Raw genomic sequence first — 54,842 nt, 5'->3', positions numbered from 1 at the left:
ACCGTCTACGCCATCACGCCCGAGGGCCGCGACGCGCTGGCCGGGTGGCTCGGCGAGCCCGGCGCCGGCCCCGTCCTGGAGGCGGAACAGCTCCTGAAGGTCTTCTTCGCCGAGTCGGGAAGCACCGCCGACACCGCGGCCACCCTGCGCGCGGCCCGGGAGTGGGCCGTCGAGCGGAACCGGGAGAACCTCGCCGCCGCCCGCGCCTACGCCGCCGGCGACGGTCCCTTCCCCGCGCGGGCCGCGCAGACGCTGCTGGTCGGACGCTTCCTCACGGACTACTACCGGCTGGTCGCCGACTGGGCCGAGTGGGCCGGCGCGGTCGTCGACCGGTGGCCCGACGACCCGCGCGACGCGGCCGCGGACCCGGACGAGCTGGCGGAGACGGCCCGGCGGGCCGCCTGGAGTGCACCCGAGGACGGACCGGCCGCCGCACCGGCCGGGCCGGCCGGGCCGGCCGGGCCGGTGCGGGGCCGGCTCCCGGAGGACTTCCGCCCGTAGTCCCGGGAGACGGCGGCACGGGCTCCGCCGCCGGGTCGCGGAGCCCGTGCCGGTCGCGCCGGCCCCGGTGTCAGTTGCCGGCGCCGACGTACAGGGCGACGGCGTCGCCCGCGCCGACCGTGGCCGTGAAGGTGCCGTTGGCCGCGACGGTGTAGCGGGTGCCGTTGCAGCCTCCGCCGCTGCTCGGGTCGGCGTGCTGGACGTCGCAGTAGCTGCCGGCCGGGAGCGAGGTCTGGAAGGTCCGGGTGATCGGGCCGGTCTCGTGGTTGATCGCCACGTAGCCCTTGCTGCCGCGGCCGAAGGCGATCGCGTTGCCGCCGTTGGACCACCAGTTGGTCACCGCGGTGCCGTTCACGGCGTTGCGGAAGCCCACCATGTTGGCGATCTGGCGCCACTCGTGCTGGCACTTCCAGCCGTTCTGGTAGCACGCGGTGACGGTGCCGCCGTTCGGCGGGCCGGCGTCGATGTCGCTGAACTCGTACCCGGAGTAGACGTTCGGCGATCCGTACGGCCAGGCCAGCAGGTAGACGTTGGCGAGGGTGTAGGTGTTGCCGTACTTGTAGTTGAGGGTCGAGCCGTTCCGCTCGGTGTCCCAGTTGTCGGTGAAGGTGCGGGAGTTGCCGCTGGGCAGGTAGCCGGCGCCCCAGGAGTCGTTCCAGTTGCTGAGGTAGGCGAGCTTCTCGTTGGTGAAGATCCGCTTGAGGTCGTAGGCGCCCATGAAGGCGTCGACGTCGCCGGTGCCGGTGTACTCGCCGGGCTGGACGGCCTCGCCGGCGGCGTAGATGACCTCCTGGGCCCAGTAGATGCCCGGGTTGGTCAGCTTGGCCTTGATGGCGGAGAGGTCGGCGGCCGCGATGTGCTTGGCGGCGTCGATGCGGAAGCCGTCCGCGCCCTTGGCGATCAGGCCGTTGAGGTAGCCGGCGATGGTGGAACGCACGTAGTCGCTGCCGGTGTCGAGGTCGGAGAGGCCGGACAGCTCGCAGTTCTGCACGTTGGCGCGGTCCGCGTAGTTGCTGATGTTGCTGCGGCAGGAGTGGAAGTCCCAGTCCTGGTAGTAGCCGGGGTAGGTGTACTTGGAGTACACCGTGCCGCCGGTGCCCGTGCCGCTGCCCGCGCTCATGTGGTTGACGACCGCGTCCACGACGACCTTCACGCCCGCCGCGTGGCAGGTGTTGACCATGGCGGTGAACGCGTTGGCGTCGCCCAGCCTGCCGGCGATCTTGTAGCTGACGGGCTGGTAGGAGGTCCACCACTGGCCGCCCTGGACGTGCTCCTGCGGCGGCGACACCTCCACGTAGCCGTACCCCTTGGGGCCGAGGAAGTTGGTGCACTCCTTGGCGACCGAGGCGTACGACCACTCGAAGAGCGTGGCGGTGACGGTCTTGGTGCCGGGGGTGCTCGCCTGCGCCGCGGTCGGGCAGCCGACCAGGCCGGTGCCGGCGGTGAGGACGGCCAGCGCCGCGGCGGTGGCGGCGCGCCGGGCGCGGCGGGGCCGGGGGCGACGGGGATCGTGTCCGAGCACGACGTTGTCCACGGAGTCTCCTGTGGGGGCGGAGCCGGGCGGGTGGGACGGCCGGAGGCCGGTGGAACGCCCTGCGGGCCGGACGCCGGTGGGGGCCGGACATCCTTGCGCAAGATTGATGAAACTTGCTGGAAACTTTCTGATCGCTGACCGTAGAGCTCTGATGAGTGCCCGTCAAGGCTTCGGCCCCCCTTCACCACCCACCACGGCCCGCCGGCGCTCCGGTTCGCCGACTTCGAGGACCGACAGGTACGCGCGCGAGCCGCCCCGGCGACGCCGACGTCGTACGACGACCCCGAGATCGAGGCCGTCCGGTTGCCTCGAGCCCCCAGCCGCCCGACGGCCCGGAGAACGGCAGCCACCCGGGACGGAGGGTCCGGAGCGGAGGGTCACCCCTGGCGGCCGGGCCACCGGGCAGGGCGCCTCAGGCCAGTTATTGAGCGCTACCGGCACTCGCCCCCGCCGGCCTGCGAGTCCGTGCGCGATCACGGCCCCGGGCCCCCCGCCGACCGGTCGGGCCGGGCCGGACACCCCGACTCCCCCATCGGGCAGGAGGGTTCGGATCCGGCCCCGGCCGCAATGATCTTCGCCCAATGTCTACCGACAAGTAACCCCGATGGGCCATCCTGCTTCCACCCTCACTCAAAGGAGCATGAGCATGGCAGGACGTATCGGTGTGCGGCATCTCGCGGTCGCGGCGGCGGCCGGGGGCGTACTGCTCGTCGGGGTGGCGCAGCCGGCCTCCGCCGCCACGGGGTCGCCGGCCGCGGCGCCCGCGGCCGCCCCGGCGCAGAGCCTGGGCCGGCCGAGCGTGCCGTACGAGACGTGGCTGAAGGACGTTCAGGCGGTCGCGGACTCGGCGGGTGCGTACCTGCAGGCGAGAGTTCCGCAGGCGCCGACGACCTACCGGCCCGCGATCGTCCTCGACATCGACAACACCTCGCTGGAGACCGACTACACGCCCTCCTACCCGACCCCGGCGATCGCCGCGGTGCTGGAGGTGGTGCGGGCGGCGCACGACCGCGGGGTGAAGGTCTTCTTCGTCACCGCCCGGCCAGACTTCATCGACGCGTTCACCCGGTACAACCTGACGAAGGTGGGCTACCCGGTGGACGGGCTGTACGGCCGGTCGCTGTGGGACCTCTTCCAGGAGACCGGGGCGTTCAAGACCGCGAAGCGCCAGGAGATCGAGCGCAACGGGTACACGATCGTCGCCAACATCGGCAACAACACCACGGACCTGGTGGGCGGCCACGCCGAGCGGACCTTCAAGCTGCCCGACTACGGCGGCACGCTCTCCTGAGGTCCTCTGCCGGTCGAATGCCGGTCGGACGCCCCCGGGCCGCACCGCCCGGGAGCGCCCGACCGACCGGCCCGGGCCCGGGCGCAGCAGTCCGGCAGGGCACCCGCCCCGGGCGGCGCATACGGTGGCCCGGTGAACGGTGACTCGGAGACCCTGGACACGGAAGCGCTTCACACGGTCGGGGTCCGCTCGGCCGACGACGTCCGCGAGGCCCTCGAATGGCTCGGGACGTGTTCGCGCATCGAGGAGATCGGGCCGGGCGGACGGGGTGCGGCGGCGGCCTACCGCTGGGCCCTCGACGGCTCCGCGCCGCGGCCCTCCGACGGCGCCCGCGGCCCGCGGGACAGCGGTCCCGCGGCGGACCGGGAGCGGCTCGGCACCGAGGAGCGCGCCGCCCTCGCCGCCGCGCACGACGCGGCGCGCAGCGACGAGGAACGGGACTTCGCGCACGGCGCGGCGCAGGCCCTGGGGTGGATCCTCGGGCACACCGGCGTCCGCTTCTGACCCCCGCCTCCGAGGTGGGCGGGGTCGGCGGGGCCGGCTGCGAACGCGCCTCGGTCAGCCGAACGGGCCGTCGGTGGTGAAGCGGTGCAGGTGGCGGGCGAAGGCCTCGGCCTCGCCCGGGGGCCAGTCGGCCAGGGCGTCCGCGATGCGGTCCGCGAGCCGGGTGCGTAGTTCCGCGACGGCCTGCCGGCCCTGCCCGGTCAGCACGAGCAGCTGTGCGCGCCGGTCGCCGGGGTCGGGTTCCCGGCGGACGAGGCCGGCCTCCTCCAGACGGGACGCGCGGCGGGTGACGCCGGACCGGTCGATGCCGACCTCGGGTGCCAGGTCGGCGGCGCTGCGCGGCCCCGTGCGGGCGAGGGCGCTGAGCACCGGGTAGGTCGTTTCGTCCAGGGCCTCGCCCATGCCTTCGGTCAGCCGGCGGTGCAACTGCGTGCGCGTGGTGCGGCGCAGCAGGACGCCCAGGGATTCCGCGATCTCCTGGCCCACTTCGTTCTCCATGCCTCCAGATTAGCGTGCGAGTCGCACGCATTGCCTGGCGACCCGGGGCCGGTACGGCGACTGTCGCATGCCACTGAGAGCGCGATCACGCCTGCTCCGAACCGGGCCCCCCTGGCGCGACCAGGGACAACACCCGGACGGTCGACGGCGGCACCGACCTCGCACGACTCCCGGCCGCGCCCCGGCCGGGGACCACGCCGCCGAAGGCTACCCGTCACGGGGCGGGGCCGACCCCAGGGTCATCGGCAACTCCGCATCCAGGATGCCTTGTTGAACTTCTTGACGTGAACATACAGCGCTGTAAAGCTCATCACACCGGTCTGGACCAGTACCTCTGAAAGCGCTCTCCCCATGCAGGCCCCACGCCTGCCCCCGAACCGAGGAGAACCCACGCAATGAGGCACGTCAACGGCATCCGGGCGGTCCTTCCCGCCCTGCTCGCCCTCACCTCCCTGGGCTTCGGCCTCTCCCCCGCGGCGGCCGCCCCGGACACCGCACCGGCGGCGGCCGCCGCGCGGCCCGCCCCCGCCGCCGACCCGGGGCTGGTCGACGCCCTCCGACGCGACCTGGGGCTGACTCCGGATCAGGCCCGCACCCGTCTCGACCAGGAGGCGACCGCGGCCCGGCTGCTGCCCCGGGTGCGCGACCTCGCGGGCTCCGCCTACGGCGGCGCCTGGTTCGACCCGGTCCGGGGCCGCCTGGTCGTCGGGCTCACCGACTCCGCGCACGCCGCGGCCGTCCGGGCCACCGGTGCGGCGACCGCCCCGGTGGCCCGCACCGAGGCCGCCCTCGACGGGGCGAAGGCCGCCGTGGACACCGTGAGCAGGAACCGTCCCGCCCCGGCCGCGGTCACCGGCTGGCGGGTCGACCCCCGCCGCAACGCGGTGGTCGTCACCGTGGCGGCCGGCAGCAGGACGGACGGCCGGGTGAAGGCGTTCCTGGACGCCGCCGCGGCCGCCGGGCCGGTCGCGGTGGAGGAGACCGCGCAGCAGGCCCCGCGCACCCTCTCGGCAGGTGTGGTCGGCGGCGACCCGTACTACATCAACGGCAACACCCGGTGCTCCATCGGCTTCGCCGTCCAGGGCGGGTTCGTCAGCGCCGGCCACTGCGGCCGGGCCGGCAGCAGCGTCGTCGGCTGGGACGGCTCGGCGATGGGCTCGTTCGTCGACTCGTCCTTCCCCGGCAACGACTACTCCTACATCCGCATCGGCAACGGCTGGTGGACGGTTCCGGTCGTGCTCGGCTGGGGCACGGTCAGCGACGTGCTCGTCCGCGGCTCCTGGCAGGCGCCGGTCGGCTCGTCGGTGTGCCGGTCCGGCTCCACGACGCACTGGCACTGCGGCACCGTCCTCGGCCTCAACGAGACGGTCAACTACAGCCAGGGCGCGGTCTACCAGCTGACCCGCACCAGCGTGTGCGCCGAACCCGGCGACTCCGGCGGCTCGTTCGTCACCGGCGACCAGGCCCAGGGCGTCACCTCGGGCGGCTGGGGCAACTGCTCCTCCGGCGGCCAGACCTGGTTCCAGCCGGTCAACGAGATCCTCTCCCGCTACGGCCTGACCCTGGTCACCGCCTGACGCACCGCCGCCCCGCACCGCTCCACGGCCGGGCGCCCGCACCGTGCAGGGTGCGGGCGCCCGGCCCGCCGGCCTCCGCGGGCGGGTCTCACCCGCCGCGGGAGGCCCAGAAGAGCCGGATCTCGTCGAGCCGGTCCAGCAGTTCCTCCTCGCGCTCCTCGAAGGCGGCCTCGTCGATGCGCCCGGCGAGCAGGTCCCGTTCGAGCGCCTTGAGCTCCTCCTCGACGGGCGCCGGGTCGTAGAAGGTCTGCTCGGCGGCCTCCGCGACCCGCTCGGCGACCCACACCACGCCGCGCACGGGTGCGAGCGGCAGGGTGAGCAGACCGGTCAGCAGACCCATGGCCCGCCCCCTACTGGACGAAGCTGTAGGGCGGGAGCGGCCCGTGCACCCGCAGGGTGCAGTCCTCGCCCCAGCGCCCGGCCAGCTCCGCGGCCGCGGCCCGGAACCCGTCCTGCCGGTCCGCCTCGACCAGGAAGGAGCCGCTGACGAAGTCGTTCCCGGCGGGTTCGTTCTCCCGCGTCTCGCGCGCCAGCGGGCTCAGTTCGTCGAGGAGTTCGGCGGCGGCGGCGCGGTTGCGCTGCTGGATCCCGTCGGCCACCAGCTCGCCCAGCCTGATCTTCGGTGCGGGGTCGGGGCTCCGCCGGGTCTCCTCGTTCAGCCGCCGGGCCTCGGCGGAGTCCCGGAGGATCCGCCGGAGCAGGGCGTCCTCGTCGAAGGAGGCCTTGACGAGGTACTCGGCGCAGCCGTCCAGGGCGGACAGGCGTTCCCGGTAGGCGTCGACCTGCTGGTCGAGGACGCCGATGACCTCCTGGTCGTCGGCCGCGACGGCGCCGAACCGCAGGGGCAGGACGGGGCCTTCGGACATCAGGCGTTCGAGCACCTCCTGGTGGGCCACGAGGTCGCGCCGGCGTGCCCGGAGTCCTTCGGGTGCGTGGCTGACCACGGCCTTCAGGCCGGACCCGGTGAGGGCGCGCAGTTCTTCGGGCGGGGAGCCGACGCCGGTCAGCTTGCGCAGCCGCGCGGGGTGACTGTCGGCGGTGATCGCGTACACGTAGACGGACATGGCTCACTCCTCCCTCGACCGGGTGGCCCGCCGGGCGCGCGGTCTCTCGCGCCTCTCGCGCGGTTCGGGCTCCTCGTCCCCGCCCTGGAGCTTCTCGCGGACGGTGTCGGTGACCGCTTCGACGGCACCGGTGATCGCGCCCTTGCTCTTGCCGCGGGATCCGCCCTCGCTGATCTCGCCGACCAGGTCCGGCAGTTTGGCGGGGGCCTTGCGGCCCGATTCCAGGTCCAGCCGGTTGCAGGCCTCGGCGAAGCGCAGGTAGGTGTCCACGCTGGCGACGACCACCCGGGCGTCGATCTTCAGGATCTCGATGCCGACCAGGGAGACCCGGACGAACACGTCGATGACCAGTCCCCGGTCCAGGATCAGTTCGACGACGTCGTACAGCGTGCCGGTGCTCGCGCCTCCGGTGGTCACACTGCCTCCGCCGCTCTGCGGCACCACGGTCACGGCGCCTCCTCTCGTCGGCCGCGTGCTGTACCGCGGCTCCTGTTCGGTCCGTCGTCGCTGCCGGAACTACCCCCGGCGCCGGTCGACCTCGGCCCGCGTGTAGCGGCGGGTCCGCTCGTAGCCGACCAGCTCCCCGTCCTCGTCCAGCTGCACCCGGTAGCTCGCCAGGACGCTGCTGGTCTCCGGGATCCGCTCGACCTCGACCACTTCCACCTCGGCCTGCCAGCCCTCCTCCGTGCGGCGCAGTCCGGAGACGGACTCCGGCGACCTTCCGAGGAGTTCGGCCAGTTGCGAGGCCGCGGTGCGCATCGCCTGCGCGGCGGACACCCGGCGTCCGCCCGTCCGGGCGGGTCGGGCGTCGCCGTCGTCGGCGGCTCGCGCGGAGCCGTCGGTGCGGCCGGTACGCCGGCGCGGTGGCTCGGTGTCTCGGGCTTCGCGGGGCATGGTCCTGTCCCTCCGTTGCCGTGGGTCAAACGGCGCATACCCGTCTCAATCACTTCAAACAGGTCATTCCGCCCACGGCCCGGCTCCGGTGCCGACGGCCGCGCCGGCGGCGACGGTCCGCGGAGGGCCGGATGCGCACGGTCACGGCGGCAGCGCCCGGGCCCGTCCGGCCCGTCCCCCGAAACGGCCGTCGGGAAGCTCCAGCCGCGCCGGTACAGCCCGTCCCGGGCCGACGACGGCGAGCACCGCCGGTTCTCGGTCGAGCGGGTGCGCGGTGCGGCCGGCGACCTCGACGGCGAGACGTCCACGCCGCTGGAGGACGCCGGACGGCCGGTGGTGTTCGCCGGCGCGGGCACCGGGATCGCCTCCGGGGCGGGGATGCTCTCGCACCCGGTCGCGGCCGAGTCCGGACTGCAGGCCGGCCCGACCGAGGGCCGACCTGACGCGACGGCCGACCCGGGCCGACGTTTACGGTGGCCACGCCGCGGTATACGCGCTGGTCAGCAGGCAGGGCCCGGACCACGGTGCCGGTCCCGGCCGGGAGGCGGACCGGCTCCAGGCATCTCCCCGGACCGCCTCCCCCACACGGCCCGCCGCACATCCAAGGAGGCCACCGTGATCATCCTCGGCGTCATTCTGCTCATCATCGGCTTCGCCACCGGCATCGGGTTCCTGTGGACCATCGGCATCATCCTCGCCCTCATCGGCCTCGTCCTGTGGGTCGCCGGCCTCACCGGCCACGCCGCCGGCGGCCGCCGTCACTACTACTGATCCGGTCACGGCCGGCTCACCGGCGGCGCCGCGGACCCCCTCCGCAGCGCCGCCGCCGTGTCCGCCCCGGAGCGTCCACCCCCGGGGAGGGCGGCCGAGCGGCGGACCGCGCTCCGGACGGGCGAGTTGAGTGGCCGTCCGGAGCGCCACCGCGTGGTGCGACCAACATCACGCGATCGACGCGCGCCGGCCGCAGGGCCCGCGGAACCGGCACCGCGGGCATACGAACCGGCTCCCGGTCCGCTCCGTGCTTCGCGCGCCCCCGCAACAAGCCTTGGCCCCGCCCGTCGGAGGCGGTACCTTCTCGGGCGACAACTGAAATCGACGGTGCGTGGAAGTCCGGTGAGATGCCGGCACGGTCGCGCCACTGTGAATCGGACCCCGCAGCCTGCCGGGACCGAAAGTCAGACCCGCCTCCGTCGCTCGTGCTCCACCGAACGGGACGCGTGTTCCCAAAGGAGGTCGGCCATGGCTCACCCCATCGCCCCCGCCGCTGCGCCGGCGATCACCCCCATCTCGCTGAAGACCATCCTGCCGTGGGCGGTGTTCTTCACCGTCCTCATGCTGGCCCTCGTCTACTTCGTCGGCGCCGAGCAGGGCGCGACGTCCCTCATCTCCGGCGAGGACGTGCACGAGTGGGTGCACGACGGCCGGCACCTGCTCGGCTTCCCCTGCCACTGACGGGGGCCGCGTGAACTCCGCAATCGTCAGGGGCCTCCTGGTCCGCGGCATGCTGGCCGGGCTCGCGTCCGGCCTGCTCGCCCTCGTCGTCGCCTACTTCCTCGGTGAACCGCGCATCGACGCGGCCATCGCGTACGAGGAGTCGCACTCCCACGAGCACGAGATGGAGATCGTCAGCCGGTCCCTGCAGTCCACTGCGGGCCTGGCCACCGGTGTCCTGGTGTTCGGGGTGGCGCTCGGCGGCATCGCCGCCCTCGCCTACTGCTTCGCCCTCGGCCGCGTCGGCCGCTTCACGCCGCGCGCCACCGCGGCCCTGCTGTCGGCCGCGGCGCTCGTCGCGGTCTACGTGGTGCCGTTCCTCAAGTACCCGGCCAACCCGCCGTCGGTGGGCGACCCGGAGACCATCGGCAAGCGCACCACGCTGTACTTCCTGATGACGGCCCTCAGCGTGCTGCTGGCCGTCGCCGCGGTGATCGTCGGCAAGCGCCTCGCCCCGGCCCTCGGCAACTGGTACGCCACCGTGGTGGCCGTCGCCTGCTTCGCCGTCGCGGTCGGGCTCGCGTACGCGTTCCTGCCCGCGGTCAACGAGGTCCCGGAGGACTTCTCGGCCACGCTGCTCTGGCAGTTCCGCGTCGCGGCGCTCGCCGTTCAGCTGACGCTGTGGACGTCCTTCGCCCTGGTCTTCGGCCACCTGGCCGAGCGGCTGGTCGACCCGAAGCCCGCCACCGCGACCCCGGCCGCGGGCACCTCGCCGGAGGCGGCCCCCGCGGCCTGACGTCCGACCGGCACGGCAGCACGGCACCACCACCGACGGCCGGTGGGAGCGACCCCGCGTCGCCCCCACCGGCCGTCGGCCGTGCCGGCCGGGCCGTGTCGACCGGCCCGGGCGCCGTCCGCGGGCCGGCCCGGCTCGGATCAGCCGGGGTTGACGATGACGGACACGCCCCAGCCGATCGCCGCGAGGACGACGGCGAAGCACAGAACGGCGACCGCGACGTGGAGCGGACGGGCGGCCGGGGCCCGGCCGGGATGGTCGCCCTCCCCCGCCGGGGGGTTGAGGACGCGTACGCCGACGGCGAAGAGTGCGGGGAGCCCGGCTCCGGCGAGCAGCCCCACCACGACGATCTTCCAGAGCGCGTTCAGGTTGATCCAGGAGTCCATGCGGCTCACCTCGCCTGCGGGGGATGCGGGACGGCTCGGGGCGGGTCAGACACGTCCTGGGAGCCGTCTTCGAAGGGCGCTCGGGTGGTCGGTTCAGGGGCGCGCGTGGGGACACCTGTGCGGCATCCGTACGCCTTTGACGACACGTCCTAGTCCGTCCATGCGGCGTTGACGTTCTCCGGGGTCACGGCCGGGCGCCGGGAGGCGACGTAGAAGGCGACCGAGGCCAGCACCAGCACCGCGAAGACGACGCCCACGCCGGCGGTGCCGCCGATCCCGTTCGCGACCCAGTAGGCGAGGGCGCCGACCACGGCCGCGGCCGGAAGGGTGATCAGCCAGGCCGCCACCATGCGGTGGGCGATGTGCCAGCGCACGACCGCGCCCTGTCGGCCCACCCCCGAGCCGAGGATCGAGCCGGTGGCCACGTGGGTGGTGGAGAGCGAGTAGCCGAAGTCGGTGGAGGCGAGGATGACCGCGGCGGAGGCCGACTCGGCGGCCATGCCCTGCGGCGCCTCGATCTCCACCAGCCCCTTGCCGAGCGCCCTGATCACCCGCCAGCCGCCGATGTAGGTCCCGAGCGCGATCGCCACCGCGCAGCAGGTGATCACCCAGCCCGGGGCGCTCGCCCCCGCGTGCAGCGAGCCGTTGGCGATCAGCGCCAGGGTGATGACGCCCATGGTCTTCTGCGCGTCGTTGGTGCCGTGGGCGAGCGAGACCATGCAGGCAGAGCCGACCTGGCCGAGTCTGAAGCCGTGCCGTCGCGGGCCCTCGGCCGTGCGGCGGGTGATCCGCAGGACGAGGTAGGTGCCGAGCGCGGCGACCGACCCGGCGATGAAGGGCGACAGCGCGGCGGGCACGATCACCTTGGCGACCAGGCCCTGCCATTTGACGGCCGAGGCTCCGGCCGCCGCCATGGTCGCCCCGATCACCCCGCCGACCAGTGCGTGCGAGGAGCTGGAGGGGATCCCGAAGTACCACGTGGTCAGGTTCCACAGGATGCTGCCGGCCAGGCCCGCCATGACCACGGTGAGGGTCACGTCGGCGCTGTCGACCAGTCCGCTCGCGATGGTCGCCGCGACCGCGGTCGACAGGAAGGCGCCGACCAGGTTGAGGACGGCGGAGACGGCCACCGCCACACGCGGCCGGAGGGCTCCGGTGACGATGGAGGTCGCCATGGCGTTGCCGGTGTCGTGGAATCCGTTGGTGAAGTCGAAGCCGAGCGCGGTGGCGACCACCAGCGCCAGGACTGCGTCGTTGCCGGTCACGTGTACGAACGTATCCGCATGCCCCCCGCCCCGCTCCACGACACTCGGGCGTGTCGCCCGTCGACGCGCCGATCGTTCGTGCCGGGACCTCCGCGCTCCCGGGTCGGGGCCGTTCGGTGACCGGGCGTCACCCGTCCGTCACGGTCTCCCCGTGGCGACGGGCCGTTCGCCGCACGTCACTGCAGGGCGGCGGCGCGGCGGTCGAGGACGGCCAGGGCGCGCCGTCCCCAGCGGATGTTCTCCTCCTCGAAGGCGAGGCCGCGCAGCAGCGTGAGGTAGGGGCCGATGCGCTCGGCGCCGGCGAGGAACTCGTCCTCGGTGCGGCCGTCGAGGAGCCGCGCCCGCAGCCGTTCCCAGCGGGCGATCTTCGCCTCGGCCCAGGCGATCCGTTCGGCGACGGCCGCCCGTACGGCGCCGGCGTCGCCCGCGTCCACCGCCTGCACCTTGACCATCAGCTCGTCGCGGATCGCGCCGGGGCGCAGCGGTTCGGCGGTGAACTCGCGCAGGTGCCGGCGGCCCTGCTCGGTGAGCGAGAAGAGCCGCTTGTTGGGGCGGCGTTCCTGTTCGACGACGCGGGCCCGGACGAGCCCTTCGGCCTCCATCCGGTCGAGCTCCCGGTAGAGCTGCTGCGGGGTGGCCATCCAGAAGTTCGCGACGGATGCGTCGAACTCCTTGGCCAGGTCGTACCCGGACGCCTCGCCCTCCAGCAGTGCGGCCATCACCGCGTTGCGCAACGCCATCCCGACAGGGTAGCGCCGCCGGTCCGGGCGCCTCTGGACAGCGGCCGGGAAACCCGCCTAGCCTCCTCCACACCTATTCAAAAAGTTGAGTATCTCCCCCACCCGGAGGTGGCCGGATGCACCCCTTCCGCGAGGCCGTCGAGCGGCGCGACCCGGCGGCGGTCGAGGCCCTGCTCGCCGAGGACGTCGTCTTCACCAGCCCCGTCGCCTTCAAGCCCTACGCGGGCCGGGCGATCACGGCGGCGATCCTGCGCGCCGTGATGCAGGTCTTCGAGGACTTCCGCTACGTCCGGGAGTTCGCGAGCGAGGACGGCCGCGGGCACGCGCTCGCCTTCACCGCGACGGTCGACGGCCGCCGGGTGGACGGCTGCGACTTCCTGCACCTGGACGAGGACGGCCTGATCGACGACTTCACGGTGATGGTCCGTCCGCTGTCCGGCGCCCACGCGCTGGCCGAGGCGATGGGCGCCCGGTTCGAGCAGATCACCCGCGAGGCGGTGGAGGCGGCGGCACGCTGACGCACGCGCGCCGGGGCGGGCGGTGCGGGGCACCGCACCGCCCGCCCCGGCCGTCCGGCGGCCCGTCGGGCGTCAGCCCTCGGTCCGCTCGGTCACGCAGAGGACGTTCCCTTCGCTGTCCTTGAACCAGGCGGCCCGCATCCCCTCGGCCTCCGCGACGCCGTCGACCGTCTTCAGGCCGGGCAGGTCGTAGTCCTCGAAGGTGACGCCGCGGTCGCGCAGCTCCTTCATCTCGGCGTCGAGACTGGCGACCTTCCAGCTGGCCAGGGTGTGCCCGGCCTGGCCGCCGTACGGCGTCTCGTACATCCCGAACCGGGTGCCGCCGCACTCGAAGGTGACCTCGTGCTCCGCCTCCTCGGCGAGCGTGAGCCCCAGGGTGTCGCGGTAGAACGCCTTCGCCCGTTCCAGGTCGGCGGCCGGAACGACCGCGAACAACGGCGCATCAGCAAGCATGTCCATCGCCTCCTCCTCCCAGGCTAGGCCCACTCCTCGGGATCGTGCCGGGTCAGCGGGCCAGGCCGTGCAGGAGCAGCTCGGCGAGGTGGGCGTAGGCGTCCGCGTCGGCCAGCCCGGTGGCGGCCGCCACCTGCCGCTGCTGGATCCGCACCATCACCGAGGTGATCACGTCGGCGGCGAAGGCCACGTGGACCTCGCGGAAGGCGCCGTCGGCGACGCCCTCGTCGATGAGCTCCTGCACCCGCCGGGCCGCGGCCCGGGTGTTGCGCTCGTACACCTCGGCGGCCGGCTCGAACGCCGCCACGTCGTCGAAGAAGCGGCCGGACACCGGGGAGAGTTCGGCGGCCACCGCCCGCAGGTACGCGGCGAGCCGGCCGGCCGGGTCGGTCTCGGCGGCGAGCGCCGCCTCCACCCGGACGGTCGCGCGGCGGAAGAAGTGCACCACGGCCGCCCGGACGAGCTGCTCCTTGCTGCCGGCCAGGCCGTACAGCGTGCGCTTGGAACACCGCAGCCGGGCGGCCAGGTCGTCCAGGGTCAGCTGGGCGAACCCCTCGGCGATCAGCAGGGCCGTCAGCTCCTCGAAGAGCTCGGTGCGGCGGGCCGCGCCGCGTCCGGTGAGCCTCGGGCCGTCCACGCTTGGGGTCTCGATCACCCGACCAGTATTCCAGGGGTGATCGCGCCGCCCGCCGCCGCACCGGCACCGGCACCGGCACCGCGGTACGGGCCGGGGCCCTCACCCGCGGCCCGGCCCGCACGCGCGGCGCGCACCGCCGCGGCGGCCCTACGCTCGGAAGGTCGGACACCGCAGGGACGGGAGGCCGCCATGGGCGTCGATCCGGCGAGGACGGAACGGGGCGGGTACGGCGAGGCGCTGTTCGAGCCGTGGCAGCCCGGCGAGGGCGGGCGCATCGACCTGGGCGCGCTGGCCTACGACGGCACCACCCGCCGCAGGCTGCTCGCCGCCGGGGCCGGGCCGGGCGTCCGCTGCCTGGAGATCGGTGCGGGCACCGGCACCGTCGCCCGTTGGCTGGCCGAGGAGGCGGGCGCCGCCGAGGTGCTCGCGGTCGACCGGGACGTCCGCTTCCTGGAGGCGCATGCCGGCGGGGCGCTGCGCACCCTGGCCGCCGACGTCACCGCGCCGGACTTCGACCCGGGCCGGTTCGACCTGGTGCACGCGCGCTTCGTGCTGATGCACGTCCCCGACCACCGGCGGCTGGCGGCCCGGCTCTGCGGGTTCCTGGCGCCCGGCGGCCGCCTGGTGCTCGGCGACGCGGTGGACCTCACCTCCGCCGGGCCCCCGGACACCCCGTACCGGCTGGCGATGCGGGCCATGTGGCGGGCGCTGCGGGAGACCATCGGCACCGACGTCAGCTGGACGCCGCAGTACCCGCGGCTGCTGGCGGAACTCGGCCTGACGGACGTCGGGGCCGAGATCACGGTGCCCCCGCTGACCCGCGGCAGCCCGATCGCGGAGTTCTGGCTGGACACCTGGCGGCGCTCCCGCCCGGCCGTGCTGGCCACCGGCCTGGTCACCCCCGACCAACTGACCCGCGCGGAGCGGGCGCTGGCCGAGGGCACCGCGGCCGACCTCTCCCCCGGCCTGATCACCGCCTGGGGCCGCCGCGGCTGACCCGGCACCGGCCGGCCGCGGCCGCGGCTCCGGCGGTCACGCCCTCTCCTCCGGCCGGTCAGGACAGCCCGGCCGGGCGGCGGGTGAGGACGCGGAACTGCGGGCCGTACACACCGCTGCCGTCGGGCAGCGGGATCTCCATCAGGGCGAGGGCGGGCTCCTCCAGGGCGCGCATCGACCGGACGGCGCCGTCCAGCGCGTGCGGATCGCCGATCGCCCAGGCGCCCTCCAGGGCGTGCACCACCCGGCTGAACAGCAGGTCGAACCGGCCGAGCAGCTGGCCGGCCGCGGGCGGCGGGTCCGGCCAGCCGCCGGCCGGCACCACGCCCATCGGCCTGGCGTCGGGGAAGGGCACCGGGTCGCCGTCGTAGCCCCAGCGGTCGGCCGAGGCCACCACCCGGCGTTCGTGGAAGATCTCGCCGAAGGCGTAGTAGTGGGCGGGCGCGCCGTGGCCCGCGGGGACGTCCGGGCTGGCCGAGGTGCCCTCGCCCTGCTCCTTGATCACCTCCAGCGCCTCGTCCACGTCCGCCAGGGTGGCCGTCGGCCGCAGCACGTCGGGCCCGATCCGGACGGACAGCTGGCCGGCCGTGTCGAGGACCGGCCGGACCTCGTGGAAGGCGTCCTGCAGCGCGGTGTAGAAGGTGCCGATGGTCGGCCCGGACTCCCGGACGAGCGGCAGCTCCGGGGCCTCGATCGCCATCAGCACGTCCCGCACGTACGCCTTGCTCAGGCCGGAGAGGTACACGGTGAGGTCGGGGCGGACGCCTCCGGGCAGCGGGCCCGGGTAGCCGAGGACGGAGGAGGCGATCCGCGGCCGGCCGCCGACCGCGGTGAGCAGGTTGCAGGTCAGTCCCATGTGGAACATCTCGTCGCCGACGATGCCCTGGATCAGCCGGGCGGGCTCGCTCGTCCGGTCCTTGACCGACCACCAGGCGCAGAGGTACGGCGGGATGGTCGCGAGTTCCACGGCGACGGCGATCTGCAGGGCGCGCCGGAGCCAGCGGACGTCCCGCGGGCCCGGCGCGCTCAGCAGCCGGGCCACCGCGTCGCCGTCGGCGGCCGGTTCGGGGACGTCGGTCGGGTCCGGGACGGCCGCCCACGGGTCCGCCGCCGTCGGGTACCCGGCCGTCGGGTACGCGGCCGTCGGGTACGCGGCCGTCGGCAGGTCCGGCGGCGGGAGGGGCGGCGCGGCGGCGGCCTCCGGGGTGGGCAGCAGGGCGGGGAGGGCGGCGAGGCCCGCCGACTTGAGGAAGCCCCGGCGCCCGATGGGTGTGCCCGGCGGCCGGGCGGGACCGTCCTCGGCTGCGTCGACCACGTGCGGCTCCCTCCCGACTGCGTCGCCCGGCTGCGGCTGCGCCGGTGCAACCCGAGGACCCGCCTCCCGGCCTCCGGGGCGGTCGGTCGTCGGACATCGGCTGAGACCGCCGACGCTACCCAGCGGGCCGGGGACGGGGCACGTACCGCCACCGTGTCCGGCCGAGCCGTCACCCGGGGAGAGCACCGGACCGGCCCCGCACGGCGCACCGGCGGGAGCACCCGGTGGTCGGGGGTGGTCGGGCGGTGACCGGCCCGTGCTCAGCCGGCGGACCAGGTGACCGCCGGCGGGCGGACGGCGGCGCAGAGCGGCTGCCCCTGCCGTCGGTGAGCCCCAGCCCGGGCGACCGGCAGTCCGGACGCCACCGCCGCCTCGACGGTCTCCGGGGCGACGGCGTCCAGCATCAGCTTGGCGCGGCGGAACATCGTGAAGCCCCCTGACCCGTCGACCGTGCCCCGGGACAGGTGGACGAACCGGGCGTACGGACCGCCCTGGAGGTGGGGTCCGCGCAGGTCGACGCCGCGCGGGCCGCGGACGGGGTGCACCGGAGCGTCCAGCTCGCCGACGGCGCGTCACCGGGCTGCAGGCCGAGCAGGTCCTCCGGCCGGCCGCGGCGCGGCACCCCGACGTGGATGCCGGCCGCGCCGGGGAAACCCGGGCCGGGGGCGCAGTCGCGGCCGGCCAGGTCGGTGGCGTCGATCCGCGCTTCCATGCCGCCACCGTCCCGCGGCGGGCCGCCCGCCGGAACGCCGACGAGCCGGCCCGGCAGCGGTGCCGGGCCGGCCGCGGTGGCGGGGTCGGCGCCGGTCAGACCGCCGGCGAGGGCTTGAGGACGACGAAGTCCGCGCCGTTCGGGTCCACGCAGACGGCGAGGCGGCCGACGCCGGGGGCGTCCTCGGGCTCCATCTGGAGGCTGCCGCCGTTGGCCTTGACCTTGGCGGCCGCGTCGTCGGCGTCCTCGACGGCGAAGACGGGGTGCCAGTAGGGCGTGCCGCCGGTGAGCACCAGGTGCTCGGGGGGCAGCTGCATCAGTCCGCCCTGCATCCGGTCCTCGGGCAGGCCGGCGGGGGTGATCAGCCAGTAGGTGCCCTCGACGCCGCCGGGCATCGGCATGGCCGAGGTCTGCCAGCCGAAGAGGGTGCCGTAGAACTCGCGGGCGGCCGCGGCGTCCGTGGTGTACAGCTCCGTCCAGTTGAGGCTGACCGGGTCGTCGACCATCTGCAGGCCGGGGTCGCCGATCGGCTGCCAGACGGCGAACTGTCCGCCGAGCGGGTCGGAGAACTGGGCCATCCGGCCTTCCTCGCCCGCGTCCGTCGGGGGGACCCGGACGGTGCCGCCGAGCCGCTGCACGGCCTCGGCGGCGGCGTCCACGTCGGTGGTCTTGAAGTAGATCATCCACGCCGAACGGGCGCCTTCCTCGGTGAGCGGCCCGAGGCCGCCCACGATCCTGCCGTTGTGCTTGAAGGCGCGGAAGTCGCCGCCCTCCTCGTCGAAGGGCTGGGTCTCCCAGCCGAGCACGGCGTTGTAGAAGGCGGCCGTCGCGGCGACGTCCGGGGCGCCGAGGTCGAGCCAGCAGGGGGAGCCGGGTACGAAGTCGGTAGTGATCACGTCTTCTCCCATCGAGAGTGCCACCGCGGCCCAGCCTCCCAGCGCCCGGCGGCCCCCGCCCGTCGGCACGCCCCCCCACCGGGCCGTCCGGGCGGGGACGGCCGGCGGTGGGGGCCGTGGTCGACGGTGGGGCCGGCCGTGCGGGCGCCGGGCTACTCCACGAACTCGGCCTGCGGGAAGCGGCTCGACGGGCCGTCCAGCAGGTGGCTGTCGCGGTGGCGCAGCCCGAGGTCGAAGAAGGCGTCGACGTAGGCGCGCTGGGCCGCGACCGAGTCGGCCGGGTCGATGGTGCCGACCTGGGTCTGCACGGCGGCGGCCGGGACCCGTCCGGCGGCCGCGATCTGCGGCAGCTGCACCTGGAGGTCGGTGTACGAGAGGTGGCCGGCGCCGGTCAGCCGGATGTTGCGGTGCGGGCCGCGGAGGTGGGGCCAGAACGACTGCCAGTAGGGGTCGTCGTGCGTCCACTCGCCGCTGTTCATCAGCAGGAAGGGCCGGTCCAGTCCGTCCGCGACGACGCTGCCGACCGGTCCCTCCTCCCCGAAGTCCAGCCCGCCGTCGAGGTCGACCGCGGCGTCCACCCGGGGGTCGTCGTGCATCACCTGGGCGGCGGTGGCCCCGCCGAGCGAGTGGCCGGTCATGCCGACGGCGGAGAGGTCGATCCGGCCGGCCAGTCCGGTGGGGAGGCGGCGGTGCTCGGCGTCCGGGTTGCCGCCCCGGTCGAGCACCGCGAGCCGGTCCAGCACGAAGCGGGTGTCGGCGACCCGGATGTCGACGAGGCGGCGCGGTGCGGCGCCGGCCGCGGCGGGGTCGGCGGTGACCGTCCGGCCGCCGGGGAACTCCACGGCCAGCGACTCGTAGGTGTGGTCGATCGCGACCACCAGGTAGCCGCGGGAGGCCAGCTCCTCGGCGAGGACGGTGCCCTGGCCGCGCAGGCCGCCGGCGCCGGGCGAGTACAGCACGACGGGCAGGCGGTCCCGGCCCGAGGCAGCGGGCACGCCGGTGCGGGCGTGGGTGAGGGTGCCCGCCCAGTCGGCGGTGTCGGCGGGCAGGCCGAACTGCCGCTGCAGCGAGTCGGCGAAGGCGGCCGCGGTGCCGGTGGACAGCTGGGGCGCCCGTGCGCCCGTCCCGCCGGAACGGGCCGGGTACCAGAGCGTGACCATCAGCTCGCGGGAGCGGCCGGGCTGCCAGGGGTCGGTGCGGTTCGGGTCCACCAGGTGGAGGTCGGTCGTGCCGACCGCGTTCGGGCCGTGCGGCGCCGGAAGGGTCAGGTGCACGGGTGTGCCGGTAGGGGCGGGGTCCGCTTGGGCCACCGGGGCGGCGGCGAACGGCCCTGCCAGCGCGAGCAGGACACAGGCGGCGGCCGTGGTGGACCGCCGGATTCGGTTCGTCGTCATACCCGCACCCTATGCGGCGGGGCTTACCGATGGGTATTGGATTATGGCGAACACCGCTGCGGACAAGTCCGGCTGACGCCACCTCACATGAAGTGTCGCCCGGGTCGCCCGCAACCCGACCGAGAGATGCCTCGCCAGGAGGATCCCACCGAGAACCCACGCATTCGGGCAGGGCGGCCGGAGCCCACTCGAGGTCCGCAAGGCGGGTGGCCGACGCGACCGGGTCGCCGGATCGACGCCGAACTCAACCGCTGACAGGCGTCGGCGACTACGCCCGCCGGTGTCTGAGCGCGGACTCGCAGCGCGACAGGCATGTCATGCCCACACCCTTGAAAGGCTGATACTCATGGCCGAAGCACCGTGCCGTCCTCCGTGCAGCAGGAGGCCACCGGCTGTCAGGTCGAGGGCATCGGCCGCATGGAGCATTGGCATCACGGCCATCCGGCCCTCGAAGATCTGCCAGAGATGGAGTCGTTGATCGGCCCATGCAACGGCAAGGACCGGGCCTGCTTCGGTGTGGGCGAGTGCGAGTGCGGTCGGGACGGAGTTTCGGCGTTCCACCGGCACGGGCATCGTGTCGCCGCTTGCGGAATCCCAGAGTCGTACGACTCCGTCCAGACCCCCGGAAATGACGAGCGTCACTCCGGTTTCGGGCAGGGAGAGGCAGGCGAGGGCGGTGATCGGGCTCTGGTGCGGTGTGCTGGTACGGGGACCCGCGTACAGGTCGGCCAGGGACCAGTAGTGGATGCGCCCTTGGGCGTCTCCCACGACCACCGCGCTGCCGTTGCCCGAGACAGCGGTTGCTCGGCCGCCTTCGGGGGCCAGGCGGAGGGCGTTGTGGTGGAGGGCCGGAAAGTCGGCGCCGACCGGTGCCGTGGTGGACGGTGGAATCGGCACGGCATGGATGGTGCCGTCGGCTTCCAGAGCCAGCACGCAGTCGGGGGCTACCGGGGCCAACTGTACGGGCCTGAGCCTGGGGTCGGTGGAGAGCCGCCGTACGACGGCTCCGGTGGTGGCGTCGTGCAGATGCATCCGGCCGAGGGGATCGCTGGTCACCGTCGGGACGCCCGGCGTGTCCGTCGAAGGAAGTAGCGTCATGGCACCGACGCGTCGGCCCGGCCGGGACCACTGGGCGGTCCAGGGATTGGCCTGCGCGAGGGGCCGCAGCAACTCGCACAGCCGGGCATCGGTGCCGAGCGCCGCCAGGTGCAGGAGAGCGGCCCTTTCGGTGTCGGCCAGCTCCCCGGAGGACAGCTGCGGTGCGGCCCGGTCCCACACGGTGCGCAGCTTCTTGGGCACGGTGATGCGTGGATCCGCGAGGGTCGCCGTGATGGCGGTGGCCGACCCGTGGACGAGGAAACCCGGGTCCCTGAGCAGTTGGGGTGCCGTGCCGGCGGCAAGCGCCTCGTCGAGTGCCTGTTCGCGGTCGCGGGCCGGTGCCGCACGCCAATCCACTGCGGGGGCGGCATTCGGTCCGGCGGTCTCGTCGGCCGTCGAGATCGGCCGCCGATCGGCCGGGGGCTCTCGGAGGACAGTGGTGCCGCCTCCCTGGTCGAGGGTGTCCACCCGGGGTCCGAGGTGCAGGACGAGGGCTGCGTCGGTACCGGGCAGTCGCAGCTGTCCGACCTCGATGGCGGCGCGCACGTGCGGCAGGGCGAGGAGAGGGGCCAGTAGTTCGTCGAAGACCGTGCACGGGTCTGCGGCAGGAAGGTCGGTGGGGCCCCGGCCGGACCGGTGCAGGTCCGGCACCAGGATTCGGACCGGGCGCGGGTCGGCAGCGAGACGGTCGATCACTCCTGCCGGGGACAGCGGGCCGTAGCCGAGTTGGCGGCCCAGTTCCCAGGCCAGTGCGAGGGCGGTCTGCCCCGCGGCGGGGAGAGTCGCATGGATGGTGGTGCGCGGGTCGCCGTCAGAACCCGCGAGGAGCCAGGCCAGCAAATGGCTCTTGCCGGTCTTCGGACCGCCGGTCAGCAGGCACAGGCGTGAGCAGGCGGCGTCCTGGCGCCAGGCCCAGTCGAGCAGGGCCGGTGCGTGGCGGGCGGCGGAACCGGTGACGGGCGGCCAGGCGCTGAGGGCGGGGACGGCGGTCACGGGCTCACATACCTCCGCCACGCTGCGCAGCGAGCAGTTGCCGGATGCCTTCGCGCCGGGAGGCAGCGCTCTCGCCGTACGGGAAGTTGTGGGTCAGCGTTGCGTCGGGGAACATCATCGCCAGCCACATCGAGCAGTAGTGGCCGGGCATCGAACATGCTTCGAGTTCGGTGTGGATGCGGGTGACCTGCTCGGGTTGTACGCCCGCAGCGTCGAGGCTGCTCCACAGACGCTCCTCGGGGTGGAGACAGATCGCTCCCGAGGCCGTGAAGATCTCCTTCTTGCCCTCCTGGTCGACGATTTCGAAGGACGCATAGCCTTCGACGCTCGCGGTGTCGCGGATGTCGTCGAGGACGAGCGGCCACCAGTTCTCCGGGCCGGCGAACGCTCGGGGGTCGGCCTGCCTGAGGCGTTCTTCGAGTGCGGAGAAGGCGGTCGAAGCCACCTCGGGGTCATCGGTGGAACCGATGGTTTCGAGCAGCACGTCGAGTCCCAGCAGCGCGTCGGCGAGAGCTTCCGGAGAGGAGTTCACGAACTTGAGGGGCTCGTCGTAGCCGATCAGAAGGGCGTGCACTTCCCCGTCCGGGTTCGCCACCAGGTCGTAGGCGCGGTCTGAGCCGAGTCTCGCCCAGCTCGCGTGCTCGGCGTCCAGGGGCTGCTCGATGTCGTCGGCGTACTCGCGCAGCGAGACGGGCTCACCTTCGACCGTGTGGAAATACGGGCCCACCTGAAGAGGAAGGAGCAGTGCGGTGATGCGCGTCAGCGCTGCGGCATGGGGCCGGCCGAGGTCGGCCACCGCGCTGCTGAACCGCCTGACCCCGTCCTCGCCGAACCGGTCGACGAGGGGGCTGCTGGGGCTGGTCACGGAACTCTCCTTGACGGGACGGAAGGGCTTGAGGAGCGTCGAACCACTACTGCAGCTTGGTCGACACGTATTGGAGGACGGTCGTCCAGGCGGATTCCGGGTTGCTGAACGCGGTGTCGTCGGCGGCCTCCATCCACGCCCTCAACCGGTTCTCGGCCCCTTCCTCGAACGTGCCGTCACCGGTCTCGAAGTCGTAGTTGGGCCGCTCCACTTCGAGCAGGTAGAGGAAGTAGGCGAAGGCGTCGAGGCTGCGGTTGAGCAGGTAGGGGGCGCCCCCGTCGTCCGGCAAGCAGTAAACGGCCCCGGTCGAGGCATCCAGAACGATGTCGTCGTAGGAGAGGCCGCCCAGGTTGACCCAGTGCGAGGGGTCGAACGACAGGCCGGGGTGGTGCTCGGCGATCTCCTCGAAGCCGATCTCCAGCTCCCCGTCGCAGACCTCCTCACTCACCTCGAACCAGGCGGCCGGCTTGTCGGGAAGCCCGACGTGGCGCAGGAAGTCCCGGGTCGGCCCGTGGGAGATGTCCTGCGCGGCAGCCTCGTCCAGGGTGACGAGCACCTCCGGCGGGAACACCGACTCCAGTTGGGCCCGGTCGACGAGGTATGCCACGAATAATGCCAATCCATGCGGTTTTGCGGTTTCGGACACTGCACTGCGCACGGCGCAGCCTAGCGGAAATTCCCACCAACTGCCAATAAGAGCAGGGATCTAATGGCTCTTGAAGGCATGGTGACTGGGCCGGGGATTGAGATTTCTCAGATGCTGCTCCATCTGCGCGTTGCCGCGCTTCTGCGATTCGTCGGTGAAGCCGTATTCGACGGTGTGGCTCACCCTCACGTGACCTGGCAGGTGGTCGCACATCCACGCGCTGCAGTTCGCCCTACTGGTACAGGGTTCCCGCTCCGTGTAGAGGGCGGTGATGCCCTTCGGGTTTCCGGCCTGCAGGAACGGGATGCCGAGGACGCGCTCGGAGTGCGTGGGGAAACGACTTCGCCCGACGAGAATGAATCCTCCGTCCTCGCCCTCCCTCCCATGCCGCACCGCAGCGTAGTTGTTACTGCTGAAGCTGTACTCGTTTGAGTCCTTGTCCTTGTTGTAGTTGCCGTAGCTCCCGTCCTCGTGGCGTGCCAGTTGTGTCGCCCGCGACAACTCGTCGTGGTCGAAGTCGACCGGGTCCGAGTGCTTCTTCGGACGGCTGGCGCCCTTCGGGAGATCTTTGAGGTTGTACGGGTTCTTCTTGCCCGTCGGCCGCTTGCCGACCTGGTCCTTGCCGTTCAGCTTCAGCGGCAGGCCCTTTCGCTCGTCGGGTGTCAGAGCCCTGGGGCCGCCGGGGGTGAGGCGCTCGATCACCCGGTCGTCGCGGATGCGGTAGACCGGCGTGGTGCCCATGCTGTTCCTTGCCGACTGCAGCGTGGACTTGGGCACGTGAATCGACTGGAGGTGCTTCAGGTGGGCCTCTTCGGCTTCGGCAACGTTCTTGGCCACCTTCTCGCTGCCGTGGGCGACCTGCTTGACCACACCACCGACGGACTTTCCGACGTCTTCACCGATTGACTTGGTGAGCTTCGCGGCGGATTTCTTGATCCCCTTGGCGATGGAGTGGCTCACTCGAACGTCATCCCCTCGGTGGCTGTGACGAACCGCTGCGCGTGGCCGGCGATCTCATCCGCATGACCGTGCAATGTCTGTGCGTGCTTCATGAGCTCAGCCGGATGGATTCGATAGCCCTCACCGCTCGGCGCGCCTCCGGGCACCCCGAGAGCTGCCTCCACCCCCTGGAACACCAGGCCGCTCAGGGCCCGTTCGACAACCGCTTCCAGCGGGCCGCACATCTGCTCCATCAGTTCGCCGATGATCTGGTCCTCCAACTGCTGGAGAAGCGCGTTCACCACCCGCTTGGTCGCTTCGATCAGCAGCGCCTCGGCGGCCTCGGCCGCTCCCAGCGTCGCGACAGCGGCGGCCTGGGCGGCGACGAACTCGGCCGCCATCACTCCCAACTCGGCGATGACCGCCAACTTCGCGGCCACGATGGCGTCCGCGGCCACGTCCAGCACGGTCGCGGCGACGTTGCACACCCGGACGATCTCGGCGATGTGCTCGGAGGACATGTCGGCCCAGCGCTGTGCGAGCACCTCATAGGAGGCGGCCTGGTAGGCCTCCCCCATCTGCCGGATCGTCTCGGTGACGGCCACGTGGGTGCTGTCCATGTTCGAGGCGAACTCGCGTACGTGATCGGCGAACTCGCGGACCTCGTCCTCGTTGACCTGCGGCCAGTTGAGACCGATCAGATTCATCACCCAGACGAGCTCGTCCGGCAGCTCGATCGCCACACTCTCCCCCGGCCGTATTACATGATTGACAGACAACAGGGAGTAGTACGCGTACCGGCAGTGCTTCGGTTCCGGGACGCGGCCGCGGTTCACCAGCAGGCACACCGAAGGGGGAGCCGCAGGAGGCCGCGGTCTGCCTCACGTAATTCCTGGGCGAGGTCGTCCACCGGGCCGTACGTACTCCGCGGCCGGTGCCACCTCTCCGATCCGGTCGGACCGGAGAGGTGACGTTCGTCGGACCGACCCGATGGGTGGCCGTCGACCCCGGCGCCCTCACCTCGCAGTGGCGTGTCGGGGCGGTTCCCAGTGATCCCGTGCTTCCGGCCTGCGGTTATGCGGCGTTGCGGCGGGTGCCCGCGCTCAGTGCGGTGTAGAGCGCGAGCGAGGAGGCGAAGCCCACCGCCCAGCCGTAGTCGGCCAGCGGCTTGAGGAAGGGGATCAGGCCGTCGGCGGGGAAGGGGCCGCCGTAGGAGCCGCCGACGGCGAGGAGGCCGCCGACGACGAGGGCGGTGACGGCCCGCCAGTTCCAGCCGCCGGCGTACCAGTAGGCGCCGTGCGGGCGGTACAGGTCGGCGAGTTCCAGGGCGGTGCGGCGGACGATCCAGTAGTCGGCGATCAGGATGCCGGCCACCGTGCCGAGCATGCCGCCGACCACGCCGAGCCAGGTGAAGATGTAGATCTGTGGGTCGGAGATCAGCTTCCACGGGAAGATCACGATGCCGACCACGCCGGTGATGACCGCGCCCGTCCGGAAGTTCACCAGCTTCGGCATCAGGTTGGACAGGTCGTAGGCCGGGGACACCACGTTGGCCGCGATGTTGACGGACAGGGTGGCGATCAGCACGGTCAGCAGGGCGAAGAGGATGCCGACGGTGGAGTCCATCTTCGCGGCGAGTGCGATCGGGTCCCAGATCGGCTCCCCGTAGACGGCCTGGGAGCCGGAGGTCACCAGGACGGACAGCAGCGCGAAGAGGGTCATGGTGGTGGGCAGGCCGAGCGCCTGGCCGCGGATCTGGGCCTTCTGCGAGCCGCCGAAGCGGGTGAAGTCGGGGATGTTCAGCGAGAGCGTCGACCAGAAGCCGATCATGCCCATCAGGGCGGGGAAGAAGACCTTCCAGAAGTCGCCGTCCCAGCCGAGCTTGGAGGGCTGGTCGAGCAGCGGGCCGAAGCCGCCGGCCTCCACCGAGATCCAGATCAGCAGGGCGAGTGCGCCGACGATGACGAACGGCGCCGCCCAGTTCTCGAACCGCCGCAGGGTCTCCATGCCGCGGACGATGATCGCCATCTCGATCGCCCAGAAGATCAGGAACGACAGCCACTGCGTCCACGGATAGCCGCCGAGGTGGGAGGCGTTCTGCCAGCCGGAGCCGAGCAGCTTGCCGGCGAGCAGGAAGATGCCCTCGCCGCCGATCCAGGTCTGGATGCCGAACCAGGCGCAGGCCACCGCCGCGCGGATCATGGCCGGCAGGTTGGCGCCGCGCAGGCCGAACGAGGCCCGGGCGAACACCGGGAAGGGGATGCCGTACTTGGTGCCGGCGTGCCCGGTGAGCAGCATCGGGACGAGCACGATCAGGTTGGCCAGCGCGATGGTGAGGACGGCCTGCTTCCAGTCCATGCCGAGTGCGACGAGGCCGGAGGCGAGCGTCCAGGACGGGATGTTGTGGGCCATGCCGACCCAGAGGGCCAGGAAGTTGTAGGTGGTCCAGCGGCGTTCCGCGACGGGGACGGGTCTCAGGTCGTCGTTGGCGAAGCGGGGGTCGGAGAGGTCGGTGCCGGGGGCGAGTTCGATCCGGCCGTCGGGCTGCACGGACTGGGTTGCGGACACGGGCTACCACCTTGTGCGGGGGGACGGCCCGGCGGCCGCCGTGGGGGGCGGCCGCCGGGGAAGGTGATGGTGCGTCGGTGCGGGTGGTCGGTGCGGGTGCGCGAGGGAGTGCGGGTGCGTCGGGCGAGCGCCGGGGGTCAGGCGAGCGCGGGGATGACGCTCTTGCCGTAGGCGTCGATGGTGGGCTCGATCGCGTCGTGCATCGCGTACACGGCGAACTGGTCGACGCCCAGCGCGCGGAGCTCCTCCAGCTTGGCGAGCTGCCGCTCGGGGGTGCCGATCAGGCAGAACCGGTCGACGATCTCGTCGGGGACGAAGGCGGTGTCCGGGTTCCCGGCCCGGCCGTGGTGGCTGTAGTCGTAGCCGTGCCGGTCCTTGATGTACGCGGTGAGCTCCTCCGGGACCATCGCGGAGTGCTCCCCGTACCGGGAGACCAGGTCGGCGACGTGGTTGCCGACCATGCCGCCGAACCAGCGGCACTGCTCGCGGGCGTGCGCCAGCGCCTTTGGCGAGTCGTCGGCGGTCACGTACGCGGGGGCGGCCACGCAGATGGTGACGGAGGCCGGGTCGCGGCCGGCCTCGGCGGCGGAGTCGCGGACGGCCTTGACCATCCACTCGGTCAGGTAGGGGTCGGCGAGCTGCAGGATGAAGCCGTCGGCGACCTGTCCGGTGAGGTGCAGCGCCTTGGGCCCGTACGCGCCCATCCAGACCGGCAGCCGGGAGCCCTCCTTGACCCACGGGATGTGGATCTCGGTGCCGTCGACCTCGACGGTGCGGCCCTCGGCGAGGTCGCGGATCGCGTTGATCGCCTCGCCGAGCATGCCGAGCCCGGCCGGACGGCGGCCGGCCACCCGCTGCGCCGAGTCGCCGCGGCCGATGCCGCACACGGTGCGGTTGCCGTACATGTCGTTGAGGGTGGCGAACAGCGAGGCGGTGACCTCCCAGGTGCGGGTGGCGGGGTTGGTCACCATCGGGCCGACGATCATCCGCTCGGTCTCGGCGAGGATCCGGCTGTAGATGACGAAGGGCTCCTGCCAGAGCACGACGGAGTCGAAGGTCCACCCGTGGGTGAAGCCGGCCGCCTCGGCGCGCTTCATCCGGTCGATGAGCAGGCGGGCGGGCGGGTCGGTCTGCAGGACGAGTCCGATGTCCACGGGGCTCCTAGCGGTCGAGGTACTGGCAGGTGGCGCGCGGCTGGTAGCGGCCGTGGCCGGCGCGTCCGAGGTAGTTGTCCCCGTCGATGACGACGGTGCCGCGGGAGAGCACGGTGCGGACCTTGCCGGTGATCCGCCTGCCCTCGTACGCCGAGTAGTCGACGTTCATGTGGTGGGTCTCGGCGGAGATCGTCTGCTCCGCGTTCGGGTCGTAGACCACGACGTCGGCGTCGGCGCCGGGGGCGATGGTGCCCTTCTTCGGGTAGAGGCCGAACATCCGGGCCGGGGTGGCGCAGGCGATCTCGATCCAGCGCCGGCGGGTGAGGTGCCCGTCGACGACGGCCTGGTGCAGCAGGTCCATCCGGTTCTCGACGCCGGGCAGGCCGTTGGGGATCTTGGAGAAGTCGCCGCGGCCGAGCTCCTTCTGCCCGACGAAGCAGAACGGGCAGTGGTCGGTGGAGACCACCTGCAGGTCGTTGGTGCGCAGGCCCTTCCACAGCTCGGCCTGGTGCTCCCTGGGCCGCAGCGGGGTCGAGCAGACGTACTTGGCGCCCTCGAAGCCGGGCTCGGCGAGGTTGTCGGTGGAGAGGAAGAGGTACTGCGGGCAGGTCTCGCCGAAGACCGGCAGGCCGGCGTCCCGGGCGCCGGCGATCTCGGCGACCGCGGAGGCGGCGGAGACGTGCACCACGTACAGCGGCGAGCCGGCGACCTGGGCGAGCTTGATCGCCCGGTGGGTGGCCTCGGCCTCCAGCAGCTCGCGGCGGACCTCGCCGTGGTAGCGCGGGTCGGTCTTGCCGGCGGCGAGGGCCTGCTCGACCAGGACGTCGATCGCGATGCCGTTCTCGGCGTGCATCATGATCAGGCCGCCGTTGTCGGCGCCGCGCTGCATGGCCCGCAGGATCCTGCCGTCGTCGCTGTAGAAGACGCCCGGGTAGGCCATGAACAGCTTGAAGGAGGTGACGCCCTCCCCCACCAGCAGGTCCATCTCCTTGAGGCTGGCGTCGTTGACGTCGGCGAGGATCATGTGGAAGCCGTAGTCGATCGCGCAGTTGCCCTCGGCCTTGGCGTGCCAGGCGTCCAGGCCCTCGCGGAGCGAGGCGCCGACCGACTGGACGGCGAAGTCGACGATCGTCGTGGTGCCGCCCCAGGCCGCGGCCCGGGTGCCGGTCTCGAAGGTGTCGGAGGCGGAGGTGCCGCCGAACGGCAGTTCCATGTGGGTGTGGGCGTCGACGCCGCCGGGGATCACGTACATCCCGGTGGCGTCGATCACCCGGTCGGCCGTCCACTCGGCGGCGCTGCTGCCGGCCGCGGCGAGGGCGACGATCCGCTCGTCCTCGATCAGCACGTCGGCGTCCAGTTCCTCGGCGGCGGTGACCACCAGGCCGCCGCGGATCACGGTGCGGGTCACGGGCGCTCCTCTCAGGCCTGGGTGAGCGGGCCGTAGGCGTCCGGGCGGCGGTCGCGGTAGAAGGCCCACTGCTGGCGGACCTCCTCGATGGCGCCGAGGTCGAGGTCGCGGACGACCAGCTCCTCGTCCTTGTCGGAGGCCACGTCGCCGACGAACCGGCCGCGCGGGTCGACGAAGTAGCTGGTGCCGTAGAAGTCGTTGTCGCCGTACTCCTCGACGCCGACCCGGTTGATCGCGGCGATGTAGTACTCGTTGGCGACGGCCGCGGCGGGCTGCTCCAGCTTCCACAGGTACTGGGAGAGGCTGCGGCTGGTGGCCGACGGGTTGTAGACGATCTCGGCGCCGGCCATGCCGAGCGCGCGCCAGCCCTCCGGGAAGTGCCGGTCGTAGCAGATGTACACCCCGACCTTGCCGACCGCGGTGTCGAACACCGGCCAGCCGAGGTTTCCCGGCTTGAAGTAGTACTTCTCCCAGAATCCCTTCACCTGCGGGATGTGGTGCTTGCGGTACTTGCCGAGGTAGCTGCCGTCGGCGTCGATGACGGCGGCGGTGTTGTAGTAGAAGCCCTGCTGCTCGACCTCGTAGACCGGCACGACGATCACCATCCGCAGGTCCCGGGCCAGGTCCTGCATGCGCCGGACGGTCGGCCCGTCCGGGACGGGCTCCGCCCAGGAGTAGTGCTCCGGCTCCTGCACCTGGCAGAAGTACGGGGCGTTGAAGACCTCCTGGAATCCGATGATCTGGGCGCCCTGCGCCGCCGCCTCGCGCGCCGCCTTTTCGTGGGCGGCGACCATCGTTTCCTTGTCCCCCGTCCAGGCGGTCTGGAACAGCGCTGCCCTGACGACTCGGCTCATCTCAACTCCTCGCAGAAGTCGGTGTAGACCGTTGACATTATGAGTTTCACACCCCGAGGTGCAGTACCACGCTGTAACGCTCTCCCGTGTTGTGCGTTCCGCGGCGAAACCATGATCGGATGTAAATCGGATCCGGATGACGAATGGCGCCCGACGGGGTTACACCGGAGTTTCCGATGGGGATGATGGATGAATTCGCCCGCTTCCGGCGCGGCCCCTCAGCTCGGCCGGACGGCGGCCGGACGGCGGCCGGGCGGGGGTCGAACGGCGGCCGGGCGGGGAAGGGCTTTGCCCGGGATGATCCGGAGCAGGCAAGATAGGCCGGTGACCCTCCTGGACCTGATGCCGAAGCCCGCCACCCCCGACGCCCTGTTCGAGACCTTCGCCGAGTGGGCGTCCGACCGCGGCATCACGCTGTACCCCGCCCAGGAGGAGGCGCTGATCGAGCTGGTCTCCGGGAACAACGTGATCCTGGCGACCCCGACCGGCTCCGGCAAGAGCCTGGTCGCCGCCGGCGCGCACTTCGCCGCGCTCGCCGAGGGCAAGCGGACCTTCTACACCGCGCCCATCAAGGCCCTGGTCTCGGAGAAGTTCTTCGACCTCTGCAAGATCTTCGGCACCGAACAGGTCGGCATGATGACCGGCGACGCGAGCGTCAATCCGACCGCGCCGATCATCTGCTGCACCGCCGAGGTGCTCGCGCAGATCGCACTGCACGACGGGGACCGGGCCGACATCGGCCAGGTCGTCATGGACGAGTTCCACTTCTACGCCGAGCCGGACCGCGGCTGGGCCTGGCAGATCCCGCTGCTGGAGCTGCCGCAGGTGCAGTTCCTGCTGATGTCCGCCACCCTCGGCGACGTCCGCCGCTTCGAGGAGGACCTCACCCGGCGCACCGGCCGCCCGACCGTGGCCGTCCGCTCGGCGACCCGCCCGGTGCCGCTCTTCTACGAGTACCGGCGCACCACCCTGCACGACACCCTGGAGGAGCTGCTCACCACCGGGCAGGCGCCGGTGTACGTCGTGCACTTCACCCAGAAGGAGGCGGTGGAGCGGGCGCAGTCGCTGATGAGCATCAACATGTGCACCAAGGCGGAGAAGGACGCCATCGCCGCCCTGATCGGCAACTTCCGCTTCACCACCAAGTTCGGCCGCAACCTCTCGCGCTACGTCCGCCACGGCATCGGCGTGCACCACGCCGGCATGCTGCCCAAGTACCGCCGGCTGGTCGAGCGGCTCGCCCAGGCCGGCCTGCTCAAGGTCATCTGCGGCACCGACACCCTCGGCGTCGGCGTCAACGTGCCGATCCGCACCGTGCTCTTCACCGCCCTCTCCAAGTACGACGGGCAGCGGGTGCGGGTGCTGCGGGCCCGCGAGTTCCACCAGATCGCCGGCCGGGCCGGCCGGGCCGGCTTCGACACCGTCGGCCAGGTGGTCGCGCAGGCCCCCGAGCACGTGGTCGAGAACGACAAGGCGCTCGCCAAGGCCGGCGACGACCCGAAGAAGCGCCGCAAGGTCGTCCGCAAGAAGGCTCCCGAGGGCTTCGTCGGCTGGTCGGAGGAGACCTTCGAACGCCTCATCGCCGCCGACCCGGAGCCGCTGGTCAGCCGGTTCAAGGTCAGCCACGCCATGCTGCTCTCGGTCATCGGCCGGCCCGGCGACGCCTTCGCCGCCATGCGCAAGCTCCTCACCGACAACCACGAGGACCGCGCCGCGCAGCGCCGCCACATCCGCTCGGCGATCGCGATCTACCGCTCGCTGCTGGAGGGCGGCGTCGTCGAGCAGTTCGACGAGCCTGACGCCGAGGGCCGCCGCGTCCGCCTCACCCTGGACCTCCAGGAGAACTTCGCGCTCAACCAGCCGCTGTCCACCTTCGCGCTGGCCGCCTTCGACCTCCTCGACCAGGAGTCCCCCTCGTACGCGATGGACGTCGTCTCCGTGGTCGAGGCGACGCTGGACGACCCCAGGCAGATCCTCGCCTCCCAGGAGAACAAGGCGCGCGGCGAGGCCGTCGGCGAGATGAAGCGCGACGGCATCGAGTACGAGGAGCGGATGGCCCGGCTCCAGGAGATCACCTACCCGAAGCCGCTCGAGGAGCTCCTCGGCCACGCGTACGAGGTGTACCGGCGGGCGCACCCGTGGATCGGCGACCACCCGCTGGCGCCCAAGTCCGTCGTCCGCGACCTGTACGAGCGGGCGATGACCTTCACCGACTACGTGGGCTTCTACGAGCTCGCCCGGACGGAGGGCATCGTCCTGCGGTACCTGGCCGGCGCCTACAAGGCGCTGGAGCAGACCGTCCCCGACGACATCAAGACCGACGACCTCAAGGACGTCATCGCCTGGCTCGGCGAGCTCGTCCGGCAGGTCGACTCCTCGCTGCTCGACGAGTGGGAGCAGCTCGCCAACCCGACCGAGCCGGAGGCCGCCGAGGTCCGGCTCGACGAGAAGCCGGCGCCCGTCACCGCGAACGAGCGGGCGTTCCGGGTGCTGGTGCGCAACGAGATGTTCCGCCGGGTGGAGCTCGCGGCGCTCGAGCACTACGACGAGCTGGGCGAACTCGACGGCGAGTACGGCTGGGACGGCGACCGCTGGGCCGACGCGATGGACGGGTACTGGGAGGAGTACGACGACCTCGGGACGGGGCCGGACGCCCGGGGGCCGAAGATGCTGATGATCGAGCAGGTCGAGGACGAGGGCCTCTGGCGGGTCCGGCAGATCTTCGACGACCCGGCGGGCGACCGCGACTGGGGCATCTCCGCCGAGGTCGACCTCTTCGGCTCCGACGAGGAGGGCCGCGCCGTCCTCCGCGTCACCGCCGTCGACCGCCTGGGCGGCTGACGGCCCCTCCCGAGGGGAGCACCTCAGGGGCGCGGGGAACTGCGCAATGCGGGAGTGGTGCACTGTACGAACCGGGGCTGCCCTGGTTCTGTGCAGTTCGCCGCATCCGGATTGCGCAGTTCCCCGCGCCCCTGACTGCTTGCCCCCGAAGGGGTTCTTCCTACATCCAGAGGAAGGGGGTGCGGGCGGTGTAGGAGAGGGCGCGGGTGGCCTTGTCCAGGGTCTGGTCGCCGGGGACGAGGGTGGTGCGCTGGTCGGTGTAGCGGGAGACGGTGACGGTCAGGTAGTGGCCGACCGGCTCGACCCGGGCGACGCCGGCGGGCTTGGGCGGGGGTGTGGCCGCGGTGGGCGACGGGGGCGTCGTCCCGGCCGGGGCGCTCGCGGCGCCGGACACGACGGCCGCCGGGCTGCCCGTCGCGGTCGGCGAGGGCGTCGGGGACGGCGCCGGCGCCGCGGACTCGGCGGTGAGGAAGGCGAGGGCGGCCGGGTCGGCGAGCGCCTGACGGGCCTTCTGCGCGCTCTGTTCGTCGGCGAAGCGCAGGACGGTCACGCTGCTGACGACCTGCTGGTCGGCGTTGGTGTAGCCGACGGAGACGTACGCCTGGCAGCCGGTGTCCTTCAGCGGGTTCTTCTCGCGGTCGAGCAGGACCTCGGTGCAGTCGGCGCCTTCGCGGGCGGCCGTGCGGTGCGCCTGGACGCCGTTCTGGTCGACGGTGCGCTGGCCGGGGAAGTAGTGGTCGGCGGTGAAGCTCTGGGCTTCCGTCAGCGGCTGCTCGGAGGCGAGGCCGGGGGCCGGCTGGTACTTCTTGGACTGGCCGCTGGTGCTGCCGAGGCCGGGTATGAGGTCACCGGGGTTGGGCCGGCTGACCACCCAGCCGACGGCGACCGCCGCGACGGCGAGGGCGCACCACAGGGCGGTGCGGCGGCGGCCCCGTCCGTGTCGGCGCGGTTCGGCGGTCGTCCCGCCGTCGTGTCCGGCCGCGGTCTGGTCGGGCTCCCCCTGCGTGGTCATGCGGGAGATTCTAAGCAGGTGATCGGTCCGGCCCGGAGGGAGGGCCCTGCCGCAGGGGCGCTGCGCGCACGAAGGGGGCGTACGTGACCTGCGCCACTACCGTCTGCGGCGGCACTGTGACAACTCGCACACCGCCGAGCGGATCTTCTGGCGGGTTCCCTCTGGCGGAAGGCGACGCGGCACGGGCAGGATCGAGCGCATGGATCTGCTCGACACCCTCACCGCCAAGGGCCTGCGCCGGGAACTGCCCACCCGGGAGGAGGCGCTGGCCGTCCTCGCCACCACGGACGACGAACTCCTGGACGTCGTCGCGGCCGCCGGCAAGGTCCGCCGCCAGTGGTTCGGCCGGCGGGTCAAGCTCAACTACCTGGTGAACCTGAAGAGCGGCCTCTGCCCGGAGGACTGTTCGTACTGTTCGCAGCGGCTCGGTTCGAAGGCCGAGATCCTCAAGTACACCTGGCTGAAGCCGGAGCAGGCGGCCGAGGCGGCCGCCGCGGGCCTCGCGGGCGGCGCGAAGCGGGTCTGCCTGGTCGCCAGCGGCCGCGGCCCGACGGACCGTGACATCGACCGGGTGGCCGACACCATCGCCGCCATCAAGGACGCCGACGCGCAGGTCGAGGTGTGCGCCTGCCTGGGCCTGCTCTCCGACAACCAGGCGGAGCGGCTGAAGGCGGCCGGCGCGGACGCGTACAACCACAACCTCAACACCTCCGAGGCCACGTACGGCGACATCACCACCACCCACACCTACGCGGACCGGGTGGACACCGTGCAGAAGGCGCACGGTGCGGGCCTGTCGGCCTGTTCGGGTCTGATCGCGGGCATGGGCGAGAGCGACGAGGACCTGGTCGACGTGGTGTTCGCGCTGCGCGACCTCGGCTCGGACTCGGTGCCGGTCAACTTCCTGATCCCCTTCGAGGGCACGCCGCTGGCACAGGAGTGGAACCTCAGCCCGCAGCGCTGCCTGCGCATCCTGGCGATGGTCCGCTTCGTCTGCCCGGACGTCGAGGTTCGGATCGCCGGCGGCCGCGAGGTGCACCTGCGCTCGCTGCAGCCGCTGGGCCTGGAGATCGCCAACTCGATCTTCCTGGGCGACTACCTGACGAGTGAGGGCCAGGCCGGTCAGGCCGACCTCGACATGATCAAGGACGCCGGCTTCACCGTGGAGGGCGCGGGCGAGCGCACCCTGCCCCGGCACCGCGCGGACGCGGTCGCGGGCGGCTGCGGCGGCGCCGCCGCCTCGGCCTGCGGCACCGAGGCGCACGCGTGCGGCACCGGCGGCTGCGGCCCGTGCGGCGGGCATGCCGAGCCGGCCGCGACCGGGGCCCCGGCGCAGGCCGAGGCCGGGGCGAAGGCCCTGATCGAGGCGGAGTCCTCGGATGAGGCCCGGACCGACCTGGTGCGGGTGCGCCGCCGCGGCGCGGGCACCGAGCTGGCCCCGAACGCCTGATGGCCGACGTCCAGCACCTGCTCGGCCTCGACCGGGCGCACGTCTGGCACCCGTACGGGCCCATGCCCGGCACCGTCACCCCGTACGTGGTGGAGTCCGCGTCCGGGGTGCGGCTGCGGCTCGCCGAGCCTGCGGGCGGTCACCGGGAACTGATCGACGGCATGTCCTCCTGGTGGGCGGCGATCCACGGCTACCGGCACCCGGTGCTGGACGAGGCGGTGCGCGAGCAGCTCGGCCGGATGAGCCACGTGATGTTCGGCGGGCTCACCCACGAGCCCGCCGTCCGGCTGGCGGCGACGCTGGTCGACATCACGCCGGAGCCGCTGCGGCACGTCTTCCTCGCCGACTCCGGCTCGGTCGCGGTCGAGGTGGCGTTGAAAATGTGCCTGCAGTACTGGCGGTCGGTCGGCCGCCCGGCCAAGCGCCGGGTGCTGACCTGGCGGGGCGGCTACCACGGTGACACCTTCCACCCGATGTCGGTCTGCGACCCGGACGGCGGGATGCACCACCTGTGGGGCGGCGTGCTGCCCCGTCAGCTGTTCGTTCCGGAGCCGCCGGCCGGCTTCGACGCGCCGCTCGACGAGGCGTACGCGGGCGTGCTCGCCGACCTGGTCGCGCAGCACGCGGACGAGCTGGCCGCGATCATCGTGGAGCCGGTGGTGCAGGGTGCGGGCGGGATGCGCTTCCACTCCCCCGGCTACCTGCGGCTGCTGCGCGAGCTGTGCGACGAGCACGGCGTGCTGCTGGTCTTCGACGAGATCGCCACCGGCTTCGGCCGCAGCGGGGCGCTGTTCGCGGCGGACCACGCCGGGGTGTCGCCGGACGTGATGTGCCTGGGCAAGGCGCTCACCGGCGGCTACCTGACGATGGCCGCGACGCTGTGCACCGCGGAGGTCGCCGACGGCATCAGCCGCGGCGAGGTGCCGGTGCTGGCGCACGGTCCGACGTTCATGGGCAACCCGCTGGCCGCGGCCGTCGCCAACGCCTCGATCGGGCTGCTGCTCGGCCGGGACTGGCAGCTGGAGGTCAAGCGGATCGAGGCCGGGCTGTCCGCCGGGCTCGCGCCGCTCGCGGACGCCCCGGGCGTGCTGGACGTGCGGGTGCAGGGCGCGATCGGCGTCGTCCAGCTGGACCACCCCGTCGACATGGCGGCGGCCACCGAGGCCGCCGCGCGCGAGGGCGTGTGGCTGCGGCCCTTCCGCGACCTGGTCTACACGATGCCGCCCTACGTGACGGACGATCAGGACCTCGCGCGGATCGCCGCCGGTGTCGCGGCCGCGGCGGTGGCCGGATGAGCGTGCTGTTCGTGACGGGCACCGGGACGGAGGTCGGCAAGACCGTCGTCACGGCGGCGGTGGCCGCCCTCGCCCGGGGGCCGGTGGCCGTGCTGAAGCCCGGTCAGACCGGGGTCGCCCCCGCGGAGGCCGGGGACGTGGCCGAGGTGGTCCGGCTCACCGGGCGCGGCCTCACCGTCCGCGAGCTGGCCCGCTACCCCGAGCCGCTCGCCCCCGACACCGCGGCCCGGCGGGCCGGCCTGCCCGCCGTCCACCCGCAGCAGGTCGCGGAGGCCGTCGCCGAACTGGCGGAGGACCACGCGCTGGTGCTGGTGGAGGGTGCGGGCGGGCTGCTCGTCCGCTACGACGAGGACGGGCACACCCTCGCCGACATGGCGCTCGCCGCGGCCGGGCTCGGCCTGGAGCCGTCCGTGCTGGTGGTGGCGACGGCCGGGCTGGGCACCCTCAACACGACGGCGCTGACCGCGGAGGCCCTGGCGGCCCGCGGGCTGCGGCTGCACGGTGTGGTGATCGGCGCGTGGCCGGACGAGCCGGACCTGGCGATGCGCTGCAACCTCGCCGACCTGCCGGTGGCCTCGGGCGCTCCGCTGCTCGGGGCGCTGCCCGCCGGGTGTGCCGCGGTGGGCGGCGGGCCGTTCGTGTCGGCGGCCCGCGCCGCGCTGGCCCCGGCGCTCGGCGGCAGCTGGGACGCGGACGCCTTCACCGCCGCGCACGCGGTACCCGCACCGGCACGCGTATCGGACAGGCCGTCACTGGGCGAGCGTCTTGCCCGTCTCCAGCAGCGACTTGAGGTCGCTGAGCACCCAGCTCCAGCCGCCGCCCCCGCCCATCTGCTCGTCGTCGTGGGCGCCGCTGACCAGCGCGGCGAGCTGCGGGGCGCCGGCCAGCTCGTGGGTCACGGTGAGCCGGGTGGAGCCGTTCTTCTCCGCCAGCTCGTAGGTGAGCCGGGTGAAGCCCTCGGCGGCCAGTCGCGGGTCCATGGCCATCCGCCAGGTCAGCACGAGCTTGCGCGGCGGGTCGGCCTCGACGACCTCGCCGTCGACGACGGTCTCCGGGACGGGGAAGCCCATCTCCTTGGACCCCTCGACCATCGCCGGCCCGGGCAGGGTGCGGTAGGCGGCGCCCGGGGTGAAGTCGTAGTCGGTGAGACCGCCGTAGCCGTAGCGGTCGGTCCACTCGGGCTTGGTGATGGCGTCCCACACCTGCTCGGGGGAGGCCTTGATGTAGACGCGGTAGACCTGGGTGGTCGCCGCGCTGTCGGTCCCGCTCATGAGTCCTTCTCCAACTCTGCCTTGAGCTCGGTCAAAGCGGTCACGTGACGTTCGGTGTACTTGTCGATCCAGCGGTCGTGGATCAGCCGGATCGGCACGGGATTGAGGAAATGGAGCTTCTCGCGGCCCGACTTCCGGGACACCACGAGGCCGGCGTCCTCCAGCACGCGCAGGTGCTTCATGACGCCGAACCGCGACATCTCCAGCTCCGACTCCAGCTCGGTGAGCGTCCGCCCGTCCCGGGCGAAGAGCAGGTCGAGCAGGAACCGGCGGGTCGGGTCGGCCAGCGCCTTGAACACCAGGTCGTCGTCGGACACGCCTCCAGAATAGGTGACCATTTGGTCACATGTCCACCGGGGCGCGCCCGCTTCCGTGCCGCTGCGTCGACGCGGTCAGGCGACGCCGCAGAGCCGGAGCACCGCGGTCGTCCCGGCCGCCGCCGCGACGACCAGCGGGAAGGGCGCCCGGCGCAGCACCAGGACACCGGCCACCAGCACCCCGGCCGGCCGGGCCCAGCCGGCGAAGCCCTGGCCCTGGGTGAGGGCCGCGGTCGCCACCAGGGCGATCAGCAGAACGGCGGCGGCGGTGGAGAGCAGCCGCTCCAGGGCCTCGGAGAGGTGCAGCCGGTCGCGGAGCACCGGACCGGCGAGGCGGAAGCCGTAGGTGCCGGCGGCGAGCAGCAGGATGGCGAAGAGCGGCATCAGCGGGCCTCCCCCACCGGTGCGGGACGGGATCCGGACAGGGGCCCGGCCCCGGGCTCCGGGTCGGCTTCGGGCTCGGTCCCGGGCCCGGGCATGCGGGCCGGGGTGCGGCGCAGCGCGGCCCGGGCGGCCGGGACGAGCGCGGCCAGCGCCAGCAGGACGGGCAGGCCGGCCGGCAGGAAGGGCGTGGCGGCGATCGCCGCCACGGCGCCGACCAGGGCCGGGTTGCGGACGGACCGGTCGGCGAGCGAGGGCAGCACCAGGGCCAGCAGGACGGCGGGGAAGGCCGCGTCCAGCCCGAGCGCGTCGGTGTCGCCGATGGCGCCGCCGGCCATCGCGCCGAGCAGGACGGCGAGGTTCCAGACCGCGAACAGGGCGACGCCGCAGATCCAGAAGGCGGCGCGACGGGCCTTCGGGTCGCGCTGCAGCAGGGTGAACGCGGCGGACTCGTCGGTGAGCATCTGGGCACCGAGCAGCTTGGCCCGCCAGCCGCCGCCGAGGACGTCGGCGACGGCGAAGCCGAAGGGCAGCAGCCGGGCGTTGAGGACGAGGCCGGTGACCACCGCGGCGATCGGGCCGCCGCCGGCGAGCACGACGCCGACCGCGGCGAACTGCGAGCCGCCGGCGAAGACCAGCAGGGACATGGCGACCGGCACCCAGGCCGGCAGCCCGCCGGAGACGGCGATCGCGCCGAAGGAGGCGCCGACGAGGGCGTCGGCGAGACAGACCAGGGCGATGTCGCGGAGCGTGCCGCGATCGAGTGTTCGCATTGCCGAACGCATGTCCATTAGAATGAACAGCAACCTCGGCGTTCGTCAAGCCGAACGGACAGTAGTCTGGAGCGAACACGTGGACCCTGTGGACAGCGTCCCTGCGGACGGCGCGGCGGCCCCGGGCGGGCACCGGTCCTCCCTCGACCTGATCGCCCTGATCTCCGCCTCGATCCGCCGCGAACGGGAGCGGGCCGGGCTCTCCATGGCGGAGCTCGCCCGCCGGGCGGGCATCGCCAAGTCGACGCTCTCGCAGCTGGAGGCGGGCGCCGGCAATCCGAGCGTGGAGACCCTGTGGGCGCTCGGCGCCGCCCTCGACGTGCCGTTCAGCCGCCTGGTCGACCCGCCGCGGCCGCAGGTCCGCATCGTCCGGGCCGGCGAGGGCCCGGTCACCTGGTCCGAGCGGGCCGACTACGCGGCCACCCTGCTCGCGTCCTGCCCGCCGAACGCGCGCCGGGACATCTACCGGATCGACGCCCAGCCGGGCGGCGTCCGCCGCTCCGACCCGCACCTGCCCGGCTCGGTGGAGCACGTGGTGATCGGCACCGGCCGGGCCCTGGTCGGCCCGGCCGCGGCTCCGGTCGAGCTCGGCCCGGGCGACTACATCGCCTACCCGGGCGACGCGCCGCACGTCTTCGAGGCGCTGGAGCCGGACACCACGGCGACGCTCACCATGGAGCACGTCTGACCGGACGGCCGGCTGCCCCGCCCCGCGGGCCTCAGCCCGCCAGCGGGCGCACCCAGCGGCGCCACTGCTCCTCGCGCCGGTAGCCGGCGCCGGCCCAGGCCCCCTGGCCTAGGGTGTTGTGCTCCAGCACCATGGCGTCGGCGCGGCGGCCGCCCAGCTCGGCGAACCTCGCCTCGGCCGCCGCGATCAGCGCGCCGCCGACCCCGCGGCGGCGCAGCCCCGGGTCGACCGCCAGCCGGTAGAGGTGGCAGCGCCAGCCGTCGAAGCCGGCGATCACCGTGCCCGCGAGCACCCCGTCCAGCTCGGCGACCAGCAGGGCCTGCGGGTCCCGTTCGATCAGCCGGGCCACGCCGGCCTCGTCGTCGGTGATGCTGGTGCCCTCGGCGGCCCGGGCCCAGAAGGCGAGCAGGGCGGGGATCTCGTCGGGGCGCGCGGTACGGATCGCGATGTCGGTCATGCGCCCCTGTCTAACAGCCGCGCTCCGGCCCGACGCAACATTCCACAGGGTGGGACGGGGCGGCTGACCTCGCGTCACCCGTCCCGTAGGCTCGGGCCACCCCCGCCTGTGCGACACCCCGCGAGGAGCACCGTGCCGACCGCACCCATCGCAGCCCCTGCCCCCGGCCCCGCCCGGTCCGCCCTGTCCACCCGGTCCGCCGTGACCGGTTCCGATCCGGCGGGCTCCGATCCGGCCTGCGGCGCGGCGGAGTTCGTCCGCTCGCAGACCGCGCTCGGCGCGGTCCCGTTCGTCCCCGAGGTCCGGCTGCACCTGGCCGAGGAGGCGATCGGGCTGTGGGAGCGCACCGAGTCCGCGAAGGGCGAGGTCGGACTGCCGCCGCCGTTCTGGGGGTTCGCCTGGGCCGGTGGCCAGGCCGTGGCCCGCTACGTGCTCGACCACCCGGAGACGGTCGCGGGCCGGGCCGTGCTGGACCTCGCCGCCGGCTCCGGACTGGTCGGCATCGCCTGCTCCCTGCGCGGCGCCGCCTCCGTCACCGCCGCCGAGATCGACGCGTACGCGGTCGCCGCGATCGGCCTCAACGCCGCGGCGAACGGCGTGCGGATCGACGCGCGCTGCGCCGACCTGCTGCCGGGCGACGGCTCGCCCGCCGAGGTGGTGCTGGCCGGCGACGTCTTCTACGAGCGGGCCATGGCCCAGCGGGTGCTGCCGTTCCTCCGGCGCGCCCGTGCCCGCGGCGCCCTGGTGCTGGTCGGCGACCCGGGCCGGGCGTACCTGCCGCGCGAGCACTTCACCGAGGTCGCCTCGTACCGGGTGCCGGTGGTGGCGGATCTCGAGGACGCCCCGGAGAAGACCTCGGTGGTGTGGCGCCTCGACGGCTGAGCCGACCCGGGCCCGCCGCCGCGCCGCCCGGGCCCGCGTCGGCGGGCGGCCGCGCCGGAGCGTCACCGCCTTCGTACCGTTTCCATACCGAATACGTGATGAGCTGCGGAAACGCTCGCGGCCCGAGGGGTGCCCGAGTACCATCCCGGCTGACGCCCCGGGGTGCGCGCGCCGTTGTGCCGTGCTGCCCGCGGCGGACTCTCGCGGGGCAACGGAGGTCACCGCGCACTCGGCACCGCGCGCCAGAGCTGTCGCGCGAACGCGGGAAGGGCGGCGACGTGGCGGATCGGCTCACCGGAGGGGACTCCTCGCTGCTGCGTCGGATCAACGCGGCGGTCACCCTGCGGGCGCTGCGCGACGGACAGACCGTCACCCTGACGCAGCTCGTCGGCGACACCGGGCTCTCCCGGCCGACCGTCGAGGGCGTCATCGAGGGCCTGATGGAGTCCGGTCTGGTCGCCGAGGTCGAGCAGGGCCTGGACGGCGGCGGACGCCGCGGCCGGCCCGCCCGCTGGTTCCGGTTCCGCGCCGAGGCCGGGCACGCGCTCGGCATCGAGGTCGGCGTGCACGACGTCCGGGTGGTGCTGGCCGACCTCAGCGGCGAGATCCTCGCCGGTCACTCCAAGCCCGTCGACGAGGCCCTCGACGCCGAGGAGCGGCTCGGCGTCATGCGGACGACCGTCGCCGAGGTGCTGCGCAAGACCGGCGTCCTGCGGGACAGCCTGTGGGCCGTCGCCGTCGGCACCCCGGGCATCGTGGACGGCGAGGGCACCGTCCGGCTCAGCACCGCCGTGCCCGGCTGGACCGGCCTCGACCTCGGCGCCCGGCTGCGCCGCTCGTTCCGCTGCCCGGTCGTCATCGAGAACGACGCCAACCTCGCCGCGATCGCCGAGCACTGGAAGGGCGCCGCGGTCGGCAAGGGCGACGTCGTCTTCGTCATGGCCGGCCTCAGCCCCGGTGCCGGCTCGCTGATCAACGGGCGGCTGCACCGCGGGTACGGCGGTGCGGCCGGCGAGATCGGCGCCCTGCACCTGCTCGGCCAGGAGGCCACCCCGGAACGGCTGCTCTCCACCACCGGCAAGCCGCTCGACCCGCTGGACGAGGCGGCGGTCGCCCGGGTGCTGCGGCTGGCCCGGGAGGGCGACGCGGTCGCCCGGGACGCCATGGACCGCTTCCTCGGCCGGCTGGTGCACGACGTGGCGGCGCTCGTCCTCGCCTTGGACCCGCAACTGGTGGTGGTCGGCGGCTGGGCGGCCGGGCTGGACGGCGTCCTGGAGCCGCTGCGCGAGCGGCTCGGACGGTTCACCCTGCGGGCGCCGGAGGTGGCGCTGGCCGCGCTCGGCAGCGAGGTCGTGGCGACCGGGGCGCTGCGGGTGGCGCTCGACCACGTGGAGGAGCAGCTGTTCGCGGTCGACCCGCCGGTGGCCGGCCCGCGCTGACCCGGCGTCCGGGCACACGCGAGAAAGCGGGCCGTCCGGGGTCGGACGGGCCCGCCTTCCGTCGTCGAACAGGTGTCAGGCGGAGCGGACCGCCTCGACCGGGGTGACCTCGACGGCGCCGGTCTCGCCGAAGGTGAGCTTGCAGGTGTCGGCACGGTAGGTGCAGACGGCGCGGGCGATGTGCCGGCCGGCGGACGCGTACACGGTGGTGACCACCAGCACCGGGGTGCCCGGCGGGCGCTCCAGCAGAGCGGCCTGCTCGGCCTCGGCGACGCCCAGCTCGACCGTGCGGGACTCGCCGTCCACCCCGCAGCGCTCCAGCTGGCGGAGCACCGAACGGGCGCGCTCGCCCTCGGCCGTCGAGCCGACCAGCTGCGGCAGCGCGGGCAGGTGCGGCACCGCGGAGTCGGGGACGTGCAGCGACTCGGTCGCCATCACCCGACCCTGGACGAGGCGCACCCGGCGCACGGTGTGCACCGTCTCGCCGGGCAGGACGCCGAGCTCGGCGGCCAGCCGGGCCGGGGCGGGGGCGCTGGTGCAGTCGACGATCCGCCAGGACTGGTTGCGCGAGGCGCTGGGCCAGCCCTCCTCGCTGCTGCTCACCGGGACGCCGACCCGCGGGGCGGCGATCACGGTGCCGATGCCGCGGCGGCGGACCAGCCGGCCCTCCAGCTCCAGCTGGTCGAGCGCCTGGCGCAGCGTCGCCCGGGCCACGCCGAAGCGGGCGGCGAGCTCGCGCTCGTTGGGCAGCACCTGGCCGGCGGAGAACTCCGAGTCGATGGTGCGCACCAGGACGGTGCGCAGGTGCCAGTACTTCGGCTCGGGGGCCGCCGCGAGCTGTCCTTGCGCCACCGTGTCCTCCGCCCTGAAGGTGTGGGGCCGCCCGGTCCCTCCCCGGTTTCGGCAGGTGGGGAGGGTGGGCTTTATCCGTCCTTCTTTATTAAAGGTCTTTGCAGTAAGCAGACCCTAGGGGGTGGCGGACGAGATGGTCAAGACCAATGACCGGGCTTGACCGGAACACGGCCACTCGCCGACCGCTCGTGATCCGCGCCACGGCGGAGCCGGACCGCTTCGGCGAACGGCCGGGGCGGCCGGTACCCTCCCGGGGTGATCGTGGTTTCGACAGTCAACGTCAACGGCATCCGGGCGGCCGCCAAGAAGGGCCTCACCGAGTGGCTCTCCGGCACCAAGGCCGACGTCGTCTGCCTGCAGGAGGTCCGGGCCGAGGCCGACCAGCTGCCGTCCGAGATCAAGGACATGGAGGGCTGGCACGCGGTCTGGGCGCCGGCCGCCGCCAAGGGCCGGGCCGGCGTGGCGGTGCTCTCCCGCCGGGCGCCGGAGCGCACCGCGGTCGGCTTCGGCTCCACCGAGTTCGACGGCTCCGGCCGGTACGCCGAGATCGACCTGCCGGGCCTCACGGTCGCCAGCCTCTACCTGCCCTCCGGCGAGGTCGGCACCGAGCGCCAGGACGAGAAGGAACGCTTCATGGCGGAGTTCCTCGTCCACCTCGACAGCCTGAAGCGGCGGGCCGCCGAGGAGGGGCGCGAGGTGCTGGTCTGCGGCGACTGGAACATCGCCCACCGCGAGGACGACCTCAAGAACTGGCGGGCCAACCGGAAGAACGCCGGCTTCCTGCCCGAGGAGCGGGCCTGGATGACCCGGCTCCTCGACGACGTCGGCTACGTGGACGTCGTCCGCGCCCTCCACCCCGACCAGGCCGGGCCCTACACCTGGTGGTCGTACCGCGGCCGCGCCTTCGACAACGACTCGGGCTGGCGCATCGACTACCACATCGCGTCCGCGGGCCTCGCAGCCCGCGCCATCGACGCCACCGTCGAACGCGCCGCCGCCCACGCCGAACGCTGGTCCGACCACGCCCCGGTCACCGTGGTCTACGACGACAAGGTCTGACCCGACACTCCGGCGCCGCCGGCCTGGCCGCCGGATCCGCACTGCCGGCCACCGTGCCGTTCTGCCTCCGGACGCTCCCCCCGGGGCGGGTCCCGTGATCACACCGTTCGCCCGTCGGAGCGGGCCCGCACGCGCGCATCAGGGGTGGGCCACGATGGCGACAGGCGCAGCAGAGCGGTGTATCACGGCGTGGGCCACGAGACCGATGTGACTGCCGTGCACAGCCGTGTGGACGCGCCGGCCGATCACGACGAGGTCCGCGCGGTCCGCCGCGCCGACGAGCAGGTGAGCGGGGGAGCCGATGGGAGTTCGCTCCGCGACGTCGACCGATGGGAACTTCTCCCGCCAGGGGGCCAGGATCCGGGTGAGCTGCCGTGCGATGTCCGGGCCCATCTCCCGGTGTGCTGCCACAAGTGCCCCCGCGTCACGGACCACGGGCGGAATGGACCATGCGTGCAACGCCACCACGCGGTCGCCACGCCGGGCGGCCTCTGCGAAACCGAAGTCCAGGAGGGAGCCGCAGTCGTGGTGGATGTCCACGCCCACGATCAGGTCGCGGGAGGGAGCGATCGGGGCTGATCGCTCGGGTGCGGCCTGTTGATCGGCGACTCGCACCAGCACGACGGGTCGCTCCGTCGAGCGGACCATCTCCATCGCGACCGACCCGAGCAGGAAGCCCATGGTGCCGCTCGGGCCGCGCGAGCCGAGGACCAGGAGATCGGCCCCGGCGGCCGCCTCGGTCAGCACGGTGGCCGGCCGCCCGGACAGCAGCCGTGTGCCGACCTGCAAAGAGGGGTGTTCCCGCCGTACCGTCCGAGCGGCCTCGGCCAGGAACCCCTCTGCCCTGCGGTGTGCGGCACTGGTGTCCACGGCCTCTGCGGCGGCTGGATGCGGTTCTTCGTACGCGTGCACGAGGTGCAGGGGCACACCGCGCAGCATCGACTCCTGCGCCGCCCACTCGGCCACGGCGCCGCTCTCGGGCGACCCGTCGATGCCGGCAGTCACACCTCGGAACACTGAGTGAACCCCTTCGAGCACGTGACGTGCCGTAGTAGCGACGATCGGACCGTCGTCCCCCGGCGTCGCCCGGGGCGGCAGCCCTGCGATCGGGCGACGTGTCGCTCGTGGACTCCGGTCTCCTCCCGGGGTCGGGGCCGGCATCGCCGCACGACATATTCGGGATGTCCAGTATGTCGATTCGCTTGTGGCAGTGCTCGGCGTCGCTTCCTGCCGGGGCCGGCCGCTACGAGTGGTACGCGGACGGCACCCGGCCGGTCCGTGAGCCGGGTGGGCACCGCCCGTCACCCTCGTCGACGGCGGGCGCGGGCGGCGGGCCAGCCGGTCCTGCGCTGCCGAGCCGGGTGTCGAACGTTCGCAATCGTCGCCGATCAGGTCCGCCCGGTCCGGGGCGGTTCTTCGGGGGGCGATTCGAGCGGCCGCGCCAGGGGCGACCGCGCCAGGAGCACGATGCCGACCACGGCGACCAGCGCTCCGAGCACCTGGATGAGGAGGGCGCCGGCGGAGGAGGCGAGTCGTTCGTCGAACACGACGATGCCGATCAGGACTCCGCCGATCGGCTCGATGGTGTCGATCAGCGGGAGGCTGATCGCCAGGGAGCCGGCCTGGAAGGAGCTCTGGGACAGGACGAGGCCCGTGATTCCGACCCCGAGCAGCGCGTAGGGCTCCCAGTGGGTGAGGGCGCCCAGACCGTCCGTCCGAAGCCGCCCCGAGGTGCCTTTTGTCAGGCTGTCCAACAGGGCGAACATGGACGCCGCGGCCGCGGCGTACAGGCCCGTCCGCAACCTGCCTCTGCTTCTCAATCCCACGGCGACGAGGAGCGTCACCGTGCACGCGACGCCGAAGAGCACCGGGAGCCAGTCGCGCAGGGACGCCACCGCCGTCCCCGCGGAGGCCGGCGGCAGCACGGTGACGAACGCGGCCACCCCACCGGCCGTGCAGGCGATGCCGAGCTGCTCCGGCCGGGTCAGGCGCTCCGAGCGTCGCCAGGCGAGCAGAGGCAGGGCGAAGGCCAGGTCGGTGGCCGCCACCGGCTGGACCAGTACCAGCGGGCCGAAGGCCAGGGCGAGGCCCTGCATGACGTAGGAGAAGACGGTCAGGGCCATGCCCGCCAGCCACAGCGGCTGCCGCGCGAGGTTGAGCAACAACCGAAGGTGCAGGGATTGGTCCCGCGGCGCTCTGCTTGCCGCGTACTGCTGCACGACCGATGCGACGCCGAAGCACACGGCGGACATCAGCGCGGCCAGCACCGCGACAAGGATGTTCATGCGGCAAGTCTTGCCGCCGACGCGCGTGCCCGTCCTGCGGACACGCGCGCTCGCACGGTGACTCCAGCCGCGGTAGTGGCGCCCGGCGAGGTCAGGGCCGAGCGGGAGGCGATGTCGGCACGATCACCACCGGACAGTGCGCGTGGTGCAGCAGGCCGTGCGGCACGGAGCCGAGCCGCATCCCGGTGAACCCGCCCCGGCCGCGCCGTCCCACGACGACCGCCAGCGCCCCCTCGGAAGCCTTCACCAGCTCCTCCACGGGGTGCCCGCGTACGACCCGACGGGTCGCCGAGACGCCCGGGTGCGCCTCCGCCTGTTCGGCCACCGCATCGAACAGCAGCCGACGGCACTTCTGGAGTACGACGACCTCGTCCATGGCCTCCAGCAGCGACGGCTGCCAGACCCACAGCGCCCGCACCTCGGCATCACGAGCCGCGGCGTCCTCGAAGGCGTGCCGGAGGGCGGCTCGGGAGGTCTCGCTGCCGTCAACCCCGGCGACGAGGTACGGCGGCTCATCGGTGGGGCCGCCGCGCTCCAGCACCACGGCCACCGGACAGGCGGCCTGAGCACTGACCGGAACGGCCACCGAGTTCCCGCTGAGGAACTCCTCCAGCCGGTTCAGCCCCCGCGAGCCGACCACGACCAGGCACGCGTCGTGCGACTCGTGGCACAGCGCCCGGCCCGGGGAGTCGTCCGCCAGGACGGTCGTGACTTCGAGACCGGGACGCCCGTCGGCGGCCAGCAGAGAGGCTTCGTCGAGCGGCCGACGCCCGGTCTGCCGTCGCCCGGCGTCACCGGCGCCGTGACGGCCGGGTGACGTCGCATGCAGCAGCCGCAGCGGCACCCCACGGCGCTCGGCCTCCTCGGCCGCCCAGACCACGGCCGACCGCGCGCTGTCCCGGGCGTCCACACCGACGACGACCGGGCGGGAGTCTCCAGAGGTGGCCATCTCTCCTCCTACCCGTTCACTCCGCTGCCCTTCGAACCGTACGGAAGCGGGCTCGACCGCCGACAGGGCCGAGCGGACTCGAACGGGTGGGCCGGACGCCCTGTCGGACGGCTCGTTCGTGGTCGCCTACGGAACCACCCACGTGGTCGCCCGCCAGGTGACCTGGTCGGGCACCGTTCACCATGTCCCTCCGTCACCGCCGGGAGGGAGTCGGCACCGTTTGCCGGCCACGCGTTCCGGTGACCGTCGCCCACGACCACAAGCTCTGAACCGACGGCCCCGGCGCGGGTGGCGCCGGGGCCGTCGGGGCCCGGCCGGTCAGGCCGGCACCGCCCTGCTGAAGTGGGCGAAGACCACCACGCTTCCCTGGTAACCGGTGCTCTTGGTGTAGGCACCACCGCAGGTGATCAGGCGTAGTTGGGGCCGGTCCGCGTCGCCGTACACCTGATCGCCGGGCACGGCGTTCTTCGGGTAGACCTCGACGGCGTCGACGGTGAACTCCGCGGTGCTCCGGTCGGCCCGGACGATGTCGATGACGTCGTCCCGGTGCAAGGCACCCAGACCGTAGAAGACCGCCGGGCCCTTGACCGTGTCCACATGCCCGTCGATGACCGCCGGGCCCTTGACCGTGTCCACATGCCCGTCGATGACCGCGTTCCCGACGGTGCCCGGGGCCGCGCTCTGCCGGTACCAGCCGGCGAGGTTGCGGTCGTCCGCCGACGGCGCCGGCAGGTTCCCGGCCGCGTCCACGTCGACCTCGGTGACCGGCGCGTCGACGCCGATCCTCGGGATGCGGATGCGGACGGGCTTCGAGAACCCCATCCCGACCGCGGCGCCCTCGGGGATTCACCAGGTCAGCGGACCGGCCGGTCGCCCGATCTGCTCAACCTCCGGCCCGCCGGGCCCGACGGTCACCCGGGAGCCGGAACGTGCCGCACGACCGGGTCGGCGCTAGGGTCGGCCCATGCGGCACCGCACCACGACGACCGTCAGCGCGGCCCTGATCGACATCGACGGGGTGCTCACGGTGTCCTGGAACCCGCTTCCCGGAGCTGTCGAGGCGCTGGAACGGCTCCGGGAGATGGGCCTGCCCTTCCTGCTCCTCACCAACACGACCTCACGCACCAGGGCCTCGATCGCGGCGGCCCTCGCCGGTGCGGGATTCCCGGTCTCGGCCGAGTCCGTCCTCACCGCACCCGGCGCCACCGCGGCCTTCCTGGCGGAGCGCTACCCCGGTGCCCGCTGCATGCTGCTCAACAGCGGCGACGTCCGGGAGGACCTGACCGGGGTGGCCCTGGCCGAGGACGACGAAGCCCCGGAGGGGCCGCAGGGGGAGGACGTGGACGTCGTCCTGGTCGGCGGTGCCGGACCCGAGTTCGGCTATCGCGCCCTCAACCGCGCGTTCGGCCACCTCCAGCGGGGTGCCCGCCTCGTCGCCATGCACCGCAACCTGTACTGGCGCACCGACCGCGGCCTGCAGCTCGACGGCGGCGCCTTCCTGTCCGGCCTGGAGCAGGCCTCGGGTCGGCGGGCCGAGGTCGTCGGCAAACCCGCTGCCACCTTCTTCACCGGGGCGCTGGCCCGGCTGGGGGTCGAGGCGGACCGGACGCTGATGGTGGGCGACGACATCGAGTCCGACGTGCTCGCCGCCCAGCGATGCGGCATCGGCGGCGTTCTCGTGAGGACCGGGAAGTTCCAGGACCGTGCGCTCCGCGACGCCGACGGAACCCCCGACCACGTCATCGACTCCGTCGCCGATCTGCCGGCCCTGGTGGAGCGGTCGGACCGGCGCTGAACCGTGGACGCCGACGTCGTGACGCTGTTCCTCTGCGGGGACGTGATGCTCGGGCGCGGCGTCGACCAGATCCTGCCGCACCCGGGTGCTCCGGGGCTGCGGGAACCGTACGTGCGGGATGCGCGGGACTACGTCGGGTCGGCGGAGGCCGCGAACGGCCCGATCCCCCGCCCGGTCGACTTCTCGTGGCCCTGGGGCGAGGCCCTGGCGCTGCTCGACCGGGCCGCGCCCGACGTCCGGGTGCTGAACCTGGAGACGGGAGTCACCCGGAGCGACGCCTTCGCGCCGGGCAAGGACGTGCACTACCGGATGAATCCGGCGAACGTTCCCTGTCTGGCCGCGGCCCGGCCCGACGTCTGCGTGCTGGCCAACAACCACGTGCTGGACTTCGGCGTCCCCGGGCTCCGGGAGACGCTGGCCGCCCTGGCGGGTGCGCGGTTGCGCACGGCGGGAGCGGGGCGGGACGCGGGCGAGGCCCGGCGGCCCGCGACCGTCGAGACCGCCGGCGGCCGCCGGGTGCTGGTCTTCGCCTTCGGAACCGCGTCCAGCGGGATTCCGTCGACCTGGGCCGCGTCCGAGCATCGGGCCGGCGTCCACGTCGTCTCCGAGGCGTCCAGCGCCGACGCGGCCGGGGTCGTCGACCGGGTGCAGCGGGTCAAGCGGCCGGGCGACGTCGTGGTCGCCTCGATCCACTGGGGTTCCAACTGGGGCTACCAGGTCTCCCGGGAACAGGTGCGCTTCGCGCACACGCTGATCGACGGCGGTGTCGACGTGGTGCACGGGCACTCCTCGCACCATCCCCGTCCCGTCGAGTTCTACCGTGGACGGCTGATCCTCTACGGGTGCGGCGACTTCATCGACGACTACGAGGGCATCGCCGGCCACGAGCAGTACCGCGACGACCTGCGGTTGCTGTACTTCGTCTCGGTGGAGCCCGACGGCGGGGAAGCGGTCGAGGTGCACGTGGCACCTGCACGGGCCCGCCGGATGCGGCTGGAACACGCCTCCTTCGAGGACACGCAGCACGTGCACGACACCCTCGACCGGGTCAGCCGCGGCTTCGGCGTACGCGTGGGTCGCGGGCCGGACGGCATGCTGGCGCTCCTCGCCGCACGGGGGAAGCAGGCGTGAGGGGAGGACTCCCGGGGCCGGGTGGATCGGCCTCCCTGCGCGGTGGGAGGCTGGGAGCAGGGCTCGAGCGCCGACGACCGATCCGAGCACGTGATGCCCACGAGGATTCTGCTGGAGGGGCGCCCCGGCAGCGGGAAGACGACCGCGATCCGCCGGCTGGCGGCGTTGCTGCGCACCCGGGAGGCCGTCGGCTTCACCACGGAGGAGATCCGTGAGGGCGGCGCCCGGGTCGGTTTCGTTCTGGAGACGCTGACGGGCCGCAGGGGTGTGCTCGCCCGGGTCGGGTTGCCGGGGCCTTTGCGGGTCGGTCGGTACGGCGTCGACATCGGCGTGATGGAAGGGCTCGCGGTGCCCTCGCTCGCGACGCCCCTGGAGCCCGGCACGCTCGTGCTCGTCGACGAGCTCGGGCGGATGGAACTGGCGTACCCCCCGTTCCGGGACGCCGTCCGGGCCGTGTTCGCGGCCGACGTGGACGTGGTCGCCACCGTGCACGCACAGCACGGCCCCTTCACCGACGTCCTCAAGCGCCGTAGCGATGTCGAGCTGATCCGGCTGACCCGGGCGAACCGGGACGTCCTCCCGGCGCGACTGGCGACGCGGCTGGAGGGACGGTGAGCGGCGCCGTGCCCCACCGGGGCCGGGCGGGCGCCGCGATCGTCCGACGACGCGACGGCTGGCGGGCCGGGCTCCTGACCGCCTCCGGCCGGTGGGCCGAGCGCGCCGGCCGGTGCGCCGATCGGACCGGCCGGGGCGTCGAACGGTGCCGCAGGTGGGCGCGCGAGGGCTCGCAACGGCCGGGGGAGCTGGCACCGCCGTCGTGGTTCTTCCTCGCCCTGCCGTTCGGCATCGGCTGGTACCGGGTGACGGGTGGCGCTGCGCGGGCCTGGTGCGTACTGGCCCGCCGGGTGTGCCGGGTCGTCGCCGGAGCCCTCTCCGGGGTGCTCACCGCCGTGGCCCTCGTCCTGTCACGGCTGTGACCACCGGACGGGCGTCCGCACCGCCTCCCGAAGGGACCCGCGCCCGGGGTGCCGGAGCGGCCGACGGGGAGCTCCGGCGGTGTGGACGGGTTCCCGGGTGTTCCGTCTCGCTCCCGTCCCGGGTCCGCCTGCGTACCGGTCGCCTTCTCGCCCCGCTCCCGCCCGGAGGATCGGCACGAAGGCCTGGACCACGGCTCACGCGTCGATGCCGAGCCGTCGCCCCGTGGATAGACTGACCACGCGTTCCAGGAACGGACCCGGCGCGGCGGCGGAGCACTCACGCGCCTCGCCGTCGCACGTGTACGCCGCTCTCCGGGACCGCACGGCGATGGCGGGCCTGTCGCGGACGATCCGGCAGCGGGCCATCGATCGGACGGGAGCCCTGCCATGGCGAGCACGTCCAGGTCTCCGGACGGCTACGACCCCGAAGTCACCCTTCCCGCGTCCGCGCGCGCTCCTTCGCCGTCGTCGGGCTCCCCCGGTGACGCCGAGCCGACCGCGGCCAACGATCGGCTGGCGCTCAACGGCATGGGCAGCTTCGACTGGGACCTCGACGAGGGCACCTACCACCTCGACGACGTGGGCCTGGAGGTGTTCGACCTACGGGCCGACGAGTTCGACGGAGTGCCCGCGTCGCTCTCCGCCCGGGTGCTGCCGGCGGACGGCGAACGGCTCGAGAACGCCGTGTCGCTCGCGCTGCGGGAGGGACACCTGACCTTCGCGTCCTACTTCCGCCTGGTCTGCCGCGACGGAACCCTGCGCTGGGCCCACACGCAGGGGCGCATCCTGCGCGACCCGCAGGCGCACCCGTACCGCATCGTCGGCATCGTCCGCAACGCCGAGGAGGAGCTGGCCCACGCCGAGGGGATGCGTGCGCTCGCTGCCGACCGGCGCCGGCAGACCGACTCCGTACGCGCCACCACCGAAGCCCTCGCCCGCGCCGTCACCGTCCGCGACGTGACCAACGTGCTGACCGACAGCGAGGGGCTGCGACGGTTCGGGGCGGACGGGCTGGCCCTCGGGCTGGTGGACGGGGACGTCATGCGCCTCGTCGCCGTGACCGAGCAACCGTCCGCCGAGCTCAGGGCCCGGGACGACCTGTCGCTGACCCACCTGGAGGACGCGCTGCCGCTGTCCGAGGCCGTGCTCACCCGGCACGCGCGGTTCGTCGGCACCAGCGAGGAGCTCACCACCCGCTACCCCCGGCTGCTGCCCTACGCCGAGGAGATGGGGATCGAGGCGGCGGCCTTCCTGCCCCTCGCCGCCCAGGCCCGCACCATCGGCGCACTGGGCCTGTTCTACCGCGACAGGCACCACTTCAGCACCGAGGACCGCAACATCTGCATCGCGCTCAGCAGCGCCGTCGCGCAGTCCCTGCAACGCGCCATGCTCTTCGACCAGGAACGCGAATTCGCGACCACGCTCCAGACCACCATGCTGCCGCGCCGGATCCCCGAGATCAACGGCGGTGAGGTGGCCGTCCGCTACCGCGCCGGCCGCAGCGGACGCGAGGTGGGCGGGGACTGGTACGACGTCATCCCCCTGCCGGGTCGGCGGGTGGGTCTCGTGGTCGGCGACGTGGAGGGGCACGACAGCCACGCGGCCGCCATCATGGGTCAGTTGAGGATCGCCCTGCGGGCCTACGCCACCGAGGGACACACTCCCGCCACGGTCATGGCCCGCGCGTCCAGGTTCCTCGCCGACCTCGACACCGAGCGGTCCGCGACGTGCATCTACGTCGACGCCGACCTGGAGACCGGAACCCTGCGCCTGGTGCGGGCCGGCCACCTCGAACCACTCGTGCGGCACAGCACCGGCCGTACCGGCTGGGCCGGCGTCCGCGGCGGCCTCCCGCTCGGCGTGGCCACGGTCTTCGGCCAGGACGGCTACCCCGAGACCCGTCTCGACCTCAACCCCGCGGACACCCTGCTCCTGTGCACCGACGGCATGGTCGAGCACCCCGGTCGGGACATCGCGGACGGCATCGAAGCGCTCGCCGCCGCCATGCGCGCCGGTCCGCTCGGCACCGAGGCGCTCGCCGACCACCTCTGCGGCGGCCACCCGAGCCGCCTCGGCAGCAGCGACGACGTGGCGCTCCTGCTGCTGCACCGCGCCGCCGAACCCGGTGCGCACGCCACCCGGCAGATGACCCAGCACGTCCACCAGGCAGATCCGGAAGGGCTGGCGGAGACCCGGGCCATGCTCCGCCAGGCCCTGGCCGGGTGGGGTGCGACCGACCTCGTGTCCGACGTCGAACTCGCTGCGGACGAACTGATCACCAATGCCCTGGTCCACACCGACGGGGGCGCACTGCTCACCATCGAACTCCGGGCCGGGACCACCCCCTGCATCCGCCTGGAGATCCAGGACCGCTCCAGCGTCCTGCCGCGCCGCCGGGTCCCCGGCGAGACCGCGACCTCCGGCCGCGGCCTGCTGCTGGTGGACGCCCTCAGCGGAAGCTGGGGCGTCGAGCCGCTCGGCAGCGGGAAGAACGTCTGGTGCGAATTCCCGCTGGCGAGTTGACCGCCTGACGGCGGTTCACCTGCGTGGCCGCTCCGTCCGTCCACGTGGCCGCCGACGGCCCGGGCTGCGAGGCGGCCCGGGGCCGCGACGGTGGTTCGCGCCGTCGACCGACCCGTACGTGCCGAGACGACTCGGGGAGCGGGGAGCCGATCGGCCCGCTCGTGGTCAAGACGCTGTGCGACCCGGGGACGGCCACGGGCACCGTCGACGGCCTCGGGTGGTGCCCCGGATGCGGCGGCCGGGGGTGGGTGCCCTCCGAACCCCGCGGACGGTCCTGAGCCCACGGCCCCGGCCCTGGCGGCTGCCGGCCCTGGCTGGCCGTCAGGTCGATTAGCCCGCACGGGTGTTCTCCGACCGGCCGCCGCCGGGGTTCTTCGCGCGCGGAGGGGGTTGCGTGTGCAATGACGGTGCTGTCGGGCGCCGTGCCTCCGGGCACCCGTGCCGCCCGTTGACCCGGTCCCCCTGGAGCTGCCCGTGCGCTCTCTCACGCTCGTCTCGTTGTCCATGGCGGCCGCGCTGCCGCTGACGCTCGTCGCCG

The 54,842-nt window shown here is 73.2% G+C and carries 57 protein-coding genes, 2 pseudogenes and 1 riboswitch (2 of these 60 cut by a window edge); of the genes and pseudogenes, 23 read left to right on the top strand and 36 right to left on the bottom strand.

Translation table 11 applies throughout. The features are described from left to right. On the top strand, window positions 1-501 hold the 3' portion of the coding sequence (locus tag AB0O09_RS01275; RefSeq protein WP_363538963.1) for a PadR family transcriptional regulator. 216 nt of this gene lie to the left of the window's left edge; the window shows 501 of its 717 coding nt (coding positions 217-717); its start codon lies off the left edge, out of view; its stop codon occupies window positions 499-501. A 70-nt stretch (window positions 502-571) separates the two neighbouring features. Here the strand turns inward: AB0O09_RS01275 and AB0O09_RS01270 are convergent, their stop codons facing one another. Then, window positions 572-1,957: an alpha-amylase family protein gene (locus AB0O09_RS01270; protein ID WP_363539251.1), complete on the bottom strand. Its 1,386-nt coding sequence runs from the start codon at window positions 1,955-1,957 to the stop codon at window positions 572-574. A gap of 724 nt (window positions 1,958-2,681) precedes the next feature. Between AB0O09_RS01270 and AB0O09_RS01265 the strand changes: the two genes are divergently transcribed. Together AB0O09_RS01265 and AB0O09_RS01260 are read left to right on the top strand one after the other, a co-directional pair. Beyond that, window positions 2,682-3,326: an HAD family acid phosphatase gene (locus AB0O09_RS01265; protein ID WP_363538961.1), complete on the top strand. Its 645-nt coding sequence runs from the start codon at window positions 2,682-2,684 to the stop codon at window positions 3,324-3,326. Between the two features lie 132 nt (window positions 3,327-3,458). Next, a complete protein-coding gene (locus AB0O09_RS01260) occupies window positions 3,459-3,830 on the top strand; it encodes a hypothetical protein (RefSeq protein ID WP_363538959.1) in 372 nt (123 codons plus the stop codon). A 54-nt stretch (window positions 3,831-3,884) separates the two neighbouring features. On the opposite strand, the gene AB0O09_RS01255 is transcribed toward AB0O09_RS01260, so the two are convergent. Beyond that, window positions 3,885-4,328: a MarR family transcriptional regulator gene (locus tag AB0O09_RS01255; RefSeq protein WP_363538957.1), complete on the bottom strand. Its 444-nt coding sequence runs from the start codon at window positions 4,326-4,328 to the stop codon at window positions 3,885-3,887. Between the two features lie 395 nt (window positions 4,329-4,723). On the opposite strand from AB0O09_RS01255, the gene AB0O09_RS01250 reads away from it, so the two are divergent. Beyond that, a complete protein-coding gene (locus AB0O09_RS01250) occupies window positions 4,724-5,905 on the top strand; it encodes a S1 family peptidase (protein WP_363538955.1) in 1,182 nt (393 codons plus the stop codon). A gap of 88 nt (window positions 5,906-5,993) precedes the next feature. On the opposite strand, the gene AB0O09_RS01245 is transcribed toward AB0O09_RS01250, so the two are convergent. The 4 genes from AB0O09_RS01245 to AB0O09_RS01230 form a co-directional block, all read right to left on the bottom strand. Next, window positions 5,994-6,245, bottom strand: coding sequence for a gas vesicle protein GvpG (locus AB0O09_RS01245; protein WP_363538953.1), 252 nt, complete (start codon window positions 6,243-6,245; stop codon window positions 5,994-5,996). 10 nt (window positions 6,246-6,255) lie between these two features. Beyond that, on the bottom strand, window positions 6,256-6,969 hold the full coding sequence (locus tag AB0O09_RS01240) for a GvpL/GvpF family gas vesicle protein (protein WP_363538951.1): 714 nt from the start codon (window positions 6,967-6,969) through the stop codon (window positions 6,256-6,258). 3 nt (window positions 6,970-6,972) lie between these two features. Then, window positions 6,973-7,419: a gas vesicle protein GvpJ gene (gvpJ, locus tag AB0O09_RS01235; RefSeq protein WP_363538949.1), complete on the bottom strand. Its 447-nt coding sequence runs from the start codon at window positions 7,417-7,419 to the stop codon at window positions 6,973-6,975. 66 nt (window positions 7,420-7,485) lie between these two features. Then, window positions 7,486-7,863: a gas vesicle protein gene (locus AB0O09_RS01230; protein ID WP_363538947.1), complete on the bottom strand. Its 378-nt coding sequence runs from the start codon at window positions 7,861-7,863 to the stop codon at window positions 7,486-7,488. Window positions 7,864-8,478: 615 nt separating this feature from the next. On the opposite strand from AB0O09_RS01230, the gene AB0O09_RS01225 reads away from it, so the two are divergent. From AB0O09_RS01225 to AB0O09_RS01215, 3 genes are all read left to right on the top strand, one after another. After that, complete coding sequence (locus tag AB0O09_RS01225; protein WP_363538945.1) at window positions 8,479-8,634, top strand: DUF6131 family protein; 156 nt, start codon at window positions 8,479-8,481, stop codon at window positions 8,632-8,634. Between the two features lie 274 nt (window positions 8,635-8,908). Beyond that, window positions 8,909-9,067: riboswitch (cobalamin riboswitch) on the top strand. Window positions 9,068-9,102: 35 nt separating this feature from the next. Beyond that, a complete protein-coding gene (locus AB0O09_RS01220; protein ID WP_363538943.1) occupies window positions 9,103-9,315 on the top strand; it encodes a CbtB domain-containing protein in 213 nt (70 codons plus the stop codon). Window positions 9,316-9,325: 10 nt separating this feature from the next. Continuing rightward, window positions 9,326-10,090 (top strand): CbtA family protein, encoded by a 765-nt coding sequence (locus tag AB0O09_RS01215; protein WP_363538941.1) that lies wholly within the window; start codon window positions 9,326-9,328, stop codon window positions 10,088-10,090. A 140-nt stretch (window positions 10,091-10,230) separates the two neighbouring features. On the opposite strand, the gene AB0O09_RS01210 is transcribed toward AB0O09_RS01215, so the two are convergent. From AB0O09_RS01210 to AB0O09_RS01200, 3 genes are all read right to left on the bottom strand, one after another. Next, a complete protein-coding gene (locus AB0O09_RS01210) occupies window positions 10,231-10,476 on the bottom strand; it encodes a hypothetical protein (protein ID WP_363538939.1) in 246 nt (81 codons plus the stop codon). A 149-nt stretch (window positions 10,477-10,625) separates the two neighbouring features. Continuing rightward, window positions 10,626-11,741, bottom strand: a complete 1,116-nt coding sequence (locus AB0O09_RS01205) for an inorganic phosphate transporter (protein ID WP_363538937.1) — start codon at window positions 11,739-11,741, stop codon at window positions 10,626-10,628. A gap of 176 nt (window positions 11,742-11,917) precedes the next feature. Then, a complete protein-coding gene (locus AB0O09_RS01200) occupies window positions 11,918-12,481 on the bottom strand; it encodes a PadR family transcriptional regulator (RefSeq protein ID WP_344626461.1) in 564 nt (187 codons plus the stop codon). A gap of 116 nt (window positions 12,482-12,597) precedes the next feature. Here AB0O09_RS01200 and AB0O09_RS01195 point away from each other — a divergent pair, with 116 nt between their 5' ends. After that, on the top strand, window positions 12,598-12,999 hold the full coding sequence (locus tag AB0O09_RS01195) for a nuclear transport factor 2 family protein (RefSeq protein WP_363538935.1): 402 nt from the start codon (window positions 12,598-12,600) through the stop codon (window positions 12,997-12,999). Window positions 13,000-13,071: 72 nt separating this feature from the next. Here the strand turns inward: AB0O09_RS01195 and AB0O09_RS01190 are convergent, their stop codons facing one another. Then, entirely contained in the window at window positions 13,072-13,458 is a 387-nt protein-coding gene (locus AB0O09_RS01190) for a VOC family protein (RefSeq protein ID WP_199923038.1), read from the bottom strand. 46 nt (window positions 13,459-13,504) lie between these two features. Beyond that, a complete protein-coding gene (locus tag AB0O09_RS01185; protein WP_344626459.1) occupies window positions 13,505-14,107 on the bottom strand; it encodes a TetR/AcrR family transcriptional regulator in 603 nt (200 codons plus the stop codon). A 171-nt stretch (window positions 14,108-14,278) separates the two neighbouring features. Between AB0O09_RS01185 and AB0O09_RS01180 the strand changes: the two genes are divergently transcribed. Continuing rightward, the gene (locus AB0O09_RS01180; protein ID WP_363538932.1) at window positions 14,279-15,085 is read left to right on the top strand and encodes a class I SAM-dependent methyltransferase; all 807 of its coding nucleotides are present in this window, start codon (window positions 14,279-14,281) and stop codon (window positions 15,083-15,085) included. Between the two features lie 58 nt (window positions 15,086-15,143). On the opposite strand, the gene AB0O09_RS01175 is transcribed toward AB0O09_RS01180, so the two are convergent. From AB0O09_RS01175 to AB0O09_RS01110, 14 genes and pseudogenes are all read right to left on the bottom strand, one after another. After that, complete coding sequence (locus AB0O09_RS01175) at window positions 15,144-16,400, bottom strand: ferritin-like domain-containing protein (protein WP_363538930.1); 1,257 nt, start codon at window positions 16,398-16,400, stop codon at window positions 15,144-15,146. A gap of 260 nt (window positions 16,401-16,660) precedes the next feature. After that, window positions 16,661-16,945, bottom strand: a complete 285-nt coding sequence (locus tag AB0O09_RS01170) for a DUF5990 family protein (protein WP_363538928.1) — start codon at window positions 16,943-16,945, stop codon at window positions 16,661-16,663. Window positions 16,946-16,992: 47 nt separating this feature from the next. Continuing rightward, window positions 16,993-17,112 (bottom strand): annotated as a pseudogene (locus AB0O09_RS01165) (monooxygenase); the annotation flags it as partial. A gap of 95 nt (window positions 17,113-17,207) precedes the next feature. Then, window positions 17,208-18,008 carry a VOC family protein gene (locus AB0O09_RS01160; protein ID WP_363538926.1) on the bottom strand — a complete coding sequence of 267 codons (801 nt, stop codon included), beginning with the start codon at window positions 18,006-18,008 and terminating at the stop codon, window positions 17,208-17,210. A 152-nt stretch (window positions 18,009-18,160) separates the two neighbouring features. Then, the gene (locus AB0O09_RS01155) at window positions 18,161-19,402 is read right to left on the bottom strand and encodes a hypothetical protein (RefSeq protein ID WP_363538924.1); all 1,242 of its coding nucleotides are present in this window, start codon (window positions 19,400-19,402) and stop codon (window positions 18,161-18,163) included. Window positions 19,403-19,717: 315 nt separating this feature from the next. Continuing rightward, entirely contained in the window at window positions 19,718-21,493 is a 1,776-nt protein-coding gene (locus AB0O09_RS01150; protein ID WP_363538922.1) for a hypothetical protein, read from the bottom strand. Between the two features lie 4 nt (window positions 21,494-21,497). Beyond that, the gene (locus tag AB0O09_RS01145; RefSeq protein ID WP_363538920.1) at window positions 21,498-22,358 is read right to left on the bottom strand and encodes a nucleic acid/nucleotide deaminase domain-containing protein; all 861 of its coding nucleotides are present in this window, start codon (window positions 22,356-22,358) and stop codon (window positions 21,498-21,500) included. A gap of 46 nt (window positions 22,359-22,404) precedes the next feature. Next, window positions 22,405-22,965 carry an SUKH-4 family immunity protein gene (locus AB0O09_RS01140; protein ID WP_363538918.1) on the bottom strand — a complete coding sequence of 187 codons (561 nt, stop codon included), beginning with the start codon at window positions 22,963-22,965 and terminating at the stop codon, window positions 22,405-22,407. 99 nt (window positions 22,966-23,064) lie between these two features. Further along, a complete protein-coding gene (locus AB0O09_RS01135) occupies window positions 23,065-23,964 on the bottom strand; it encodes a nucleic acid/nucleotide deaminase domain-containing protein (protein WP_363538916.1) in 900 nt (299 codons plus the stop codon). After that, window positions 23,961-24,686 carry a hypothetical protein gene (locus AB0O09_RS01130; protein ID WP_363538914.1) on the bottom strand — a complete coding sequence of 242 codons (726 nt, stop codon included), beginning with the start codon at window positions 24,684-24,686 and terminating at the stop codon, window positions 23,961-23,963. The genes AB0O09_RS01135 and AB0O09_RS01130 overlap by 4 nt, the downstream gene beginning before the upstream one ends. Before the next feature lie 331 nt (window positions 24,687-25,017). Then, entirely contained in the window at window positions 25,018-26,511 is a 1,494-nt protein-coding gene (locus tag AB0O09_RS01125) for an NCS1 family nucleobase:cation symporter-1 (protein WP_363538912.1), read from the bottom strand. A 137-nt stretch (window positions 26,512-26,648) separates the two neighbouring features. Beyond that, on the bottom strand, window positions 26,649-27,665 hold the full coding sequence (locus AB0O09_RS01120; protein WP_363538910.1) for a TIGR03842 family LLM class F420-dependent oxidoreductase: 1,017 nt from the start codon (window positions 27,663-27,665) through the stop codon (window positions 26,649-26,651). A gap of 7 nt (window positions 27,666-27,672) precedes the next feature. Beyond that, window positions 27,673-29,073, bottom strand: a complete 1,401-nt coding sequence (gene hydA / locus AB0O09_RS01115) for a dihydropyrimidinase (protein ID WP_363538908.1) — start codon at window positions 29,071-29,073, stop codon at window positions 27,673-27,675. Between the two features lie 11 nt (window positions 29,074-29,084). Then, window positions 29,085-29,927, bottom strand: coding sequence for a nitrilase-related carbon-nitrogen hydrolase (locus tag AB0O09_RS01110; RefSeq protein WP_363538906.1), 843 nt, complete (start codon window positions 29,925-29,927; stop codon window positions 29,085-29,087). 324 nt (window positions 29,928-30,251) lie between these two features. On the opposite strand from AB0O09_RS01110, the gene AB0O09_RS01105 reads away from it, so the two are divergent. Then, window positions 30,252-32,768, top strand: coding sequence for a DUF3516 domain-containing protein (locus tag AB0O09_RS01105; protein ID WP_363538904.1), 2,517 nt, complete (start codon window positions 30,252-30,254; stop codon window positions 32,766-32,768). 160 nt (window positions 32,769-32,928) lie between these two features. Here AB0O09_RS01105 and AB0O09_RS01100 read toward each other — a convergent pair whose 3' ends face one another. Further along, entirely contained in the window at window positions 32,929-33,780 is an 852-nt protein-coding gene (locus tag AB0O09_RS01100; protein ID WP_363538902.1) for a hypothetical protein, read from the bottom strand. Window positions 33,781-33,979: 199 nt separating this feature from the next. Between AB0O09_RS01100 and bioB the strand changes: the two genes are divergently transcribed. The 3 genes and pseudogenes from bioB to bioD all read left to right on the top strand — a co-directional run. Next, on the top strand, window positions 33,980-35,230 hold the full coding sequence (gene bioB / locus AB0O09_RS01095) for a biotin synthase BioB (protein ID WP_363538900.1): 1,251 nt from the start codon (window positions 33,980-33,982) through the stop codon (window positions 35,228-35,230). Then, entirely contained in the window at window positions 35,230-36,525 is a 1,296-nt protein-coding gene (locus AB0O09_RS01090; RefSeq protein WP_363538898.1) for an adenosylmethionine--8-amino-7-oxononanoate transaminase, read from the top strand. The genes bioB and AB0O09_RS01090 overlap by 1 nt, the downstream gene beginning before the upstream one ends. Next, window positions 36,522-37,241 (top strand): annotated as a pseudogene (gene bioD / locus AB0O09_RS01085) (dethiobiotin synthase); the annotation flags it as partial. The gene AB0O09_RS01090 and the pseudogene bioD, both read left to right, overlap by 4 nt. 33 nt (window positions 37,242-37,274) lie before the next feature. Here bioD and AB0O09_RS01080 read toward each other — a convergent pair. The 4 genes from AB0O09_RS01080 to AB0O09_RS01065 form a co-directional block, all read right to left on the bottom strand. Next, window positions 37,275-37,796: an SRPBCC family protein gene (locus AB0O09_RS01080; protein ID WP_363538896.1), complete on the bottom strand. Its 522-nt coding sequence runs from the start codon at window positions 37,794-37,796 to the stop codon at window positions 37,275-37,277. After that, entirely contained in the window at window positions 37,793-38,113 is a 321-nt protein-coding gene (locus AB0O09_RS01075; RefSeq protein WP_030276664.1) for a metalloregulator ArsR/SmtB family transcription factor, read from the bottom strand. Before AB0O09_RS01075 ends, AB0O09_RS01080 begins: the two co-directional genes overlap by 4 nt. A gap of 75 nt (window positions 38,114-38,188) precedes the next feature. Further along, a complete protein-coding gene (locus tag AB0O09_RS01070) occupies window positions 38,189-38,497 on the bottom strand; it encodes an AzlD domain-containing protein (RefSeq protein ID WP_363538894.1) in 309 nt (102 codons plus the stop codon). After that, window positions 38,497-39,279 (bottom strand): AzlC family ABC transporter permease, encoded by a 783-nt coding sequence (locus tag AB0O09_RS01065; RefSeq protein WP_363538892.1) that lies wholly within the window; start codon window positions 39,277-39,279, stop codon window positions 38,497-38,499. Before AB0O09_RS01065 ends, AB0O09_RS01070 begins: the two co-directional genes overlap by 1 nt. A 139-nt stretch (window positions 39,280-39,418) precedes the next feature. On the opposite strand from AB0O09_RS01065, the gene AB0O09_RS01060 reads away from it, so the two are divergent. Continuing rightward, window positions 39,419-39,955 (top strand): XRE family transcriptional regulator, encoded by a 537-nt coding sequence (locus AB0O09_RS01060; RefSeq protein ID WP_263107840.1) that lies wholly within the window; start codon window positions 39,419-39,421, stop codon window positions 39,953-39,955. Between the two features lie 31 nt (window positions 39,956-39,986). On the opposite strand, the gene AB0O09_RS01055 is transcribed toward AB0O09_RS01060, so the two are convergent. Beyond that, window positions 39,987-40,412, bottom strand: coding sequence for a GNAT family N-acetyltransferase (locus AB0O09_RS01055; protein ID WP_363538890.1), 426 nt, complete (start codon window positions 40,410-40,412; stop codon window positions 39,987-39,989). A gap of 201 nt (window positions 40,413-40,613) precedes the next feature. Between AB0O09_RS01055 and AB0O09_RS01050 the strand changes: the two genes are divergently transcribed. Continuing rightward, complete coding sequence (locus AB0O09_RS01050) at window positions 40,614-41,294, top strand: methyltransferase (RefSeq protein WP_363538888.1); 681 nt, start codon at window positions 40,614-40,616, stop codon at window positions 41,292-41,294. Window positions 41,295-41,572: 278 nt separating this feature from the next. Further along, a complete protein-coding gene (locus AB0O09_RS01045) occupies window positions 41,573-42,733 on the top strand; it encodes an ROK family protein (RefSeq protein WP_363538886.1) in 1,161 nt (386 codons plus the stop codon). Between the two features lie 75 nt (window positions 42,734-42,808). On the opposite strand, the gene AB0O09_RS01040 is transcribed toward AB0O09_RS01045, so the two are convergent. After that, on the bottom strand, window positions 42,809-43,585 hold the full coding sequence (locus AB0O09_RS01040) for a GntR family transcriptional regulator (RefSeq protein ID WP_363538884.1): 777 nt from the start codon (window positions 43,583-43,585) through the stop codon (window positions 42,809-42,811). A 255-nt stretch (window positions 43,586-43,840) separates the two neighbouring features. On the opposite strand from AB0O09_RS01040, the gene AB0O09_RS01035 reads away from it, so the two are divergent. After that, on the top strand, window positions 43,841-44,644 hold the full coding sequence (locus tag AB0O09_RS01035) for an exodeoxyribonuclease III (protein ID WP_363538882.1): 804 nt from the start codon (window positions 43,841-43,843) through the stop codon (window positions 44,642-44,644). 138 nt (window positions 44,645-44,782) lie between these two features. On the opposite strand, the gene AB0O09_RS01030 is transcribed toward AB0O09_RS01035, so the two are convergent. The 4 genes from AB0O09_RS01030 to AB0O09_RS01015 form a co-directional block, all read right to left on the bottom strand. Further along, a complete protein-coding gene (locus AB0O09_RS01030; protein ID WP_363538880.1) occupies window positions 44,783-45,649 on the bottom strand; it encodes a universal stress protein in 867 nt (288 codons plus the stop codon). Window positions 45,650-46,032: 383 nt separating this feature from the next. Further along, window positions 46,033-46,929 (bottom strand): DMT family transporter, encoded by an 897-nt coding sequence (locus AB0O09_RS01025; RefSeq protein WP_363538878.1) that lies wholly within the window; start codon window positions 46,927-46,929, stop codon window positions 46,033-46,035. 91 nt (window positions 46,930-47,020) lie between these two features. Beyond that, window positions 47,021-47,878 carry a universal stress protein gene (locus AB0O09_RS01020; protein WP_363538876.1) on the bottom strand — a complete coding sequence of 286 codons (858 nt, stop codon included), beginning with the start codon at window positions 47,876-47,878 and terminating at the stop codon, window positions 47,021-47,023. A 318-nt stretch (window positions 47,879-48,196) separates the two neighbouring features. After that, window positions 48,197-48,700, bottom strand: coding sequence for a class F sortase (locus AB0O09_RS01015; protein WP_363538874.1), 504 nt, complete (start codon window positions 48,698-48,700; stop codon window positions 48,197-48,199). A gap of 142 nt (window positions 48,701-48,842) precedes the next feature. On the opposite strand from AB0O09_RS01015, the gene AB0O09_RS01010 reads away from it, so the two are divergent. The 6 genes from AB0O09_RS01010 to AB0O09_RS00985 form a co-directional block, all read left to right on the top strand. Beyond that, window positions 48,843-49,673, top strand: a complete 831-nt coding sequence (locus tag AB0O09_RS01010; protein ID WP_363538872.1) for an HAD-IIA family hydrolase — start codon at window positions 48,843-48,845, stop codon at window positions 49,671-49,673. Window positions 49,674-49,676: 3 nt separating this feature from the next. Then, window positions 49,677-50,804 (top strand): CapA family protein, encoded by a 1,128-nt coding sequence (locus AB0O09_RS01005; RefSeq protein WP_363538870.1) that lies wholly within the window; start codon window positions 49,677-49,679, stop codon window positions 50,802-50,804. A 93-nt stretch (window positions 50,805-50,897) separates the two neighbouring features. Continuing rightward, the gene (locus AB0O09_RS01000; RefSeq protein ID WP_363538868.1) at window positions 50,898-51,419 is read left to right on the top strand and encodes a nucleoside-triphosphatase; all 522 of its coding nucleotides are present in this window, start codon (window positions 50,898-50,900) and stop codon (window positions 51,417-51,419) included. Beyond that, a complete protein-coding gene (locus AB0O09_RS00995) occupies window positions 51,416-51,781 on the top strand; it encodes a hypothetical protein (RefSeq protein WP_363538866.1) in 366 nt (121 codons plus the stop codon). Before AB0O09_RS01000 ends, AB0O09_RS00995 begins: the two co-directional genes overlap by 4 nt. A 387-nt stretch (window positions 51,782-52,168) precedes the next feature. Next, window positions 52,169-54,304: a SpoIIE family protein phosphatase gene (locus AB0O09_RS00990; RefSeq protein ID WP_363538864.1), complete on the top strand. Its 2,136-nt coding sequence runs from the start codon at window positions 52,169-52,171 to the stop codon at window positions 54,302-54,304. Window positions 54,305-54,778: 474 nt separating this feature from the next. Continuing rightward, a protein-coding gene (locus AB0O09_RS00985) for a TNT domain-containing protein (RefSeq protein WP_363538862.1) crosses the window boundary here: on the top strand, window positions 54,779-54,842 show its start. 641 nt of this gene lie beyond the right edge of the window; only the first 64 of its 705 coding nucleotides appear in the window; its start codon is at window positions 54,779-54,781; its stop codon lies off the right edge, out of view.

It is taken from the genome of Kitasatospora sp. NPDC093679 (assembly GCF_040683455.1).
GTDB lineage: Bacteria > Actinomycetota > Actinomycetes > Streptomycetales > Streptomycetaceae > Kitasatospora > Kitasatospora arboriphila.
The sequence above is the reverse complement of the archived record's forward strand: the minus strand, read 5'-3'. Positions and strand labels throughout refer to the sequence as shown.

Coding starts and splice junctions, on each gene's coding strand:
- AB0O09_RS01020 (WP_363538876.1), bottom strand. CDS start 47,878: ATGGCCACCTCTGGAGACTCCCGCCCGGTCGTCGTCGGTGTGGACGCC.
- AB0O09_RS01055 (WP_363538890.1), bottom strand. CDS start 40,412: ATGACCGACATCGCGATCCGTACCGCGCGCCCCGACGAGATCCCCGCC.
- AB0O09_RS01025 (WP_363538878.1), bottom strand. CDS start 46,929: ATGAACATCCTTGTCGCGGTGCTGGCCGCGCTGATGTCCGCCGTGTGC.
- AB0O09_RS01195 (WP_363538935.1), top strand. CDS start 12,598: ATGCACCCCTTCCGCGAGGCCGTCGAGCGGCGCGACCCGGCGGCGGTC.
- AB0O09_RS01245 (WP_363538953.1), bottom strand. CDS start 6,245: ATGGGTCTGCTGACCGGTCTGCTCACCCTGCCGCTCGCACCCGTGCGC.
- AB0O09_RS01080 (WP_363538896.1), bottom strand. CDS start 37,796: ATGAGCGGGACCGACAGCGCGGCGACCACCCAGGTCTACCGCGTCTAC.
- AB0O09_RS01255 (WP_363538957.1), bottom strand. CDS start 4,328: ATGGAGAACGAAGTGGGCCAGGAGATCGCGGAATCCCTGGGCGTCCTG.
- AB0O09_RS01210 (WP_363538939.1), bottom strand. CDS start 10,476: ATGGACTCCTGGATCAACCTGAACGCGCTCTGGAAGATCGTCGTGGTG.
- AB0O09_RS01090 (WP_363538898.1), top strand. CDS start 35,230: ATGGCCGACGTCCAGCACCTGCTCGGCCTCGACCGGGCGCACGTCTGG.
- AB0O09_RS01155 (WP_363538924.1), bottom strand. CDS start 19,402: ATGACGACGAACCGAATCCGGCGGTCCACCACGGCCGCCGCCTGTGTC.
- AB0O09_RS01100 (WP_363538902.1), bottom strand. CDS start 33,780: ATGACCACGCAGGGGGAGCCCGACCAGACCGCGGCCGGACACGACGGC.
- AB0O09_RS01220 (WP_363538943.1), top strand. CDS start 9,103: ATGGCTCACCCCATCGCCCCCGCCGCTGCGCCGGCGATCACCCCCATC.
- bioB (WP_363538900.1), top strand. CDS start 33,980: ATGGATCTGCTCGACACCCTCACCGCCAAGGGCCTGCGCCGGGAACTG.
- AB0O09_RS01000 (WP_363538868.1), top strand. CDS start 50,898: ATGCCCACGAGGATTCTGCTGGAGGGGCGCCCCGGCAGCGGGAAGACG.
- AB0O09_RS01010 (WP_363538872.1), top strand. CDS start 48,843: ATGCGGCACCGCACCACGACGACCGTCAGCGCGGCCCTGATCGACATC.
- AB0O09_RS01070 (WP_363538894.1), bottom strand. CDS start 38,497: ATGCCGCTCTTCGCCATCCTGCTGCTCGCCGCCGGCACCTACGGCTTC.
- AB0O09_RS01110 (WP_363538906.1), bottom strand. CDS start 29,927: ATGAGCCGAGTCGTCAGGGCAGCGCTGTTCCAGACCGCCTGGACGGGG.
- AB0O09_RS01230 (WP_363538947.1), bottom strand. CDS start 7,863: ATGCCCCGCGAAGCCCGAGACACCGAGCCACCGCGCCGGCGTACCGGC.
- AB0O09_RS01250 (WP_363538955.1), top strand. CDS start 4,724: ATGAGGCACGTCAACGGCATCCGGGCGGTCCTTCCCGCCCTGCTCGCC.
- AB0O09_RS01015 (WP_363538874.1), bottom strand. CDS start 48,700: ATGGGGTTCTCGAAGCCCGTCCGCATCCGCATCCCGAGGATCGGCGTC.
- AB0O09_RS01200 (WP_344626461.1), bottom strand. CDS start 12,481: ATGGCGTTGCGCAACGCGGTGATGGCCGCACTGCTGGAGGGCGAGGCG.
- AB0O09_RS01190 (WP_199923038.1), bottom strand. CDS start 13,458: ATGGACATGCTTGCTGATGCGCCGTTGTTCGCGGTCGTTCCGGCCGCC.
- AB0O09_RS00990 (WP_363538864.1), top strand. CDS start 52,169: ATGGCGAGCACGTCCAGGTCTCCGGACGGCTACGACCCCGAAGTCACC.
- AB0O09_RS01065 (WP_363538892.1), bottom strand. CDS start 39,279: ATGCGTTCGGCAATGCGAACACTCGATCGCGGCACGCTCCGCGACATC.
- AB0O09_RS01180 (WP_363538932.1), top strand. CDS start 14,279: ATGGGCGTCGATCCGGCGAGGACGGAACGGGGCGGGTACGGCGAGGCG.
- AB0O09_RS01265 (WP_363538961.1), top strand. CDS start 2,682: ATGGCAGGACGTATCGGTGTGCGGCATCTCGCGGTCGCGGCGGCGGCC.
- AB0O09_RS01240 (WP_363538951.1), bottom strand. CDS start 6,969: ATGTCCGTCTACGTGTACGCGATCACCGCCGACAGTCACCCCGCGCGG.